The organism is Streptomyces sp. Ru73 (assembly GCF_002920575.1).
In the GTDB taxonomy this organism is placed as follows: Bacteria; Actinomycetota; Actinomycetes; order Streptomycetales; family Streptomycetaceae; genus Streptomyces.
The window spans coordinates 1-57,671 of record NZ_PQSQ01000039.1 but is presented as its reverse complement, the minus strand read 5'-3'; the positions used below and the strand labels follow the sequence as shown (position 1 = coordinate 57,671).

At 73.1% G+C, this 57,671-nt stretch carries 45 protein-coding genes, 1 tRNA gene and 1 pseudogene (1 of these 47 running past the window's edge); 19 read left to right on the top strand and 28 right to left on the bottom strand.

Annotated elements, in window-relative coordinates; all coding sequences use genetic code 11:
• From C3486_RS18575 to C3486_RS18560, 3 genes are all read right to left on the bottom strand, one after another.
• A protein-coding gene (locus tag C3486_RS18575) for a single-stranded DNA-binding protein (RefSeq protein ID WP_258052853.1) crosses the window boundary here: on the bottom strand, nt 1-802 show its 5' portion. It extends 29 nt beyond the left edge of the window; only the first 802 of its 831 coding nucleotides appear in the window; it begins with the start codon at nt 800-802; the stop codon falls past the left edge of the window.
• A gap of 134 nt (nt 803-936) precedes the next feature.
• Nucleotides 937-2,886, bottom strand: a complete 1,950-nt coding sequence (locus C3486_RS37325) for a GTPase (RefSeq protein ID WP_374936891.1) — start codon at nt 2,884-2,886, stop codon at nt 937-939.
• 770 nt (nt 2,887-3,656) lie between these two features.
• Nucleotides 3,657-5,528: a GTPase domain-containing protein gene (locus C3486_RS18560; protein WP_103833838.1), complete on the bottom strand. Its 1,872-nt coding sequence runs from the start codon at nt 5,526-5,528 to the stop codon at nt 3,657-3,659.
• 302 nt (nt 5,529-5,830) lie between these two features.
• Between C3486_RS18560 and C3486_RS18555 the strand changes: the two genes are divergently transcribed.
• Together C3486_RS18555 and C3486_RS18550 are read left to right on the top strand one after the other, a co-directional pair.
• Nucleotides 5,831-5,903, top strand: a tRNA-Arg gene (locus C3486_RS18555).
• Between the two features lie 203 nt (nt 5,904-6,106).
• Nucleotides 6,107-6,757, top strand: coding sequence for a LysE family translocator (locus C3486_RS18550; RefSeq protein ID WP_103833837.1), 651 nt, complete (start codon nt 6,107-6,109; stop codon nt 6,755-6,757).
• A gap of 165 nt (nt 6,758-6,922) precedes the next feature.
• Here the strand turns inward: C3486_RS18550 and C3486_RS18545 are convergent, their stop codons facing one another.
• Nucleotides 6,923-8,257 (bottom strand): alpha/beta hydrolase, encoded by a 1,335-nt coding sequence (locus tag C3486_RS18545; protein ID WP_103833836.1) that lies wholly within the window; start codon nt 8,255-8,257, stop codon nt 6,923-6,925.
• A 118-nt stretch (nt 8,258-8,375) separates the two neighbouring features.
• Between C3486_RS18545 and C3486_RS18540 the strand changes: the two genes are divergently transcribed.
• Entirely contained in the window at nt 8,376-9,005 is a 630-nt protein-coding gene (locus C3486_RS18540) for a TetR/AcrR family transcriptional regulator (protein WP_103833835.1), read from the top strand.
• Nucleotides 9,006-9,144: 139 nt separating this feature from the next.
• Here the strand turns inward: C3486_RS18540 and C3486_RS18535 are convergent, their stop codons facing one another.
• On the bottom strand, nt 9,145-9,570 hold the full coding sequence (locus tag C3486_RS18535) for an NUDIX hydrolase (protein ID WP_103833834.1): 426 nt from the start codon (nt 9,568-9,570) through the stop codon (nt 9,145-9,147).
• A 510-nt stretch (nt 9,571-10,080) separates the two neighbouring features.
• On the opposite strand from C3486_RS18535, the gene C3486_RS18530 reads away from it, so the two are divergent.
• Nucleotides 10,081-11,133 carry a glucose 1-dehydrogenase gene (locus C3486_RS18530; RefSeq protein WP_103833848.1) on the top strand — a complete coding sequence of 351 codons (1,053 nt, stop codon included), beginning with the start codon at nt 10,081-10,083 and terminating at the stop codon, nt 11,131-11,133.
• Nucleotides 11,134-11,303: 170 nt separating this feature from the next.
• Nucleotides 11,304-12,251 carry a YihY/virulence factor BrkB family protein gene (locus tag C3486_RS18525; RefSeq protein ID WP_258052851.1) on the top strand — a complete coding sequence of 316 codons (948 nt, stop codon included), beginning with the start codon at nt 11,304-11,306 and terminating at the stop codon, nt 12,249-12,251.
• A 27-nt stretch (nt 12,252-12,278) separates the two neighbouring features.
• Here the strand turns inward: C3486_RS18525 and C3486_RS18520 are convergent, their stop codons facing one another.
• From C3486_RS18520 to C3486_RS18485, 8 genes are all read right to left on the bottom strand, one after another.
• A complete protein-coding gene (locus C3486_RS18520) occupies nt 12,279-12,794 on the bottom strand; it encodes a hypothetical protein (protein ID WP_181138599.1) in 516 nt (171 codons plus the stop codon).
• Between the two features lie 254 nt (nt 12,795-13,048).
• Nucleotides 13,049-13,726, bottom strand: coding sequence for an ATP/GTP-binding protein (locus C3486_RS18515; RefSeq protein WP_258052850.1), 678 nt, complete (start codon nt 13,724-13,726; stop codon nt 13,049-13,051).
• Nucleotides 13,707-14,066 (bottom strand): DUF742 domain-containing protein, encoded by a 360-nt coding sequence (locus C3486_RS18510; RefSeq protein WP_103833833.1) that lies wholly within the window; start codon nt 14,064-14,066, stop codon nt 13,707-13,709. Before C3486_RS18510 ends, C3486_RS18515 begins: the two co-directional genes overlap by 20 nt.
• Nucleotides 14,063-14,470 (bottom strand): roadblock/LC7 domain-containing protein, encoded by a 408-nt coding sequence (locus tag C3486_RS18505; RefSeq protein WP_103833832.1) that lies wholly within the window; start codon nt 14,468-14,470, stop codon nt 14,063-14,065. The genes C3486_RS18510 and C3486_RS18505 overlap by 4 nt, the downstream gene beginning before the upstream one ends.
• Nucleotides 14,467-16,023 carry a sensor histidine kinase KdpD gene (locus C3486_RS18500; RefSeq protein ID WP_103833845.1) on the bottom strand — a complete coding sequence of 519 codons (1,557 nt, stop codon included), beginning with the start codon at nt 16,021-16,023 and terminating at the stop codon, nt 14,467-14,469. Before C3486_RS18500 ends, C3486_RS18505 begins: the two co-directional genes overlap by 4 nt.
• A 327-nt stretch (nt 16,024-16,350) precedes the next feature.
• A complete protein-coding gene (locus C3486_RS18495; RefSeq protein ID WP_103833831.1) occupies nt 16,351-17,472 on the bottom strand; it encodes a rod shape-determining protein in 1,122 nt (373 codons plus the stop codon).
• Between the two features lie 169 nt (nt 17,473-17,641).
• The gene (locus tag C3486_RS18490; RefSeq protein WP_103833830.1) at nt 17,642-19,711 is read right to left on the bottom strand and encodes an FUSC family protein; all 2,070 of its coding nucleotides are present in this window, start codon (nt 19,709-19,711) and stop codon (nt 17,642-17,644) included.
• A gap of 110 nt (nt 19,712-19,821) precedes the next feature.
• Entirely contained in the window at nt 19,822-20,277 is a 456-nt protein-coding gene (locus C3486_RS18485) for a hypothetical protein (protein WP_181138598.1), read from the bottom strand.
• 176 nt (nt 20,278-20,453) lie between these two features.
• Here C3486_RS18485 and C3486_RS18480 point away from each other — a divergent pair, with 176 nt between their 5' ends.
• A complete protein-coding gene (locus C3486_RS18480; protein ID WP_103833829.1) occupies nt 20,454-21,074 on the top strand; it encodes a TetR/AcrR family transcriptional regulator in 621 nt (206 codons plus the stop codon).
• Nucleotides 21,074-21,796, top strand: a complete 723-nt coding sequence (locus tag C3486_RS18475; RefSeq protein ID WP_219822230.1) for a hypothetical protein — start codon at nt 21,074-21,076, stop codon at nt 21,794-21,796. Before C3486_RS18480 ends, C3486_RS18475 begins: the two co-directional genes overlap by 1 nt.
• Before the next feature lie 40 nt (nt 21,797-21,836).
• On the opposite strand, the gene C3486_RS18470 is transcribed toward C3486_RS18475, so the two are convergent.
• The 3 genes from C3486_RS18470 to C3486_RS18460 form a co-directional block, all read right to left on the bottom strand.
• Entirely contained in the window at nt 21,837-22,700 is an 864-nt protein-coding gene (locus tag C3486_RS18470; protein WP_103833827.1) for an ABC transporter permease, read from the bottom strand.
• Entirely contained in the window at nt 22,697-25,402 is a 2,706-nt protein-coding gene (locus C3486_RS18465; RefSeq protein WP_103833826.1) for a CocE/NonD family hydrolase, read from the bottom strand. The genes C3486_RS18470 and C3486_RS18465 overlap by 4 nt, the downstream gene beginning before the upstream one ends.
• 102 nt (nt 25,403-25,504) lie before the next feature.
• Nucleotides 25,505-26,749 carry a hypothetical protein gene (locus C3486_RS18460; protein ID WP_103833825.1) on the bottom strand — a complete coding sequence of 415 codons (1,245 nt, stop codon included), beginning with the start codon at nt 26,747-26,749 and terminating at the stop codon, nt 25,505-25,507.
• Between the two features lie 169 nt (nt 26,750-26,918).
• Here C3486_RS18460 and C3486_RS18455 point away from each other — a divergent pair, with 169 nt between their 5' ends.
• Nucleotides 26,919-28,151 carry a styrene monooxygenase/indole monooxygenase family protein gene (locus tag C3486_RS18455; protein ID WP_103833824.1) on the top strand — a complete coding sequence of 411 codons (1,233 nt, stop codon included), beginning with the start codon at nt 26,919-26,921 and terminating at the stop codon, nt 28,149-28,151.
• Nucleotides 28,152-28,260: 109 nt separating this feature from the next.
• On the opposite strand, the gene C3486_RS18450 is transcribed toward C3486_RS18455, so the two are convergent.
• The 5 genes from C3486_RS18450 to iolC all read right to left on the bottom strand — a co-directional run bounded on the left by C3486_RS18450 (nt 28,261) and on the right by iolC (nt 34,588).
• Entirely contained in the window at nt 28,261-29,754 is a 1,494-nt protein-coding gene (locus tag C3486_RS18450) for a CoA-acylating methylmalonate-semialdehyde dehydrogenase (protein WP_103833823.1), read from the bottom strand.
• 38 nt (nt 29,755-29,792) lie between these two features.
• Nucleotides 29,793-31,676 (bottom strand): 3D-(3,5/4)-trihydroxycyclohexane-1,2-dione acylhydrolase (decyclizing), encoded by a 1,884-nt coding sequence (gene iolD / locus C3486_RS18445; protein ID WP_103833822.1) that lies wholly within the window; start codon nt 31,674-31,676, stop codon nt 29,793-29,795.
• Nucleotides 31,673-32,572 carry a 5-deoxy-glucuronate isomerase gene (iolB, locus tag C3486_RS18440; RefSeq protein WP_103833821.1) on the bottom strand — a complete coding sequence of 300 codons (900 nt, stop codon included), beginning with the start codon at nt 32,570-32,572 and terminating at the stop codon, nt 31,673-31,675. Before iolB ends, iolD begins: the two co-directional genes overlap by 4 nt.
• A 67-nt stretch (nt 32,573-32,639) precedes the next feature.
• The gene (locus C3486_RS18435) at nt 32,640-33,521 is read right to left on the bottom strand and encodes a deoxyribose-phosphate aldolase (RefSeq protein ID WP_181138597.1); all 882 of its coding nucleotides are present in this window, start codon (nt 33,519-33,521) and stop codon (nt 32,640-32,642) included.
• 59 nt (nt 33,522-33,580) lie between these two features.
• A complete protein-coding gene (iolC, locus tag C3486_RS18430; RefSeq protein WP_103833819.1) occupies nt 33,581-34,588 on the bottom strand; it encodes a 5-dehydro-2-deoxygluconokinase in 1,008 nt (335 codons plus the stop codon).
• A gap of 279 nt (nt 34,589-34,867) precedes the next feature.
• On the opposite strand from iolC, the gene C3486_RS18425 reads away from it, so the two are divergent.
• From C3486_RS18425 to C3486_RS18405, 5 genes are all read left to right on the top strand, one after another.
• Nucleotides 34,868-35,788, top strand: a complete 921-nt coding sequence (locus C3486_RS18425; RefSeq protein WP_103833818.1) for a sugar phosphate isomerase/epimerase — start codon at nt 34,868-34,870, stop codon at nt 35,786-35,788.
• A gap of 49 nt (nt 35,789-35,837) precedes the next feature.
• The gene (locus C3486_RS18420) at nt 35,838-36,857 is read left to right on the top strand and encodes a Gfo/Idh/MocA family protein (protein WP_103833817.1); all 1,020 of its coding nucleotides are present in this window, start codon (nt 35,838-35,840) and stop codon (nt 36,855-36,857) included.
• 95 nt (nt 36,858-36,952) lie between these two features.
• A complete protein-coding gene (locus C3486_RS18415) occupies nt 36,953-37,813 on the top strand; it encodes a sugar phosphate isomerase/epimerase (protein WP_103833816.1) in 861 nt (286 codons plus the stop codon).
• 4 nt (nt 37,814-37,817) lie between these two features.
• Nucleotides 37,818-39,233, top strand: a complete 1,416-nt coding sequence (locus C3486_RS18410) for a sugar porter family MFS transporter (RefSeq protein ID WP_103833815.1) — start codon at nt 37,818-37,820, stop codon at nt 39,231-39,233.
• Between the two features lie 340 nt (nt 39,234-39,573).
• Entirely contained in the window at nt 39,574-39,780 is a 207-nt protein-coding gene (locus C3486_RS18405; protein WP_103833814.1) for an AlpA family transcriptional regulator, read from the top strand.
• 171 nt (nt 39,781-39,951) lie between these two features.
• Here C3486_RS18405 and C3486_RS18395 read toward each other — a convergent pair whose 3' ends face one another.
• Nucleotides 39,952-41,022 carry a LacI family DNA-binding transcriptional regulator gene (locus C3486_RS18395; RefSeq protein ID WP_103833813.1) on the bottom strand — a complete coding sequence of 357 codons (1,071 nt, stop codon included), beginning with the start codon at nt 41,020-41,022 and terminating at the stop codon, nt 39,952-39,954.
• A gap of 226 nt (nt 41,023-41,248) precedes the next feature.
• Between C3486_RS18395 and C3486_RS18390 the strand changes: the two genes are divergently transcribed.
• Nucleotides 41,249-42,250, top strand: a complete 1,002-nt coding sequence (locus C3486_RS18390) for a Gfo/Idh/MocA family oxidoreductase (RefSeq protein WP_103833812.1) — start codon at nt 41,249-41,251, stop codon at nt 42,248-42,250.
• A gap of 11 nt (nt 42,251-42,261) precedes the next feature.
• The gene (locus C3486_RS18385) at nt 42,262-43,200 is read left to right on the top strand and encodes a sulfite exporter TauE/SafE family protein (protein ID WP_103833811.1); all 939 of its coding nucleotides are present in this window, start codon (nt 42,262-42,264) and stop codon (nt 43,198-43,200) included.
• Between the two features lie 135 nt (nt 43,201-43,335).
• Here the strand turns inward: C3486_RS18385 and C3486_RS18380 are convergent.
• Nucleotides 43,336-43,740: pseudogene (locus C3486_RS18380) on the bottom strand (DedA family protein); the annotation flags it as partial.
• Between the two features lie 287 nt (nt 43,741-44,027).
• Here C3486_RS18380 and C3486_RS18375 point away from each other — a divergent pair.
• A complete protein-coding gene (locus tag C3486_RS18375; RefSeq protein ID WP_103833810.1) occupies nt 44,028-44,261 on the top strand; it encodes a heavy-metal-associated domain-containing protein in 234 nt (77 codons plus the stop codon).
• A gap of 4 nt (nt 44,262-44,265) precedes the next feature.
• A complete protein-coding gene (locus C3486_RS18370) occupies nt 44,266-46,545 on the top strand; it encodes a cation-translocating P-type ATPase (protein WP_103833809.1) in 2,280 nt (759 codons plus the stop codon).
• 664 nt (nt 46,546-47,209) lie between these two features.
• Here C3486_RS18370 and C3486_RS18365 read toward each other — a convergent pair.
• From C3486_RS18365 to C3486_RS18345, 5 genes are all read right to left on the bottom strand, one after another.
• The gene (locus tag C3486_RS18365; protein WP_103833808.1) at nt 47,210-48,499 is read right to left on the bottom strand and encodes a citrate synthase; all 1,290 of its coding nucleotides are present in this window, start codon (nt 48,497-48,499) and stop codon (nt 47,210-47,212) included.
• 176 nt (nt 48,500-48,675) lie between these two features.
• A complete protein-coding gene (locus C3486_RS18360) occupies nt 48,676-50,919 on the bottom strand; it encodes an ATP-dependent RecD-like DNA helicase (RefSeq protein WP_103833807.1) in 2,244 nt (747 codons plus the stop codon).
• A 351-nt stretch (nt 50,920-51,270) separates the two neighbouring features.
• Entirely contained in the window at nt 51,271-52,128 is an 858-nt protein-coding gene (locus C3486_RS18355; RefSeq protein WP_103833806.1) for a sugar phosphate isomerase/epimerase, read from the bottom strand.
• Nucleotides 52,125-53,225 carry a dihydrodipicolinate synthase family protein gene (locus C3486_RS18350; protein WP_103833805.1) on the bottom strand — a complete coding sequence of 367 codons (1,101 nt, stop codon included), beginning with the start codon at nt 53,223-53,225 and terminating at the stop codon, nt 52,125-52,127. The genes C3486_RS18355 and C3486_RS18350 overlap by 4 nt, the downstream gene beginning before the upstream one ends.
• Nucleotides 53,222-54,373, bottom strand: coding sequence for a Gfo/Idh/MocA family protein (locus C3486_RS18345; protein WP_103833804.1), 1,152 nt, complete (start codon nt 54,371-54,373; stop codon nt 53,222-53,224). The genes C3486_RS18350 and C3486_RS18345 overlap by 4 nt, the downstream gene beginning before the upstream one ends.
• Nucleotides 54,374-54,658: 285 nt before the next feature.
• On the opposite strand from C3486_RS18345, the gene C3486_RS18340 reads away from it, so the two are divergent.
• Both C3486_RS18340 and C3486_RS18335 read left to right on the top strand, forming a co-directional pair.
• Entirely contained in the window at nt 54,659-55,801 is a 1,143-nt protein-coding gene (locus tag C3486_RS18340) for a LacI family DNA-binding transcriptional regulator (RefSeq protein ID WP_103833803.1), read from the top strand.
• A gap of 32 nt (nt 55,802-55,833) precedes the next feature.
• Nucleotides 55,834-56,889 (top strand): helix-turn-helix domain-containing GNAT family N-acetyltransferase, encoded by a 1,056-nt coding sequence (locus C3486_RS18335; protein WP_103833802.1) that lies wholly within the window; start codon nt 55,834-55,836, stop codon nt 56,887-56,889.
• Nucleotides 56,890-57,671 lie beyond the last annotated feature (782 nt).

Here is a 57,671-nt window from a genome sequence, read left to right as displayed (position 1 = left end):
CACTTCGAGCCCCGGAATCACCAATTCCGGTCACCCGATCGCCATTTCCCCTGCCGGAGCCAGTAGTTCCGTTCGTGAAGCCGCCACTATCCGTGTGCGGCCCGGGAGTTGCGCCTTCGGCGGCGTCCCATTGGAGCCCATTCCCTTCGGAATGACCCCCATCTCCCCCAGTTTCGCTCAGTGATCCATCCATTGCGGCGCGTCGTTCCCCATTCTTCTGCGGGAGTTCTCGTTCTCCGGCGCCACCGGGCACTTGCTCGGTGGCGCCGGCAACTTGCTCGGTGAAGCCGGGGAGTTCGGATGACCCGCCCACCGTCGTGGCCGCGTGGGCGTCCGTGCCGGGGAGGGGTACCACCCTGGCGGCGCGCCGGAAGGCGGCGGTGCCGCGCGTGAGGTCGTGCCCGATCGCCACGGCGTCGACCTCCGCCGCGAACCACCGGCCGCCACCACGCTCCGGCGGGTTCTCCCCCTCGCGCACCGTCAGCCGGCCGCGTACCAGGAGTGGTTCGCCGACCGCCACCGAAGCGGCGAGGTTGTCGGCGAGCGCGCGCCACGCCCGCACCGTGTAAAAACTCGTGGGGCCGTCCGTCCAGCGGCCCTGCTCCCTGTCGAACCGGCGTGGTGTGCAGGCCATGCGGAACCGCGCCGCTGCCGCGCCGTCCTTTGTATAGCGGTGCTCCACCGCCGTCGCCGCGTTCCCCGTCAGCGTCACCATCGTGTCGGTCATCGTCGTCTCCCCCGTTTCTGCTTCGGCCGTCCTGTGCTGTTCGTTCTGCGTCGGCGGCCGCGTCGTGAAATCCATGCTGCACGGATTCGCGAAAGCTCGTCGGGGGCTGTGGACAACCATCGGCGCGAGAGCGATCGGACACCGGGTGGGGAAAACACCGCCACTCGTGCGGGTGAGGGGGCCGGGGCGCCGACGGCGCCCCGCCCCGCTCACACGCCCGCCGCCACCGCGAACTGCTCGCGCACCTCCCGGTACCGCAGCAGCTCGGCCGCGACCGGCTCCAGCACGCGGGCCCGGCCGCACCCGGCCGCCGCTGCCCGCAACTCCCGCTCGGCGTCCTGCCCGTACCGCCGTGCCGGGCCGCGTGCCGCAGCACCGCACAGCCAGGACAGCGCGGGCCCGCCGACCGTACCGACCGTGATCAGCACCAGCGCCGGCAGCCAGCCGGCCCCGTCGGGGACCAGACCGGCCCCGCACACCAAGCCGACCATCCACAGCATGCCCATGACCTGCAGCGCAACCAGCAGGCCCTGACCCGCGGCGGCCACGGTCCACCACCTCGGCCGCACCGGCGGCCCGGCCCGCAGCGCCTCGTCGGCCGCCTCGGCCGCCCGGTCCAGCACCTCCGGCAGCCCCTGCGCGCCCTTCTCCGCCGCCTCGCGCACGGCCTGCGCCCACGGCACGGGCAGCCCCCGCGCCGCCTCACCGGCCACGCCCCGCACGGCCTGCTCGGTCACGGTCCGCGACGTCCGCGCGGCAGCGCTCCGCCGCGCCTCACCGGCGTCGGGCCCCGCACCACCGGGGCGCCGGCCGCTGCCGCCCGCCCCGATCCCGCCGTACGCACCGGAGCCGTTGGTCCCGTTGGCCGCCCCGCTGGCCCCGCCGTCACCCGTCCCGCTGCGGTAAGTGCCCTGGCCGTACGTCCCCTTGCCGTACGCCCCACCGGCGTACGTCCCGTCGCCGTACGACCCGTCGGCGTACGTCCCGCTGCCGGGTGACGCACCCTTCGCCGCTCCGGTGAACGACCCGGTGACCGACCTGCCGGCTGCCCCCGTGACCGGCCCGGCGGCCGCCCCTGTGACCGGCCCCGTGGCCGGTCCCCGGAGGCCGTCCGCGCCGGCCTCCCTGCGCTTCACCACGTCCGCGCGCCAGTTGCGGAGACGGGCCCACGGGGTGGCGCAGGCGCGTTCGGCGTGGCGCAGCCAGTCGCGTTCGGCGGCGCTCCCGGTCGCCGCGGCGCCCACGGCCTCGGCGAGCCGTTCCTCGAAGTCCTCGCGGGCCTGCTCGGTCAGCCCGACCTGCCCGTCCGCCACGTAGACGGGCTGCAGCCGTTCCGCAGCGGCATCCACGTCCGCGGCCAGGCGGCGCCCCGCCGCACCCCGCTCCGCGACGAACTGCCGCAGCGCGTCCCGCAGCTCGTCCACGCCCTCCCCTGTCGCGGCGGACAGCGCGAGTACCGTGGCGCCCGGCTCGCCGTGCTCGCTGAGCGCCAGCCCGTCCTCGTCGAGCAGTCGCCGCAGGTCGTCGACCACTTGGTCGGCGGCGTCGCCGGGCAGCCGGTCCACCTGGTTGAGCACCACGAACGTCACCTCGGCGTAGCCCGCGAGGGGCCGCAGGTACCGCTCGTGCAGCACCGCGTCCGCGTACTTCTCCGGGTCGACGACCCAGATGACGGCGTCGACCACCTTCAGGAGCCGGTCCACCTGGGCCCGGTGGCCGACCGCGGCCGAGTCGTGGTCCGGCAGGTCGAGCAGGACGAGGCCCCGCAGGTCGTCGTCGGCCGCGGGGCCGCCGTCCGGCCCGGTCTGCGTACCGGGGACGAACCGCTGGTGCGCGGGAATCTCCAGCCGGTGCAGCTGGGCCTCGGCCCCAGCGCGATCGCCCGGCCACACGCACGCCACGGGCTGCGAGGTGGTCGGCCGGCGCGCCGCCACCTCCGAACACGGTGCCCCGGCGAGCGCGTTGAACAGGGACGACTTACCGCTGCCGGTCGCGCCGGCGAGCGCCACGACCGTGTGCTCACCGGACAGCCGGTACCGCTCGTCCGCCGCGTCCAGTACCCGGCCGGCCTCATCCAGCGTCGAACCGTCCAGCCGCGTCCGGGACAACCCGATCAGTTCCCGCAGCGCATCGATGCGGGGCGCCAGTTCCTCCTCCACGCTGCGCCGCACCTGCGGCACGTACCCGTAGGCGGACCCTTCGGCCCCTCCGGCGGTCTCTCCGTCGGCCCCTCCGGCGGCCCCGCCATCGGCCGTACCGTCGCTACCGTCGATCGCTCCACCGTCGGCCCCCGGGCCCTTGTCCGCACCCGCGCCCGCACCCGCACCCGTGGCCGCTCCGGCCGCCGTCTCCCGCGGCTCCTGCGCCTCCCGTGGCCCGACGGTCGCGGCCGCCTCCGGAACGGCCGGGGCCACGGGCTCCGGGACGCCGGGACGGCCGCTCCCCCGTGGCCCCCGTGCCCGCGCCCCCTCCTGAGCAGCGCGGCGCGCACCACCGGGGTGTCTCTCGTCCTCCCCGGCGCGGCGCGCGATCAGCCCGTCGTCCCAGCCGCTCCCTCGTACAGCGCCGCCGTCCGCACCTTCGCGTTCACCGCTCACCAGAAGCCCTTTCCGTACGTACCACTGAAGTCGCCACGATCGCCGCAACCGTCGAAGCCACCGCCGTCACCCGAAGCACCGAGGTCCCCGAGCACTTCGCCTCCGGGGACGGCGACGTCTTCGCCCTCGGGAACGGCGATGTCTTCTCCCTCGGGAACGGCGATGTCTTCTCCCTCGGGGACGGCGAGAAGCCCGACCCGAAGGACGGAACCCGGCCCGAAGGACGGCACCCGGCCCGAAGGACGGTGCCTGGTCCGAAGGACAGAGCCCGGCCCATTGGTCGGAGCCCAGCCCGGGGCGGGAGCCCGGGTGCCGCGCACCGGGCGGGCGGCTCACCCCGCCATCGCCCCTTCCCGCACCGCGCCGCGCTCCCGGGCCAGTTCCGCGTGCAGGACCGACAGCGCGGCGATCAGCTCGACCTGCTGGCCCGGTGGCACCGTCAGCTCGTCCAGCGGGGCGAGCCTGCGGTCCCGCTCGGCCGCCAGCGCCCGGTCCAGGTACGTGCTCAGCAACGCACCACCCCTGTCGCGCAGCCGCAGCGCTCCATGGGCGCCGAGCAGTTCGGCGAGGTTCTCGCCCGCCGTACGGGCCCGGCGGCCGCCCAGCAAGGTGGTGGCCAGCAGCGCCGCGGCCTCTTCGGGCACCGACGCCCCCGATCGCTCCGGGCCGCGCGGCTCCCCGGGGACGCGTGCCTCGCGGGGCAGTCCCCGTACGCCGCCGAACAGCCCCCGTGTCTCTCCGGCCGCTTCCCGTGCCGCGCGTGCCTCGCGCGCCTCCTCCTCGGCGAGCTCCTCCAAGCAGCGCCGCCAGCGCCGCGCCAGGATGCCCAGCCGCCCGGCGGTACCCGCGTCCCCCGAAGGGGCGCGTCCCGCCGCACCTTCGTACTCCGCGACCGCGTGCCCCGGTACGCCGAGTCCGGCCGCCGCCGGATCGCGCCGCCAGGCTTCCGCCGTGCGTTCGTCCGCTTCCTCCACCGCGCAGCACAAGAGGGAGGTGAGGCCGCGAGTCAGGGCGTCCAGCAGTTCGTCGGGGCGGCCGCCGAGTGCGTGGTCGCGCCAGTGGGCGTGCGCGTCACCCGAGAGGACGTCCCCGCCGGCCACGGCGCTCCGTACCCGCTCCGACGCCTTCGCGTACGCCTCGTCGACCCGGTCGGCCAGCCGGACCGCAGCGGCGTGCTGGGCGGCGGACGCGGCGGCCAGCGCCGGCAGTCGGCCGCGGAGCGAGGCGATGGCCCCGGTCACGGACCGGGCAGCGGCGGCCTCCCGCGCCGTCGGCTCCTCGGCGTGCCGCTCCAGCCACGCGCGGAGCGCGGCGACCGCGCTGGCGGGCAGCAGGCCGCTGCCGCCGCCGGCCGACTCGGGCAGCTCGGGGATGGTGAAGCGGGGCACGTCGCCGAGGCCCGCGCGGTTCAGCAGGGCCGCGTACCGGTCCGCGATGTCCGGCGCGATCTGGTGCGGCACCCGGTCGAGCACGGTGACGAGCGTGACGTCGTACTCCTTGGCCGTGCGCAGCAGGTGCCAGGGGACGGCGTCGGCGTACCGCGCGGCCGTGGTGACCAGCACCCACACGTCCGCCGCGCAGATCAGCTCCGCCGCGAGCTCACGGTTGCGCGCCACGAGGGAGTCGATGTCCGGCGCGTCCAGGAGGGCCAGCCCCCGGGGGACGCCCCGGTCCGTCTCGATGCGCAGCGGTGCGGGCCCGTCGCCTTCGGAGGCCGCGTCGCCGTCCTCCTCGTCGTCCTCGTACGCGCCCGCTCCCCCGTCGCCGTCGCCTCCGTAGAAGCCGCTTCCGTACGAACCCTCCCCATACGGGTGATTCCCGGCGCCGCCCTGTTCGGGCATCCAGACGCGTACGAGGTCGGGCAGGACGCGGGGCGCGGTGAACCAGGGCCGGTCGTCCGGATGGCACACCAGGACGGGCGTACGCGTCGTGGGCCGCAGCACGCCGGCCTCCGTGACGTGCCGCCCGACCAGGGAATTGACCAGTGTGGACTTGCCGGCCCCGGTGGAGCCCCCGACGACCGCCAGGAGCGGTGCCTGAGGAGCGCGCAAACGGGGCATCACATAGTCGTCGAGGTGAGCGAGGAGCTCGGCACGATCACGGCGGGCGCGTGCGGCCCCTGGCAGCGGCAGCGGGAAGCGCGCGGCGGCGACGCGGTCACGCAGCACGGACAGCGCGTCGATGATCCGGGGTCCTACGTCCAAGGTCGCCACATGTGAAGAATGCCCAATTTCGACGCCTTTTTGAAGCGTATAGCCCTATGTGCGCGCCGTATGAACCCACCCAAAACGGTACGTGTGGCCCGTGGGGCGGCCGAGGCAGAAGGGACTCAGGCATAACGAGTACACAACACCCGTCCCGTGAGGCGCCAAAACCGGTGCAGAATTCGTACCTGCCTGCGATTATCGGGACCGCTTCACCGAACCTCCACAACGTGCCACGGAGGTGAAGCAACCGGGACGAGGCACGCGGCCCCCTATCCTGGTCCGCGGTCCGTGATCCACCGGCCCCCGTAGCTCAGTGGATAGAGCAGGTGCCTTCTAAGCACTTGGCCGCAGGTTCGAGTCCTGCCGGGGGCGCACCGCAAGGCCCTCCCTCCGGGAGGGCCTTTTTGCTGTTCAGGGTATCTGTGAGCTCCGGCATGGAGGTACCGGTCGCTGTCCCGGTGACGGTGGTACGGGGCGAAGTCGCGGCCATGATCGGCGGGCCGTCGCCGGGGCCGGGGGCGGGGGCATGTGCTGCTAGGTTGCGCATAGGGGAACGTGCGTACGGAGGTAGTGCTGTGGTCGGGCTGGGAGCAATAGCGGGGATCGCTCTGGTGGAGCTCGGCATGGTGCTGACGCCCGGGCCGAACATGATCTACCTGGTCTCCCGCTCGATAGCGCAGGGCCGCCGGGCGGGGCTGACCTCGCTGGCCGGGGTCGCCCTCGGCTTCCTGGTCTACCTCCTCGCGGTGGCCGCCGGCATCGCCACCGTCTTCGTGCTGGTGCCGGAGATCTACCTGGCGGTCAAGCTGGCCGGTGCGGGCTACCTGCTCTGGCTGGCCTGGAAGGCCGTCCGCCCGGGCGGACGGTCCGCCCTCGCGCCCAAGGAGCTGACGCCGGACAGGCCCCGCAAGCTCTTCCTGATGGGCCTCCTCACCTGCCTGCTCAACCCCAAGGTGGCCATCCTCTACATCTCGCTGCTGCCGCAGTTCGTCGACCCGGACCGCGGCCATGTCGCCCTCCAGGGCCTGCTGTTGGGGCTGACCCAGATCGCGGTGGGCGTCGCGGGCAATGCGTTCTTCATCGTGACGGCCGGCTCCGTCGCCGGATTCTTCGGCCGGCACCCCCTCTGGCAGCGCCTGCACCGCTACGTGATGGGCACCGCACTGGCGGGCTTCGCCGTCAAGATCGCCACCGAACGAACGGGCGCGGCGGTCGCCCTGCGCTGAGGGCACGTCCTCGCCGCGACCGGTGCGGCGGACGCAGTCGAGGCCAGTGCGGCGCAGTCGGGGCCGGTGCGGTGCAGAGTGGCAAGGCACCCGGGCGGGCCAGGACCGTCCCGCGGACCTGGCACTCCTTCTCCGCGACTTGGACGCCGGCCCAGGGCTGCCCGCCTACTTGTGGGCGCGGAGGAAGGCCGGGATGTCGGCTCGGGTCGGGTAGTCGGGCAGCGGGGCGGGCCTGTCCTGGAGGAATGCGGTGATGACGGCTGCCGCTCGCTGGTCGTTGTCGTCCAGGCCGTTCCACATGTGGTGGCCGACGCCGGGCATGTACTGGGTCCGCCGGATCGCGGGGTCGTTCGCGAGGACGGCCGTCTCCCACTGCCGGACCTGGGAGGAGCACTCGGCGATCATCAGCATCGCGGGGGTACGGGAGCGCCTCAGCCGAGGGGCGATGGAGGGCGAGTCCCTGATCGTTCGCTGGATGCGGAGGCTGGCGGCGGCGCTGAAGGAAAAGTTCCGTACCGTGTCCTCGACCGGGATGCGGTGCGCGTCCCGTGCGCAGTAGCCGGACGCGGTGTCGCTGCCGAGATCGGCGGCGGTGAAGGCGTTGACGCCTTCCGCCTGCCCTACCAGTCCGTTGTCGGGGCTGAGCAGTTCGAGCCGCATGAGGCCGAAGGCGACCGCGTACCGCGGGACGTACGTGGAGCGCGGTCCGGCCATGGCCGGTGCGATGCCGCGGGCCGACGGCCGCCCCTGCCGCCCCGCGATCCGGGCGGTGGGGCCGTCCATCGGGCCCGGCTCGGCGATGACCGCCCGGCGCAGGTGGGCGGCGGTGGCCGGGTCGGCCAGCGCGCGGGTGAGCACGACCGCGCCCGAGGAGAAGCCCAGTACGTCGATGCGGCCCTTGCCGAGCCTGCCGGCGAAGGCGCCGAGGTCATGGACGGAGCGGGTGATCGAGTACTGGTCCATGGGCAGCAGGTCGCTGCGTCCGCCGCCGGCCTGCTCGTAGGCGTACACGTCGTAGCCCTGGCCCGCGAGTCGCCGCAGGAAGTGGTGGTCGCGCACGGGTATGCCGCGCACCGGTCCGCCGCCGAGGTAGACGAGCGGAGCGCGGTGCCGGGGGCCGCTGCCGGTGGGCGGGTAGTGGTAGACGGCGACCCGGCTGCCGGTGGACAGGCGCCAGTGCTCGGCGGTCACGGACGCCAGGGCGGGCGGATAGCGGCGCGCCGCGGGAAGGGTCGGGACGCACACCGACAGCGTCAGGGCCGCCGCGACGAGCGCCGGCACGAAGGGGACCAGCCGCCCCGGCCAGGACCGGCGGCGGCCCCGCCACAGCGCCGCGACCACCGCGACTCCGACGGTCGCCGACCATGCGGCGAACCCCGACCCCGCGCCATCGGTGACGACGATCAGCGCGAGGAACAAGGCGACCAGCCCTGCCACCGCGGCGGCGGCCGCCAGCAGGCGGCCGGCCCAGCGCAAGGGACGTACGACGGACGGCGGCATGGTGTTCTCCCCCAGTTTTTTGGAACCCCGTTGTGAACGCTGTCGTGCACCGCGCTTTGCCTCGCGCACCGCGTTTTGAAACGTCGTTTTGAAACGATGTTACGGCTAGACTGCTTCCGTGGGAAGGCCGAGAACGAACGACGCCGCCGTCAGGGAACGGCTCGTCGCATGTGCGACCGAGATGTTCGCCACCCGTCCCCCGGAGTCGGTCACCATCCGTGCGCTGGCCGCCGCCGCCGGGACGTCGACGGCGGCGGTCTACACGCTGTTCCGGGGCAAGGACGGACTGATCCGCGAGGTGCGCGACCAGGCGGTCGCCGGCCTGTTCGAGGAGCTGACGGCTGTTCCCGGCTCGGAGTCCGCTCTGGCGGACCTGTACGCGCTGGCCACGGCGTATCGCCGGTGGGGACGCGAACACCGTCACCTGTACACGGTGTTGTTCGGGGGCGCGCAGTCCTTCGTCCCGTCGGACCGGGTCGGCGACCGTGACCCGGTGCGGCCGCTCGTCGCGGCGATCGACCGTGCCGTGGCGGACCGTGTCCTCGCGGGCGACACCACACTGATCGCCGTCTCGTTGTGGGTCGCCCTGCACGGGCTCGTGACCCTGGAACTCGCCGGCGGTCTCGACGGCGCCGTGGCCGACACCGCGTTTCGGTCGACGGTTGACGCCGTACTGCGGGGCTGGGCAACCCCCGCCGCTTTCCCCGGCCTTCGAGGCACGGACACCGACAACGACGACGGGGGCTGAGCACCCCCGCGTCGGTGCCGGGAGATCTCCGAGCTTGTGAGGCGAACGGGTCGGCGTCTGCCTCGTCGCGCGGCCTCAGCCAGTACTGTCGCGCGGCCTCGGCGAGTGAGTGCCCGGCCGGGTTGCTCGTCTCGGTGGGTCAGTGGGGCAGTTCGGTGTCGAGGTAGTGCTGGACGGGGACGAAGAGGCCCTGGGGGACGTAGCGGGGGAGCTCGTCGTGGCTGACCCAGGCGACCGCGGAGAGCTCGTCCGACGCCGCGGTGTGCGCCTCTCCCGAGACCACCGAGCAGGCGATGTACGACAGCAGCATGCGGGTCTGCGGGTGCACGCGGCGGCCGAGCAGCCGGACCACTCTGCTCCTGATCCCGGTCTCCTCCAGCGCCTCCCGCACCGCCGCCTGCTCCGGGGTCTCCCCCGGTTCGAGCTTGCCGGCCGGGAACTGCCAGGCGAGTGTTCCCTCCGGGACGCGGCGGCGGACCAGGAGGACGCGGTCGGACCGGACGACCACCGCGGCGGCGACCGACTTCTCCGACGTGGTGACCGGCTTCTCCGACGTCTTGGACATGAGGCCCCCTCGGAGCGTGACAGTGTCACTGACAAGCCTGCCCATCGACGGCGGCCCGGGCACATGCCGGGCGGTCATTGCCCGGTGTTGCTTGCCCGGTGCGCGTTGCCGACTGCCGGTGGGGCGACGGGGGTTGGCGAGGTACGGGAGGGGTGCGGCGGACCGCCGTGGGCACGGCGGAGAGCGGCGGGGCGCGTCTGCGTACTGCTGCTTCCGGGGGTTGTCGGGCCGGGTGACGGCCGGAGGGCCCCCGCCCGGCCCCGCCCACTCCCCCAGCTCCCCGGCTTCTCTCATGCAGGGCAGACGGGTGATCCCGGCGTTCTCGCGTGGGTTCGTCGGGGTGTGGCGGCGTGTGCGGATGACGGGGCGGGCGGTTCGGAGGTGAATGAGGGGCGGGCGTTCCGTGACCGTTGCGGAACGGGGTGCGGCGGGTACCCGCCGGGCTCCGGCCGGCGGTGGCGGAGCGGCTGCCGGGCGGGCCGTAGTGAAGCGACGAGAGGGTTTGTGACCATGCGCGCGCTGACCATCCGGCCGATGCAGCCAGGTTCGCTGGAGGTGCGGGAGGTGCCCGATCCGGTGGCCGGGCCGGGCGAGCTGCTGGTGGACGGGCTTGCCGTCGGGGTGTGCGGTACGGACAAGGAGATCGCGGCCGGCGAGTACGGTGCAGCGCCGCCGGGGCGGGACCGGCTCGTACTCGGGCACGAGTCGCTCGGGCGGGTACGCGAGGCACCGTCGGGAAGCGGCTTCGCACCCGGCGACCTGGTGGTGGGCGTGGTCCGGCGGCCCGATCCGGAGCCGTGCGGGGCGTGCGCGCGGGGCGAGTTCGACATGTGCCGGAACGGGCGCTACACCGAGCGCGGCATCAAGGAGCGGGACGGTTACGCGAGCCAGGCGTGGACCGTGGAGTCCGAGTACGCGGTACGGATCGACGCCGGGCTGCGCGGCGTGGGCATGCTCATGGAGCCGACCACCGTGGTGGCCAAGGCGTGGGAGCAGGTCGAGCGCATCGGCAACCGCGCGTGGTTCGAGCCGCAGCGGGTCCTGGTGACGGGCGCAGGCCCGATCGGCCTGCTGGCCGCGCTCCTCGGGGCACAGCGCGGGCTGGACGTGCACGTACTGGACCGGGTGACCGGCGGCCCGAAGCCGCAGCTGGTGCGCGACCTGGGCGCGACGTACCACAGCGAGGACATCGAGCAGGTCACCGAGGCGCTCCGCCCGGACATCGTCATCGAGGCCACCGGAGTGGGCCGGCTCGTCTTCGACGCGATGGCGGGGACCGCCGCGTACGGCATCGTGTGCCTGACGGGCGTCTCCCCGACCGGACGGCAGCTGACCGTCGACGCGGGCACCGTGAACCGGGACCTGGTGCTGGCGAACGACGCGGTGGTGGGCTCGGTCAACGCGAACCTGCGGCACTACCGGCAGGCGGCCGACGCGCTGGCCCGTGCCGACCGCGACTGGCTGGCCCGCATGATCACCAGGCGGGTGCCGCTGACCCGCGCCCAGGAGGCGTTCACGGCGCGGGACGACGACATCAAGGTCGTCGTCTCCCTGGAGGAGTGAGGGTGACCGAGTGAGGACCGGCGGAGTGAGGTCGGGGGCGCGCGGGACGGGCGCGGGGGCACGGGGGCCGAGGCACGAGGGACGAGGGCGGGCGCATGAAGGCGGGTGCTGAGCCCGCGGAGCCGGAGCAGGGGCCGGACGGCGCTCCGGTCAGGCGGACCCGTGGCCCTGTGGCGCGGCGCGTGCGGCACTGGCTGCACGTACGGCGCATCCAGGAGCGCGGCAGCGAACTGGAGCTGCTGCACCGCTCCATGGGCTTCGGCGCGCTGGGCCTGGTCACGCTCGTACCGCTGCTGATCGTGGTGGCCGCCGCCGACCCGTTCCGGCACCGCGGGTTCGCGCTCTGGCTGGTCGACGGCATGGCGCTGTCCGGCCGCTCCGCCGACACCGTGGAACGGATCTTCACCGCGCCGCGCCAGGCCGTCGCCACGACCGGCGCGGTCAGCCTGATCGCGCTCGCGGTCTTCGGGCTGAGCTTCGCTGGCAGCGTGCAGACCGGGTACGAGAAGACCTGGAGCCTGTCGGTCGGGCCCTGGCACCGGGCCTGGCGGCAGACCGTCTGGCTGGCCGTCCTGATGGCGTACCTCTATGCCGAGGTGCAGTCCCGCGGCACGGTGCCCGAGCCGCTGCGGATCGTGCTGAACCTGCTGGTCGGCGTGGGGTTCTTCTGGTGGGGCCAGCGGTTCCTGCTCGGCGAGCAGGTCTCCTGGCGGGCGCTGCTGCCGGGCGCCGTCGCGACCATGGCGGGCCTGGTCGGGCTGCGTGCCTTCTCGTACCTGGTCTTCGCGCCCCTCATCGTCAGCAACGCGGTCAGCTACGGAGCCGTGGGGGCGGTACTGATCGTGGAGTGCTGGCTGGTCGGGGTCGGCTTCGTGGTCTTCGGCGGCGCGCTGCTGGGCCGGCACTTCCACGAGCACCCCGAGCGCCATGTCTTCCCCCGCACGCGTCACATCCGGCACACCCGTCACGTCCACCATCTGCAGGCGCCACGCCGCCCACGGGGCAGCACCAGCGAGGACGCGGAGGCGCGGGACGGGGAGACGCGGAACGGAGACGGACGGGACGGGGACGCGCCGAACGGGGGCCCACCCCCCGGTGAGCCCCCGCGCGCCCCGTGAGCGGCCGGGCGGGGCCCGGCCCGTGCGTCACTTCGCCGGTGCTTCCTTGATGTCCGTGATCTGACGGGTCTCCAGCGAGCTGCGGACCGCCACCCGGGAGGTGCTCGGGTGGCTGCCCGAGTCCCAGGTGAGGGTGACGACCGTGTACGCGCTGCCGGTGCCGGAACCGTCGTAGCTGACCGACCACTTGACGGGGACGTTCTGTGCGCGCAGGACCCCGTCGGCGTGGTTCTTGGCCTCCCAGGCGGCGAGCCGCTTGCGCAGGTCGGCGCGGAGGTAGTGGGTCCGCAGCTGACCGGCGAGCCGGCCGTCCTCGTCGTAGACGGCGTCGATGTACGCGCCGTAGAAGTCCGCGACCCGGTCCACGGTCGATTCGGGGCTGCCGCCGCGCACCGGCTGGGCCGCCGTCTGTGCCGCGGGCCGGACGGGCGGCGGTGTGGTGGTCGCGCCGAAGGCCGGGATGGCGGCCGAGGCGGTGAGCAGCGCGGCGGCGGCCGTACCGAGGACGGCGGTGCGGCGACGCGCGGGACGCGAGGTACGCATGGTGATTCCTTCCCCCAGGATGAACGATTGGTCCCTGAGTCAGCGGGTCCATGAGATAAGACACTCATATGCCTGGGAAGGGTTGTATTCGACCCGGTGTGTCATTCGGGGTTCCCCGGGATGGCGTCCACCAGCGTCCCCGGCCCGGCCGATTCGGCCATCGCCTTCCGGCCAGTGCTCCCCGGAGAACGCGAAGGGCCCGGGCCGGCTGGTGCCGGTCCGGGCCCGCGGTCCGCGCACGGTCTGCGGGTGCGCTACGCCTCCGCGTTGACGGCGAGTCCGTGCAGGTAGTGCATGAGGGTCATCAGGACGTCGCGGCTGGAGGTGCGCAGCCGGGCGTCGCAGTCCACGATCGGCACCTCGGGAGGCAGGTCCAGGGCACCGCGCAGCTCCTCGACGGGGTACTTCGGCGCATCGGGGAAGGAGTTGACCGCGACGACGAACGGGACGCCGCGCTCCTCCAGCCGTCCGATGACGTCGAAGCTGACCTCCAGCCGGCGGGTGTCGACCAGTACGACGGCGCCGAGCGCGCCGTCGAAGAGGCCGTTCCACAGGAACCAGAAGCGCTGCTGGCCCGGGGTGCCGAAGAGGTAGAGCACCAGTTCCTCGTTGAGGCTGATGCGCCCGAAGTCCATCGCGACGGTGGTCGAGGTCTTGCGCTCGACGCCCACGGTGTCGTCGACTCCGACACCTGCCTGGGTCATCGTTTCTTCGGTGGTCAGCGGGCGGATCTCGCTGACCGCTCCCACCAGGGTCGTCTTGCCGACCCCGAAACCGCCCACGATCACCACCTTGACCGCGGCCGCGGCCGAGTCCGGCAGCGCGTCCTCGCTCCGCGGTCCGACGACCGGTTCGGCGGCCAGCGCCTGCCCGGCCACGGGCTGCTCGGCGAGCGCCTGTCCGGCGGCCGGCTCAGAGCTGTTGAAGTCCATGGATCACCGCCTCAATAAGGGAACGGTCCGGAAGTTCTGCGGGCGGTACGGGCGCGCGCGCCACCACCCGCCCGTCGGCCAGCAGGTCACCGAGGAGCACGGTGACCACGCTGACCGGAAGCTTCAGGTAGGCGGAGATCTCCGCCACCGACAGCGGGGAGTGGCACAGCCGCAGGATCGAGGCGTGCTCGGGCTGACTGCCCGGTTTCGGCGCGGCCTTGGCCACGATCAGCGTGACCAGGTCGAGGGAGAAGGTGTGCGCGGCGCCGGTGCGCCCGCCGGTGATCACATAGAGCCGTTCGGGGCTCTCGTCCTCCCAATCCTGGCCCGCTCCGCTCACGCGGCCGGTCCCTCGCCGCGCGGCGGGCTGCTGAGGTGCTCGCCGATGCGGGCCACCAGGTCGCGCATCTTCATCCCGATGAGGCCGGCGTCCACCCCTTCGTCGGCCAGCACCGCGAGGTAGGCGCCCGCGCCGGCCGCCATCAAGTAGAAGAAGCCGCCGTCCAGTTCGATGACGACCATGCGCATCCTGCCGTCACTGTGCGGGAACTCCGCGGAGACGGCGCCGGCCAGGGACTGCAGGCCGGCGCAGGCGGCGGCCAGCCGGTCGGCGGTGTCGGTGTCCGTGCCGTACTGGGCCATCCGCAGGCCGTCCGAGGACAGCACGACGACGTTGCGGGTCTGCGGGACGCTCTCCGCCAGGTCCTTGAGCATCCAGTCCATGTTGGCCCGGTGCTGAATCATGGCAACTCACTCTTTTCCGACGAATCGTCACTCTTCGGCCCGGCGGTCCCGCCCTGGTCCCCGGACAGGCCGCTCTGGAAGGCGGCGAGCCACATGCCGGGCTGCACCTCGGGGGCGGCCTCCGGTGCGGGCGGCCGGTGGTCTGCGGTGTCGGTGGCGGTGGGCGCCTTCGGCGCGGGCCGGGCCGGCGCGGTGGCGCGGGTCTTGCGGCGCCGCTGCGGCAGCCCGTTGGCGGTCCGCTCGGTCACCACCGGCACGTCCTCCTGGGTGTCCTCGGCCCGGGGCGGCGAAGCGGGCACGGAGGGCACGGGACCCGTGGGCTGCCGCGGGAGCGTCGGGTGCTCGGTGCGGTCGCCCACCTGCCCGGAGGAGGCGCCGATGCCGTGCGCCCGGCCGGTGGCGGGCGCCGTGGTGATCAGGTCCTGCGGCACGATGAGGACGGCGCGCACGCCGCCGTACGCCGAGGGCCGCAGCGACACCTGGAAGTCGTACGCCTGGGCCAGCCGGCCGACCACCGCGAGGCCGAGCCGCGGGGTCTCGCCCAGGTCGTTGACGTCGATGCCCTCCTGGGCCTGCTGGAGCATCCGCTCGGCCCGCTTGCGTGCCTCCTCGCTCATGCTGACACCGCCGTCCTCGATCTCGACGGCGATGCCGGACTGCACCTCCACCGCGGTGAGGTGGACGCGGGTCTGCGGCGGGGAGTAGCGGGTGGCGTTGTCCAGCAGCTCGGCGAGCGCGTGGATGAGCGGTTCGACGGCCTGGCCGACGACCGCGACCTCGGAGACGGAGTGCAGTTCGACGCGCTGGTAGTCGATGATCCGCGACATCGCGCCGCGGAGCACGCTGAACAGCGGGACGGCGCGGCTCCACTGGCGGCCGGGGCGGGCGCCGCCCAGTACGGCGATGGAGTCGGCCAGCCGGCCGATGAGCGCGGTGCCGTGGTCCAGCCGCAGCAGGTCGCCGAAGACCTCGTGGTTGTGGCCGTGCCGGTCCTCCATGCCGCGCAGTTCCTGCGCCTGCTGGTGGACGATGGCCTGCACGCGGCGGGCGATGTTCACGAACGCGCGCTGCGCGGACTCGCGCAGGTCCTCCTCGCCGACGACGGCGTCCAGGACCGAGCGCAGCACCGCCTGGTGGGCGGCGGTGAACTCGGGGGTCAGTCCGGCCTCGCGGGCCTCGCGGTCGAGCCGTTCCGTCATGGAGGCGAGCACGTCCTCGGGGAACTCCTCCTGACCGAGCCGGCTGACGACCTCGGGCAGCAGTTCCTCGGCGAGCCGTACGGTCGCGGCCTCCTGGCGCGCGAGCACCGCGGCCTGCACCTCGGAGGTGCGGCGGAGTCCGTCGAGGACCCGGCCGCGGCGGGCGGTCTCGGCGGCGAGGAGGGCCACCGCGACGGTGGCGACGCCTCCGGTCCACAGGACCGGCGTCAGCGCATCGGAGGGGACGAGCACGGCGGCGGCCACCGCGGCGATCAGGGTGAGCGCCGCCGGCAGTATCCACACGAACGCCGAAGCGCTTCGCCGGCCTCCGGGCGACGATCCTTCTCGAACCATCAGCACCCTCAACCAATCGAAAAGATACGGGGAATTCCTCGGGCGCAGCCGTGAGGGCAGCGTCGACACACAGATCACCAGTGGTAACTGCCAGTACGCTGAGCCGGTCTCAGCATAACCGGACTTGATCACTCCTTGACGCCGGGTCATGTCGCCGCAGGTGGACGGCTATTCGCTGCACAGAGCGGACAGATCCGCCCGGCCGGCGGGCACCGCTCCACGCCCTCCCGTCACGCTGCGTGCACATTCCGACACGTCTCACGGGCAGGCCGGACCGCCGCGCGGGCAAGGGAGTTGACCGCGCGGCGGGCCCGAGCGGACGGGCCGTCAGAGGCGTACGGCGCGCCGCGGCTGTGTCTTCGCGTCGGCCAGCAGGCCGTTCATCGTGGCGAACTCCTCCACGCACTTGCCGGTGCCGGCCACGACGCAGTTCAGCGGGTCCTCGGCGACCACGACGGGCACCCCGGTCTCCTGCGTGAGCAGCCGGTCCAGGCCCCGCAGCAGGGCGCCGCCGCCGGTGAGCGCGATGCCGTGCTCGATGACGTCGCCGGACAGCTCGGGCGGGCAGGCGTCCAGGGTGCGGCGGACGGCCTGCACGATCGCGTCGACCGGCTCGGCGAGCGCCTGCCGGACCTCCTCGGCGGTGATCTCCTGGGTCCGCGGCAGGCCGTTGACGTTGTCCCGGCCGCGTACGGTGCAGGTGTCGACGCGCAGGGCCACGGTGTCCTCGGCGTCCCCCTCCTCCGCGCCGTCCGCCGCCGGCTCCGGCAGGTGGACCTCCTCCGGCGTCCACATCGCCGAGCCGATCGCGATCTTGATGTCCTCGGCGGTGCGCTCCCCGATGGCCAGCGCGTGCTTCCTCTTGACGTACGCCATGACCGCCGCGTCCATCGCGTCGCCCGCGACCCGTACGGACTCGGCGGTGACCAGGCCGCCCATCGAGACCACCGCGACCTCGGTCGTGCCGCCGCCGATGTCCACCACCATGCAGCCCACCGGCTCGGCGACCGGCAGCCCGGCGCCGATGGCCGCCGCCATCGGCTCCTCGATCAGCTGCACCTCGCGCGCGCCCGCGCGCCGGGCCGAGTCGACGACGGCCCGCCGCTCGACGCCGGTGATGCCCGACGGCACGCAGATGACGACCCGCGGCCGGGAGAACCGGCGCCCCGGCAGCGCCTTCTTCATCAGGCCCCGCAGCATCCGCTCGGCGGCGTCGAAGTCGGCGATCACGCCGTCCCGCAGCGGCCGCATGGCGGTGATGCCGGAGGGGGTACGGCCGATGGTGCGCTTGGCCTCCGTGCCGACCGCGATGACGTCGCCCGTCGCGTTGACGGCGACCACGGACGGTTCGTCGAGCACCACGCCCTTGCCGCGTGCGTACACCAGGGTGTTGGCGGTGCCCAGGTCGATGCCTATGTCGTACGTACCGCCGGAGGAAGTGCTGGCCATGAGGAGTTCGCTCGCTCGCTTTCGGCTCGGACTGCGGGTACGCCCGCGGCGCGGCGTGCGGAGTCCGCCGACATCGCGCCCCAGACGGCAGCAATGACGTCAATAACGGGCGATTACCTACCCTACCGGCGTTGCATAGTTGCGCGCCGCTCGGCCCGGCGGCGGCCGCTCATCGCCGGGTACGGTTCAGCGCCCGCGCGAGGTCGTCCAGCGCGTCCACCAGCAGCCCCGCGGCGCGCAGCGCCACGCCCCGGCCCCCGGCCGCCGCTTCCCACTCCGCCAGCCGCTCGTGCAGCCCTGACCAGTCCATGTCGCCGCGCTCCCGGAGGGCCAGTGCCGCGCGCTCCACCGCGGGCCCCAGCTCGGCAGCGAACGCCTCTGCGCCCGGCGAGGGTTCGGCGTCCGGGCCCGGCAGATGGGCCTCCAGCAGCATGGTGACCCGGCCCATCGCGTTGAGGGCCGACTCGGCGTCCTCCTCTGCGGCCGGTGACAGCCCGCGGTGCCGTACCGGTTCCTTGCCGGCCCGCTCCCCGCTCTTCACCCAGGCGACACGGGCAGCGCGCAGGTCGAGCAGGGCCTCGCGCACCCGGCGCGGCCTGCGGTCGGCGGGCCGCGCGTAGATCTCCAGCACGGCGACGGCGTACCGGCCGCCGGCCTCCAGCCACTCCGCCAGCCGCTCGCGCAGCCGCGAGGTCTCCCAGGCCGGGAAGGCCGCGTACGAGAGGGTGGCCAGCACCCCGCCGAGCAGGGTGAGGACCACCCGCTCCTGCACGGTCTGCTCCCAGCCGGCGCCCGCGATGCCGAGCAGGAAGACGACGTACGCGGCGACGCAGGCGGAGGTGACCGCGACGCCGGTGCGCAGCAGCAGGTACATCAGGAAGGCACAGCAGACGGCGAGGAGCGCGTCGACGTACGGCCCGGGACGGAACAGCGCGATCACCGCGCCGCCGACGGCGACGCCGAAGAGGGTGCCGGTGAAGCGGGCGATGCCGCGCTGGTAGGTCTGCGCGAAGTCCGGCCGCATGATCATCACGGAGGCGAGCGGCGCCCAGTAGCCGTGCCCGAAGGGCAGCGCGGTGCCGACCAGGTAGCCGACCGCGGCGACGGCGGCGACCCGCAGCGCGTGCCGCAGTACGAAGGAGGACCAGCGCAGCTCCCGCCGGACGGTCCGCAGCACGACCGGGACCTGCCGGTGGACGGCGGGGCGCAGCAGGTGCGGCCGGTCGCCCTCGGTGACGGGCCCGGTCGGCTCGACCGGTTCGTCGGCGGCCTCCACGGCGTCGGCGAGCAGGCTGAGCAGCCGGGTGGCCGAGCGGCGCACCGGGCCGGTCAGCATGTCGCTCTCGACCGGCACTTCCAGGACGTCCATGACCTCGGAGGAGAGCCGGACCGGCCGGGCGTGCCGGATGGCGGAGGCCACCGCGTCCAGCACGGTCGCCGCGGCGCCGAGCAGTTCGCGCACCCGGTCCCGCTCGGGGCCTTCCATCGGGGCGCCGACGACCGGGTCGGCGAGCGAGGCGAGTACCGGGCGCACCTGTTCGGCGAGGGTGCGCGGGCCGTGCAGCTGGGCGGGGCGGCGTCTGGCCTGACGGGGCGTGACCCGGGAGGCGAGCCGGGCGTCCATCAGGGGCTGCGGGTCGAAGGGCGCCACCGGGTCGTGCCGCAGCCGGCGCGCGTAGTCGGCCTCGGCGGCGAGCGCGTCGGCCAGCGCGTCCCGCTGCCGTCCCCAGCGGCGGACGGGGAAGAGCACGATGAGCGCGGCCTGCACGCAGCCGCCGAGCGCGATGAGCGCGGCGTGCCCCAGCGCGCCCAGTACGGAGGTCGGCAGCGTGACGGTCACCAGCATCACCGCGACCGTCTGGGTACCGATCAGCCCGGAGACCGGCCCGACCGCCCAGCACAGCCCGGCGAGCAGGGTCCAGGCGCCGAGCAGCAGCACGAACAGCACGGTGTGGGCCGCGGCCAGATAGCCGAGGAAGGTGGAGACCGACAGGCCGCCCGCGACGGCCAGGGCCAGCAGGGGGCGCGGCCGCCAGCTGCGCTGGAAGGTGGCGATCGCGGCGGAGAAGGCACCGAAGGCCGCGGAGACGGCGAGCACCGGGGACCCCAGCCAGAGGCATCCGCCGACGACGAGGGCGACCCCGACCGCCCCGCGGACGGCGATGAGCGGGGTCAGCTTGGCCCGTTCGACAGTCAGCCCGGAACGGGCGGTCTGCTTCAGCGCGCTCGTCCAGGTCATATCGAGAGAATACGTGCCTGATACGTCGAATTCGGTCGCCCGACCGAGCGTGCCACGCGGCACCGGCCGGCCCGCCGGGGGGAGCGGACCGGCGCGGCGCGCGTACGCCGTCAGTGGCGGCCGGGGCTGCAGTCGATCTGGGTGAGCTTGATGGGCTTGCTCGCGTCCAGGTCGACGTAGGCGGTGAAGTGCTGGTTCGGGCCGCGGTTCCACATGGTGGTGACCGTGGCCCAGCCGACGCGGGCCGACTGGGCGGTGGTCACGCGGCCGATGGCGATGTCGCGCGGGGCGTTCTGCGCGCACAGCAGGACGTCGTACTTCTTGTTCTTCTCCACCCGCTTCTTCAGCGCGTCGCCGACCATGTGCTTCCGCTCCCACGGGCGGGGCCCGTGGTTGCCGTAGAAGCCCTCCAGGAAGTGGTGGACCTCCTCGGCGTTGTAGCGGGCCGGGGCCTTCTTCGGGGCCGGGGTGGCGGCGGGCGCGGAGGCGGCGAGGGTCAGGCCGCCGCCGAGGAGGGCGGTACAGAGCGCGGAGACGGTGACAGCTCGCGAAGCCTTACGGATCATCGAATGTCCTCTTCTTCCGGAATTCATCCGCATTTGCGGACCTATCCGAGCAGACACGCCCCGCCGGGCGAGGGTTGCACGACCCGCTGCGCATGCACCCGCCCGGCCCAACGGCGCGCCGTCCGCCGCCGCCGGAAGCGCCCTCATTAATAGAGTAGGTGCTCTACTATTGACGGGTGCGCACCGTCGATCCCGTCCAGCACGCCCGGAAGCGGGCCCTGATCCTGCACGCCGCCGCCGAGGAGTTCGCCGCCCACGGCGTGGACGGCACCTCCACCGCGGCCATCTGCCGCCGTGCCGGCATCGGCTCGGGCACCCTCTTCCACTACTTCGCGACCAAGCGCGACATCTTCCACGCACTGTTCGCCGACGACCTGCCGCGCAACGCCGAGGCGTGCGACCGGGCACTGGCCGCCGCACGGCCCGGCGACGGGCTCGACGGGCTGGTGGACCACCTGCTCGCCGACCTCGCCGATCCGCTCGTGCCCGGACTGCTGGCCGCGGCCGTCTTCCAGGCCAACCGGGACGACGAGTTCGCCCGGATGATCGCCGCGGACGAGGCCCGCGTCCGCGCGGCCCTCGGCACGCTGGCGGAACGGCTCGCGGCGGAGGGCCGGCCGCTCGCCTTTCCCCCGGCGCGCGTCGCGGGGTGGATCCAGCGGCTGGTCGACGCCGCGTACCTGAGCGCGGGCGAGGACCGCTTCGACGCGGCGGAGCACGCGGCGGAACTGCGCCGGATCATCGACTGGCTGGTGGGCCGCGCCCCGGCCCCGGCCCGAGCGGAAGGGCTCACCTGATGGCTGCTGAGGACACGGCGAGGAACGGCGTGACACGGGTGGCGCCCACCACCGGCGCCCGCGCCTTCGTATGGGCCGGCTTCCCGGTCCTGGGCGCGGTCCTGGGATGGCTGCTGGACGCGGTCGCCGACTGGGTGGCCGCCCTTCCGTGGGCGCCGGTGCAGGGGCCGTTCCGGCTCCTCGCCTCGCTCCCCGAGCCGCAGGCCACGATCGGCGCCACGGTCCTCGGCCTGCTGGCCGGACTGCTGCTCGCCCGGCTCGCCGAACGCGACTACGTGTACGCGGCCGTCGGCCCCGACCTGGCCACCCTCACCCGCGACGGCCGGGACCACCTGCTGCACCGCCCAGCGATCGGCGCGGTCTTCGCGGACGGCGGGCACCTCGTCGCGCTCGGCCACCGCACCGAGGAACTGCTGCGTCTGAAGGGCGACTTCGACGGCGCGCGGTTCGCCGCCGCCTTCCGGGCGCACGGCTATCCCTGGCGGGACGGCGATCCGCACGCGAAGGAGTACCGCCGCTGGGTGGACGGGCTGCCCGCGCTCGACGCCGCCGCGCACGCGCTCCTCAAGGCCCGTGCGCACGCGCTGCGCAAGGGGCGGGCGGCCGACGCCGCGCAGCTCCGCGAGGAGCTGGCCGCGCTCGGCGTCGTCGTCCGCGAGGAGAAGAAGGAGCAGTACTTCCGCCGCGCCCAGGACGGCGCCGCGGCGGAACAGGAGGTCTGAGCGCCGGCCGCCGGACCCGGCGGCCGGCACCCGTGCCCGGTTACGACACCACGTCCTTGGTGCGGAAGCCGCGGAAGGCCAGCGCGAAGAGGACCAGCGCGTAGGAGACCGACACGGCAGCGCCCTGTACCATGCCGGTCCACTCCAGCTGCGGCTGGAGCGCGTCCACCCACGCGAACTGCCAGTGCGCCGGCAGCACGTCGCGCCAGTTGCCCAGCGCGGTGACCTGGTCCAGGACGTTGCCGACGATGGTGAGGCCGACCGCGCCGCCCACCGCGCCCAGCGGCGCGTCCGTCACCGTCGACAGCCAGAAGGCCAGCGCCGCGGTCACCAGCTGCGACACGAAGAGGTACGCCACCACCAGCGCCAGCCGCGGCACCGCGTCGCCGGCCGGCAGCACCCCGCCGCCCGGCAGCCGCAGCGCGTCCCAGCCGTACGCGTACGTGCCCACGGCCAGCGCGACCAGCGGCAGCAGCACCATGGCCGCCGCGCTGAACACCAGCGCCACGGTCAGCTTGCTCAGCAGCAGCCGGGTCCGCGGCACGGGCGCGGCCAGCAGGTACCGCAGCGAGGACCAGCTCGCCTCCGAGGCGACCGTGTCGCCGCAGAACAGCGCGACCGGCACCACCAGCAGGAAGCCGGCCGAGACGAACAGCGCTGTGGCCGCGAAGTTGGCGCCGGACGCGGTCGCGGTGTCCATCAGGTTCACCCGGGTGTTCCGGCCTGCCGGGTCGCCGCCGATGGCGAAGGCCGCGGCCAGCACGAACGGCAGCGCGACCAGCACCAGGCCGACCACCAGGGTGCGGCGCCGCTTCAGCTGGCGCAGCGCCTCCACGCGCAGCGGCAGGGTGCGGCCCGCGCGGTAGCCGGCCGCGGGCCCGGCCGGATGTGCTGCGGTACTCATCGGTCCCCTCCGATCAGGGTGAGGAAGGCGTCCTCCAGTCGGCGGTGCGGCCCGACGCGCTCGACCGCGACGCCCAGCCGCAGGAGTTCGGCGAGCAGCTCCGGGGTGCCGGCCGTGCCGTCGAGGCGGACCAGCAGCCCGTCGTCGCCCGCGGCGGCCGAGGCGACGAACGGCAGCGCCGCCACCTTCTCCACCACCCCCGCCTGCACCGGCTCCGCCGTGCCGACCAGCAGCGTGTCGCCGCTCCCGACGATCTCGGCGACCGGGCCCGCCTGCACCAGCCGGCCGCGGTCCATGACGACCAGGTGCGTACAGGTCTGCTCGACCTCGGCCAGCAGATGGCTGGAGACGATCACGGTCCGGCCCCCGGCCGCGTAGCGGGCCATCACGTCCCGCATCTCGCGGATCTGCGGCGGGTCCAGGCCGTTGGTCGGCTCGTCCAGGATGAGCAGGTCCGGCAGGCCGAGCATGGCCTGCGCGATGGCCAGCCGCTGCCGCATGCCCTGGGAGTACGTACGGACGGCGCGCTGCAGCGCCTCGCCCAGCCCGGCGATCCGCAGCGCCTCCTCGATGTGCGCGTCCTCGGCCGGGCGGCCGGTGGCCCGCCAGTACAGGTCCAGGTTCTCCCGGCCCGTCAGATGCGGCAGGAAGCCCGCGCCCTCGACGAAGGCGCCGACCCGGGAGAGCACCGGGGCGCCCGGCCGCACCGCGTGCCCGAAGACCCGGATCTCGCCCTCGTCCGGGGTGATCAGGCCCATCAGCATCCGCAGCGTGGTGGTCTTGCCCGCGCCGTTCGGCCCGAGCAGCCCGAGCACCCGGCCGCGCTCGACGCCGAAGGTCAGGTCCCGTACGGCGTACCGGTCGGCGGCGCCCGCGTACTTCTTCGTCAGGCCGGTGATCCGCAGCGGGACGTCGGCCAGGTCCGGGTCGGGTGCGGGCGGCGTGGTCCGGCGCCGCCCGGTGAGCAGCAGCGCGGCGGCGAGCACGAGGGCCGCGAGCGGCAGCCCCCACACCCACCAGGGCAGCGTGGGCGCCGCGGTGTGCACGCCGGGCGCGGTCGGCACGCTCAGCGCGTTCTTCCCGGCGAGCGCGACCTTGTACACGGCGGGCTCGGCCGGCGAGGCGTACGCCATGTCGGTGGCGGCCACCACCAGCCGCAGGTGGTGCCCGGCGGCGAACTCGTGGTCGATGGCCGGGAGCCGGACGGAGACCGTACGGCCGTCCTTCGCGCCCGTCACCCGCAGCGGCGTCACCAGCTGGTGGGGCAGCAACTGGCTGCGCCCGTCCGGGCCGACGTCGTAGACCTTGGCGAACAGCACGGCCTCGTCGTGGTCGCTGGTCACCCGGATCTTCGCCGTGGGCGAGCCGGTGACCCGCACGGGGCTCTTGAGCGCCGCGGACTCGAAGCGGGCGTACTGGCCGGGGAAGTCCAGCGACGGGCCGTTGCCCAGCGCGCTGAGGCCGCCGAGCGCGGCGCCGATGCCGGGGACGGAGGAGATGGCGGGCGGATCGCCGCCCGCGGGGTTGGCGAGGACCTGCGCGCGGCCGGCCAGCGGCACGGACCGCGGGTCGCCGCGCAGCCCCGGATAGCGGTCACCGCTCGCGCCGCGCAGCCGCGAGGCACCGTCCGCGCTGTCCACTCCCCCGGTGCGGCTGATCCGGAAGGCCGGGCCGGTGTCCACGCCGCGGTCGCCCTTCAGGTAGCGCGCGAACCAGGCTTCCGTACGGGCCAGGACGCGGGCCTCCTCGCGGTTGCCGCCGTCGTGGCCGCCCTCGATCCAGTCCACGGAGACCGGCGCGCCGTTCTTCTTCAGCGCCCTGGCCATCTCGTCGGCCTGGCCGAGCGGGAAGAGCGAGTCGGACTGTCCCTGGGCGATCAGGGTGGGGACCTTGATGCGGTCGGCGATCGCCTGCGGGCTGCGGCTCTCCAGCATCTTCCGGGCCGCGGCGTCCGGCCGGCCGGAGACCGCCACCCGCTCGTACATCCGGCACAGCTGCGGCTCGAACCGGTGGCAGGCCACGCCGCGTGCGGGATTGGGCACGCTGGTGGTCACGGGCGCCGAGCCGGTGGTGAAGAAGTAACCGGCCCACAGCTTCTTGAACACGTCGTCGGGGAAGAGCGCGTCGGCGAGGTTCCAGTAAGTGATCTGCGGCGCGATGGCGTCGACGCGGTGGTCGTGGCCCGCCGTGAGCAGCGCGATGGCGCCGCCGTACGAGGCGCCGGTCATCCCGACGCGCGGGTCACCGGCCTTGTCCAGCTGCACTTCGGGGCGTTTCGCCAGCCAGTCGATGAGATGGCTGACGTCGGCGACCTCGCCCTCCGGGTCGTTCAGCCCGATCTTGCCGGTCGAGTGCCCGAACCCGCGCGCCGACCAGGTGAGGACGGCGTACCCGGCCCGCGCGAGCTGCCGGGCCTGGCCCGCCGCCGCGGCCTTGCTCGCGCCGAAGCCGTGGCCGACCAGCACGGCGGGCCGGCGGCCGGACTCCGCCGTGCTGGTGAAGAAGGAGGTGTCGATGCGGACGGTGGACTTGCTGCCGGGCTTCTCGGGCAGCGACAGGACGTGGTCCTCGCGGTGCACCGCGGGAGCCGCGTCACCGGACGCGGCGCCGGCCGCCCACGAGCCGCCGCCGAGCAGGACGCCCAGCACGACCAGGAGCACGACCAGCCGCCGGCCGCGCGGCCGGGGAAGCTTCAGAGCCATGGCGTTCACCCTACGGGGGTGCCCCGTGATCTCCGGGTCAGCCCTGTGACCTCCGCATCAGCCGTGTGGGCTGCTCCGGGTGCGGCCCCCGCGGCCCCGGGGTCAGCCCTGCGGCGGCCCGAAACCGCCGCCGGGCGGGGCGGGCGGGGCCTGCGGCGTGCCGTACGGCATGGGCGGAGCCTGTGGGGGCACCGGCGGGGACTGCGGTGCCTGCGGCGGTCCGGCGGGCGGGCCGTAGCCCGGGGCCGGTGCGGCGGGCGGCCCGTACCCGGGCTGCGGCTGGGCGTAACCGGGCTGCGGCTGCCCGGGCTGGGCATAGCCCGGCTGCGGCTGGCCGGGGGCCCCGTACTGCTGCTGCCCCGGCATCACGAACTGCGCCGGGCCCGGCTGCGCCGGCGGGAACCACTCCTCGGCGACGGGCATGCCGGGACGCCCCATCAGGACCAGGACGGCGGCCGAGCCGAAGACCTCCAGGAGCACCTGCACCCGGGACAGCACCGCCTGGAAGGGCTGGGCCGCGCCCAGGTCGAAGAAGTATCCGCCGGCGAGCAGGGCGATCAGGCTGATCAGCGCGGTCGGCAGCAGGACCAGTGCCAGCCCGAGGGTGAAGCCGCGCGCCGACACCCCGCGGATTCCGCAGAGCAGGGCCGCGACCGCGGACAGCAGCAGGAAGGTGACGGCGGACCAGCCGGGGCCGATGCTCGTCAGCGCGGAGAGGACGCCGTGGCCCAGGTAGACCACGTCGAGCTGCCCGCCGCCGGTCTGCAGCAGTACGGCGACGTTCCACGCCGCGCCGCACAGTGCGAGCAGCCCGAACAGGACCGCACCGGTCACCGCGGCGGCGGGCAGCGGCCGGGCCGGCGGATCGCTGGGCCGCCGCGTCGGCCAGGTGCGCAGTCCGGCCAGCACCACGACGCAGGAGGCGAGGCCGAGCAGGATCAGCAGGCCGCTGATGATGAAGACGCTCAGGAACGTGTCCGTGTCCATGTCCACGTCGCCGAGGAACCAGCGGTTGTCCCCGGTGTGCTGGCCGGTGCTGATGAAGACCTGGACGGCCGAGGTGAACGTCAGCGTCGTCGCCACGGCCAGCAGGCCGCCCGCGGCCCGCGCGCCGGTGAACGCCGCCCATACCGCGCCCAGTTGTACGGCCAGCAGGCCGACGGTGTACGGGTCGGTGACCGCGCCGTCGATGTGCGGCCCGGCTCCCGTCCAGGAGTCCCACAGCGCCCCGAACCCGTGCTCCGCCATGTCGATCGCCAGCCATGTGGCGCTGTTCAGCAGGAAGAGCGTGCAGAACACCCCCGCGGTGATCCGCGCCCCCTTGCTGAGGACCGTACTGTTCGGCATCTTCGCCCCCGTCTTTCCATTCCGTCGTGCCGGCTCTGCGGTGCTGCTCCGTACCACGATCACCGCAGTACAGCGCACGCACCGTAGCGGATCTGTACACCGCGTGCGCCCCGCAAGTACAACTGAAAGAGGGGTCCGGCGCCGCATCCGGGCCGCGGGGGGAGGCGGCATGCGTTCCATCGCCATCGTCGGGGCCGGGCAGGCCGGGCTGCAGCTCGCCCACGGTCTGCTCGCCGAGGGGTACGACGTGACCGTGGTCTCGGACCGCACGCCGGAGCAGATCCGGGCGGGCCGGGTGATGTCGACCCAGATCATGTTCGGCCCGGCGCTGGGCCTGGAACGGGCGGCCGGGCTGAACGCCTGGGACGGCAAGGCCCCCGGCATCACGGCCCTGCAGGCCACGGTCTGGGACCCGCCGGGCACCCCCGCGCTGCGGTTCACCGGCCGCTTCGACGAGGAGGCGCAGTCCGTCGACCAGCGGGTGAAGATGGCCGACTGGCTCGACCTGTACGAGGCGCGCGGCGGCCGGGTGGAGTACGGCGCCGCCGACACCCGGCGGCTGGCGGCGCTGGCCGCGGGGCATGACCTGACCCTGGTGGCCGCGGGCCGCGGCGACCTCGCCCGGCTCTTCCGCCGGGACCCCGCGCGCTCCCCGTACGACCGGCCGCAGCGCGCGCTGGCCTGCATCTACCTGCACGGGGTCGGGCATCCGCCGGAGCACCCGGCGCCGCAGGCCAGGTCGCACCTCTCGGCCGAGGCCGGGGAGGTGTTCGTGATCCCGGCGCTCACCACGGGCGGGCTGTGCGACATCGTCTTCTTCGAAGGGCTGCCGGGCGGCCCCTTCGACTGCTGGCAGGACCGGCCCGACCCGGCCGGCTGCCTGGAGCGCACACTGGCCCTGCTGCGGCGGTACGTGCCCGTGGAGTACGAGCTGTGCCGGAACGCCGAGCCGACGGACGCGCGCTGCACGCTCTACGGCGCGGTCACGCCGACGGTGCGGCGCCCGGTCGCCAAGGTGGGCCCGGGCCGGTACGTCCTCGGCATGGCGGACACGGTCGTCGTCAACGACCCGGTCACCGGGCAGGGATCGAACAACGCGGCCCGCTGCGCCGCCCGCTACCTCCGCGCGATCAGGGAGCGCGGCAGCGCCCCCTTCGACCGGGCCTGGATGGAGCGGACCTTCGAGTTCTTCTGGGACCACGCGCAGTACGCGACGGAGTTCACCAACGCGATGCTCCGGCCGCCCCCGGAGCATGTGCGGCGGCTGCTGTCGGCCGCCGCACACTGCCCGGCGATCGCGCACCGCTTCGTCAACGGCTACGCCGATCCGGCGGACTTCCGCCACTGGCTCACCGACCCGGAGGCGGCGGCCTCCTATCTGGCGGAGATCCGCGAGCCGTGACGGGCCTGTGGCGGGTCCCGCCGGCCCGCGCCGGCGGGACCCGTCAGCCCTCGGCGGGCGTCGGTAGCGGCCGGCCGTCCGCTGTGGCCGGCCACCGGCTGAGCGGCCGTCAGCTGTTGCTGGGGAAACCCAGGTTGATGCCGCCGTCGGCGGGGTCGGGCCAGCGGGTGGTGATGACCTTGCCGCGGGTGTAGAAGTGCACGCCGTCGTTGCCGTAGATGTGGTGGTCGCCGAAGAGCGAGTCCTTCCAGCCGCCGAAGGAGTGGTAACCCACCGGCACCGGGATCGGGACGTTGACGCCGACCATGCCGGCCTCGACCTCCAGCTGGAAGCGGCGGGCCGCGCCGCCGTCCCGGGTGAAGATCGCGGTGCCGTTGCCCCACGGCGAGTTGTTCATCAGGGCGATGGCCTCGTCGTACGTGTCGACGCGCACCACGGAGAGCACCGGGCCGAAGATCTCGTCGCGGTAGCAGTCCATCTCGGGCGTGACGTTGTCCAGCAGCGAGACGCCGATCCAGTGGCCGTCCTCGTGGCCCTCCACCGTGAAGCCGGTGCCGTCGAGGGCGACGGTCGCGCCCTGGGCCGCGGCGCCGGTCACGTACGAGGCGACCTTGTCGCGGTGCGCCTTGGTGATCAGCGGGCCCATCTCGGAGGCCGGGTCTTCGCCGGGGCCGATGCGCAGCTTCCCGGCCCGCTCCTTGATCTTCTCGATCAGCGGGTCGGCGGTGTCGCCGACCGCGACCACGACGGAGATGGCCATGCAGCGCTCGCCGGCCGAGCCGTACGCGGCGTTGATCGCGGAGTCCGCCGCCAGCTCCAGGTCGGCGTCCGGCAGGACCAGCATGTGGTTCTTCGCGCCGCCCAGGGCCTGCACGCGCTTGCCGTTGGCGGTGCCGGTGGTGTGGATGTACTGGGCGATCGGGGTGGAGCCGACGAAGGAGACCGCGGCGATGTCCGGGTGCTCCAGGATGCGGTCCACGGCGGTCTTGTCACCGTGCACGACGTTCAGCACGCCGTCGGGCAGGCCCGCCTCGGCGGCCAGCTCGGCCAGCTTCAGGGCGGCCGAGGGCACCTTCTCGCTCGGCTTGAGGACGAAGGTGTTGCCGCAGGCGACGGCGATGGGGAACATCCACATCGGCACCATCGCGGGGAAGTTGAACGGCGTGATGCCGGCGACGACGCCCAGCGACTGGCGGATGGAGGAGACGTCCACGCGGGTGGAGACCTGGGTGGACAGCTCGCCCTTGAGCTTCTCGGAGATGCCGCAGGCCAGCTCGACGATCTCCAGGCCGCGGGCGACCTCGCCGAGGGCGTCGGAGTGCACCTTGCCGTGCTCGGCGGTGATCAGCCGGGCGATCTCCTCGCGGTGCGCGTCGACCAGCTCGCGGTACTTGAAGAGGATCGCCGTGCGCTTGGCGAGCGAGCTGCTGCCCCAGGTCGCGTAGGCGGCCTTGGCCGCGGCGACCGCGGCGTCGACCTCGTCGACCGAGGCGAAGGGGACCTGCTTCTCCTGGGCACCGGTGGCCGGGTTGTAGACCGGACCGTGGTTGCCGGAGATGCCCTCGACGGGCTTGCCGCCGATCCAGTGGCTGAGGGTCTTCATGTGCGGGGCCTTTCTGGGGACGAAAGCTTCGGCTGAGGTCAGAGGTGGCGGCGGCGCCCGGCCGCCTGGCGGTCGTACTCCTCGCGCGCCAGGAGCGCCGCCTCACGCGTCGCGGTCTCGGCAACGGGAACATCCCACCAGGCCTGGGCGGCCGGCGCGCCCGGCACAGTGTCAGCCGTTTCGGTCTCGACATAGACACATGTGGGGCGGTCCGAGGCGCGCGCGGCGGCGAGCGCGGACCGCAGCTCGGCGACGGTCGCGGCGCGGATCACGTCCATGCCCAGCGAGGCGGCGTTCGCCGCGAGGTCCACCGGCAGCGGCTCGCCCGTGTAGGTCCCGTCCTTCGCGCGGAAGCGGTAGGCGGTGCCGAAGCGCTCGGCGCCGGTCTCCTCCGAGAGGCCGCCGATGGAGGCGTAGCCGTGGTTCTGGATCAGGACGAGGTTGATGTTGATCCCCTCCTGGACCGCGGTCACGATCTCGGTGGGCATCATCAGGTACGTGCCGTCGCCGACCAGGGCCCAGACCGGGCGGTCCGGGGCGGCCAGCCGGACGCCGATCGCCGCCGGGATCTCGTATCCCATGCAGGAGTAGCCGTACTCCAGGTGGTACTGGCGGCGGGACCGGGCGCGCCACAGCTTGTGCAGGTCGCCGGGGAGCGAGCCGGCCGCGTTGATGATCACGTCGTCGTCGCCGACGGTCGCGTCCAGCACCCCGAGCACCTGCGTCTGGCTCGGCCGCGTGTCGTCGGGGCCGGTCAGGTACGCGGTGTCGACCAGCCGCTCCCACTCGGCCTTGGCCGCGCCGTACGCCTCCTCGTACGCCTTCTCCACCCGGTGTCCGGCCAGCTCGCGGGTCAGCGCCTCCAGGCCCGCGCGGGCGTCGGCGATCACCGAATGCGCGCCGAGCTTGTGGGAGTCGAACGAGGCGATGTTGAGGTTGACGAAACGGACGCCGGGGCGGGCGAAGAGGGTCGCGGAGGCGGTGGTGAAGTCGGTGTAGCGGGTGCCGACGCCGATGATCAGGTCCGCCTCGCGGGCCAGCGCGTCCGCCGTTGCGGTGCCGGTGTGCCCGATGCCGCCCACGTCGGCGGGGTGGTCGTACCGCAGCGAGCCCTTGCCGGCCTGGGTGGAGGCGACCGGGATGCCGGTGGCGTCGGCGAAGGCGCGCAGCGCTTCCTCGGCCTCGGAGTGGTGGACGCCGCCGCCCGCGATCAGCAGCGGCCGCTCGGCGGAGCGGATGGCGCGCACGGCCGCGGCCAGCGCGCCGGCGTCCGGCTGCGGCCGGGTGACGTGCCAGACCCGGTCGGCGAAGAACTCCTCGGGCCAGTCGAACGCCTCGGCCTGGACGTCCTGCGGCATGGCCAGGGTGACGGCCCCGGTCTCGACCGGGTCGGCGAGCACCCGCATGGCCTGCAGGGCCGCCGGGATCAGCGCCTCGGGGCGGGTGACCCGGTCGAAGTAGCGGGAGACCGGGCGCAGCGCGTCGTTGACGGAGACGTCGCCCGCGTACGGCACCTCCAGCTGCTGGAGCACGGGCTCGGCCGGGCGGGTCGCGAAGGTGTCGCCGGGCAGCAGCAGGACCGGCAGGCGGTTGACGGTGGCCAGGGCGGCGCCCGTGACGAGGTTGGTGGCGCCGGGGCCGATGGAGGTGGTGACGGCGTGCGCGGAGAGCCGGTCGGACTGGCGGGCGTACCCGACGGCGGCGTGCACCATGGACTGCTCGTTGCGACCCTGGAGGTAGGGCATCGATGCCTGGGACTCCAGCAGCGCCTGGCCGAGGCCCGCGACGTTGCCGTGGCCGAAGATGCCCCAGGTGGCGGCGATCAGACGGTGCTGTACGCCGTCCCGCTCGGTGTACTGGTGGGCGAGGAACTCGACCAGGGCCTGGGCGACCGTGAGGCGGCGCGTCGTCGGGGCGGTCATCGGGCTTCTCCTGCGGGTGCGCTGTAGAGGGGGAGGCGGGGGTCGACGGGCTGCTCGGCCCAGGTGCCCCGGATCCAGCCGTGGTCCGGGTGGTCGCAGATGAGCCACTCGCGGGCCTCGCCCGGGCCCGCCATGACGTTGAGGTAGTACATGTCGTGGCCGGGCGCGGCGATGGAGGGGCCGTGCCAGCCGTCGGGGATGAGGACGACGTCGCCGCCGCGGACCTCGGCGAGCACGTCGGTGTTCTGGCCATGGCCGGAGGGGCTCACGCGCTGGTAGCCGAGGCCGGGCCTGCCGTTCGCCGCGGCGATCTCGAAGTAGTAGATCTCCTCCAGCTCGGACTCCTCGCCGGGGCGGCACTCGTCGTGCTTGTGCGGCGGGTAGGAGGACCAGTTGCCGCCGGGCGTGAGCACCTCGACGGCGATGAGCTTGTCGCATTCGAAGACCCCGGCCGCGCCGAAGTTGTTGACCTGGCGCGAGCAGTTGCCGGTGCCGCGCAGCTCGACCGGGACGGAGGAGGCGGGGCCGTAGCGGGCGGGCAGCCGGCGCTCGCAGCGGGCGCCGGTGAGCGCGAAGCGGCCGCCGGTCTCGCTGGCGATGCCGGCGTGCGCGTCACGCGGTACGTACGCGAAGTCCGTGACGCCGCTGAAGACGCTGTCGCGGCCGGTCAGGCGGAACTCCTCGCCGGAGTCGACGGCGACCGTGCAGCCGCCGGACAGCGGCAGCACGATCCACTCGCTGTCGCCGGCCGCGAAGTCGTGGTGGCCGCCGGGCGGAAGCTCGAGCACGCGGAGGGAGGAGTAGCCCCAGCCGGCGTTCTTGGGGTGGATGTCGAGGGCGTACGGGCCGTCGGCGGCGGTGCCCGCCGGGCGGTGGAAGCGGGGTTCGGCGTTCATGGCGTCAAGTCTCCTACTGATCACTGACGGTGACAGGGCCTGTGGACAACTTCTGCGACAGCCGCGGTCACAAAAGGCTGACGGCGGTATCCACAGCCCCCGCCACGTCCCCGTCCACGGGGTAGAGCAGCGAGCGTCCGGCCACCAGCCCCTGCACGGTGGGCAGGTGGAGGGCCTTGCGCCACTTCTCGTACGTCGCGTCCTGGTCGGCGGCCGAGATGTCGCCGCCGAGCAGCACCGTGGGCAGCGTGGAGGTCTCGCAGACCTGCGCCATGTCCTCGGGGTCCTCGGTGACCGGCAGCTTGAGCCAGGTGTACGCGGAGGTGCCGCCGAGCCCGGAGGCGATGGCGACGGACTTGGTCACGGCCTCGGCGCTCAGGTCGTTCTTGACCTTGCCGTCGACGCGGCGGGAGATGAACGGCTCGACGAAGGTGGGCAGTTCCCGCTCGGCCATGGCGTCGATGGCGCGCGCCGTGGACTCCATGGTGTCCAGGGATCCGGCGTCGTCGTAGTCGATGCGCATCAGGAGCTTGCCGCAGTCGAAGCGGAGCCGGGCGATGTCCTGCGGCCGGTGGCCGGTGAAGCGGTCGTCCATCTCGAAGGACGCGCCGGCGAGGCCGCCGCGGTTCATCGAGCCCATCACGACCTTGCCCTCCAGGGCGCCCATGAGGAGCAGGTCCTCCAGGATGTCGGCGGTGCCGAGCACCCCGTCGACGCCGGGCCTGGACAGCGCGAGCGCGAGCCGTTCCAGCAGGTCGAAGCGGTCCGCCATGGCCAGCTTGCGGTCGCCGACGGCCAGTGCGCCGCGCGCGGGGTGGTCGGCTGCGACGATCATCAGCCGGCCGCTGTCGCCGATGAGGGGGCGGCGGGTGCGGCGGGCCGCGGCTTCCGCGACGGCTTCGGGGTGCCGGGCCCGCAGCCGCACGAGGTCGGAGAGCGGTGTGGTCAAGGCGTAACTCACCTTCTTGAGCGCCCGTGCGGTGCGCGCGGGCGGGTGCGGCGGTGTGGTCAGCGCTCCGCGAGGAACGCTTCGACCTCGGTGGTGGTCGGCATGGCCGAGGAGCAGGCCAGACGGGAGGCGACGATGGCGCCGGCGGCGTTCGCGTACCGCATCATCGGCTCCAGCTCCCAGCCGGAGAGCAGGCCGTGCACGAGGGCGCCGCCGAACGAGTCGCCCGCGCCGAGGCCGTTGACGACCTCGACCGGGGTGGGCGGCACCTCGGCGCTGCGGCCGTCGCGGTGCACGGCGAGCACGCCCTTGGGGCCCTGCTTGATGACGGCCAGCTCGACACCCATGTCCAGCAGCGCCTGGGCGCAAGCCTTCGGGTCGCGCAGGCCGGTGGCGACCTCGGCCTCGTCGACGTTGCCGACGGCCACGGTGGAGTGCGCCAGCGCCGCTTCGTAGTACGGGCGTGCGTTGGCCATCGCCTGCGGGCCGGTCTCGCCGCCGTCACCGGAGGCGCCGCCCCGGCCGCCCCAGAACATCGGCCGCCAGTCCAGGTCGAAGACGGTCGTACCGGACTTGGCGCGGGCCTCCAGCGCGGCGAGGGTCGCGGAGCGACTGGGCTCCTCGCAGAGGCCGGTGCCGGTGATCCAGAAGACCCGCGCGGCCCGGATGGCGTCCTGGTCCAGCTCCTCGGGGCGGATGACCAGGTCGGGGGCCTTGGGGCGGCGGTAGAAGTACAGCGGGAAGTCGTCGGGCGGGAAGATCTCGCAGAAGGTGACCGGGGTCGGGTACTGCGCCACGGGCGTCACCCAGCGGTCGTCGACGCCGAAGTCGCGCAGCGCGTTGTGGATGTAGCGGCCGAACGGGTCGTCACCGGTACGGCTGATCACCGCGGTGCGGCGGCCCTGGCGTGCGGCGGCGACCGCGACGTTGGTGGCCGAGCCGCCCAGGAACTTCCCGAACGTCTCCACGTCGGCCAGCGAGACGCCGGTCTGCAGCGGGTAGATGTCCACCCCGATGCGCCCCATGGTGATCAGGTCAAAGCGGCCGGTGTCGGTCGGCTCGGTCATGTGCGCCCCTTCGAGTCCGCCGGTGCCCGCTGTCGGCCCCGGCCAGGTCGGCTCCGACCACAGGTCTAACGGGACGACTCTCACCCTGTCAACAGTTTGTCCTTACATTCTGACGTCAACGATGGGATGATGACCGAGTCACCGCGGGTTACAAAGTCCTTAAGTCCTTATGTCAGGACGAAGTCTTGACAGGCTCGGTGCGCCGATGAAGGCTGAGCGACCACAACCCCACCCCGTCCCTTCCCGGTCGCTGCCGACCGGTGAGAGGAGAGCCGCACCATGTCCGTACCCAGCGCAGACGTGCCCCGTCTGGACCGGCTCCGCATCGGTTCGGCGCCCGACTCCTGGGGCGTCTGGTTCCCCGAGGACGACCAGCAGGTCCCCTGGGACCGCTTCCTGGACGAGGTCAGCGAGGCCGGTTACGAGTGGATCGAGCTGGGGCCGTACGGCTACCTCCCGACCGACCCTGCCGTACTCCACGCCGAGATCGCCAAGCGTGACCTGAAGGTGTCGGCCGGCACGATCTTCACCTCGATGCACCGCGGCCCCGACGTCTGGGACGCGACCTGGCAGCACGTCAGCGAGGTGGCCGCGCTGACCAAGGCGATGGACGCCAAGCACCTTGTCGTCATTCCGTCGTTCTGGCGCGACGACAAGACCGCCGAGCTGATCGAGCCGAGCGAGCTGACCACCGAGCAGTGGAAGCACCTCACCGGCGGCATGGAGCGGCTGGCGAAGCAGGTACGCGACGAATTCGGCCTGGACATCGTCGTGCACCCGCACGCCGACACCCACATCGACACCGAGGAGCACGTCGTCCGCTTCCTCGACGGCACCGACTCCGATCTCGTCAACCTCTGCCTGGACACCGGCCACTACGCCTACTGCGGCGGCGACAACGTCAAGCTGATCAAGACCTACGGCGAGCGGATCGGCTACCTCCACCTCAAGCAGGTCGACCCCGACATCCTCGCCGACGTCCAGGCCAACGGCACCCCCTTCGGGCCCGCCGTGAAGCAGGGCGTGATGTGCGAGCCGCCGCTCGGCGTGCCGGCCCTGCCGCCCGTCCTGGAGGCCGCGCAGGCCCTGGACGTGGACCTCTTCGCCATCGTGGAGCAGGACATGTACCCCTGCCCGCCCACCCAGCCGTACCCGATCGCCGAGCGCACCCGCCGCTTCCTGCGTTCCTGCGGCGCGTAGTCCCCGCCCCTTCGTGGGCCACGTCCTACCGAACACGAGGAGCACGAACATGACGCAGCACGGAACGCTCGGGGTAGCGGTCATCGGCACCGGCCGGATGGGCTCGGACCACGTGCGCCGCCTCAACGACGTGATCAGCGGCGCACGGGTCGCCGCCGTGGTGGACATCGACGCCGACCGCGTGAAGGCCGTCGCGGACGGCATCGAGGGCTGTACGCCCCATACCGACCCGGCCGCCGCGATGGCCGACCCGGCGGTCGACGCCGTGCTGATCGCCTCCCCCGGCCCGGCCCACGAGGCCACCCTGCTCGCCGCTTTCGAGCGGGACCTGCCGGTGCTGTGCGAGAAGCCGCTCACCCCGGACGCGGAGTCCGCCCTGCGCGTCGTACGGGCCGAGGAGAAGCTCGGGCACCGCCGCGTCCAGGTCGGCTTCATGCGCCGCTACGACGCCGACTACATGAAGCTCAAGGCGCGGCTGGACCAGGGTGCGTACGGTCGCCCGCTGATGCTGCACAACAAGCACCGCAACCCCAACTGCCCGCCCGGCTTCACCAACGCCATGATGATCAACGACTCGGCGGTGCACGAGATCGACGTCACCCGCTGGCTGCTGGGCGAGGAGATCACCGCCGTCCGCGTGCTCTTCCCGGCCGCCACCGACAAGGCGCCCGAGGGCCTGCGCGATCCGCAGCTCATCCTCTTCGAGACCGCCTCGGGCCGGCTCGTCGACACCGAGCTCTTCGTCAACTGCGGCTTCGGTTACCAGGTGACGTGCGAGGCGGTCTGCACGGACGGCACCGCCCGCATCGGCGACGACCACGGCGTCATCGCGAACACCACCACCGGCTGGGGCGGCGCCATCGACCCCGGCTTCGAGGAGCGCTTCGCCGACGCCTACGACCGCCAGGTGCAGCGCTGGGTCAACGCCACCCGCCACGGCGAAGTCGAGGGCCCCAGCGCCTGGGACGGCTACGCCGCCGCCGCGGTCTGCGAGGCCGGCGTACGCGCCCAGGAGACCGGCGAGCGCGTCACGGTCGAACTGGCCGAGCGCCCCGCCCTGTACCGCTGAGCCGCCCGTCGCACCGGCTCACGGGCCCGGACCGCCACCCGCAGGGCGACCGGGCCCGGAACCCCTCCCCCGTACACCGAAAGGCTGCCCCTCCCGTGAAGATCGCCCTTGACCCGTACATGTTCCGGAACGTCCCGCTGCTGGAACTGCCGGGCCTCGTCGCCGAGCTGGGCTTCGAGTGGATCGAACTGTCGCCGCGCGAGGACTTCAACCCGTTCTTCCTCCACCCGCGCGTGGACGACGGCACCGTGCAGAAGTTCCGCAAGGAGCTGGCCGCTGCGGGCGTCGGCGTCTCCTCCGTGCTCCCGCTGTACAAGTGGTCATCGCCGGACGAGGACGAGCGCCAGGCCGCCGTCCGCTACTGGAAGCGGGCCATCCGGATCACCTCCGACCTCGGCGTCTCCGCGATGAACTCGGAGTTCAACGGCCGCCCCGAGAAGGCCGCCACGAGTGAGGGCCAGTTCTGGCGCTCCCTGGAGGAGCTGCTTCCGGTCTTCGAGCGGGAGGGCATCACGCTCGCCCTGGAGCCGCACCCGGACGACTTCATCGAGGACGGCCACGCCGCCGTCGACATGATCCGCGGCATCAACAGCCCGCTGGTGTCCTTCCTGTACTGCGCGCCGCACACCTTCCATCAGGGCAACGACGCGCCGGGCATCCTGAAGCACGCGGGCAGCCTGACCACCGCCGTCCACCTGGCCGACTCCTTCGACCACACCGGCTCCTCCGGGCTGCGCTACATCGTCAACCCGCCCGGCTCGACCGTCCGCGTCCACCAGCACCTGGACATCGGCCAGGGCGAGGTGGACTTCGACGAGCTGTTCCGGGAGCTGGCCGCCAACGGCTTCGACGGCACCCTCGTCTCGTCCGTCTTCGCCTGGGAGGAGCGCGCCAAGGAGTCCTCGCGCTTCATGCGCGCCAAGATCGACGAGTACGTCTCCCGCCACTGGAGCTGATCCCATGGCCGCCGCACCGACCAGAACGGTGGCAACGGTGCGGGAGGACGATTCCCGCACCGCGTCCGCCCGCGCGAAACGCTTCATCGTCGGCATCGCCGCCATCGCCGCCATCGGCGGCGCCCTGTTCGGCTACGACACCGGAGTCGTCTCCGGCGCCCTGCCCTTCATGGAGGAGCACTTCGGCCTCACCTCCCTCGGCGAAGGCGTGATCACCAGCGCCCTGCTGATCGGCGCGGCCTTCGGCTCCCTGGCCGGCGGCCGGATGTCCGACCGGCTGGGCCGCCGCAACTCCCTGCTGTGGGCGGGCGCGGTCTTCATCGCGGGCGCGGTCGCCGTCGCGCTCGCGCCCACGGTCGCCTTCATGGTGGCGGCGCGCTTCGTCCTCGGGCTCGCCGTGGGCAGCGCCTCCGTCATCACCCCGCTGTACCTCTCGGAGATCGCCCCGCCGCACATACGGGGGCGGCTGGTCTCCTTCAACTCCCTGATGATCGTCAGCGGTCAGCTGCTGGCGTACCTCATCAACGCGGTGCTCGCGCACTGGGAGGCGTGGCGCTGGATGCTCGGCCTGGCCGCGCTGCCCGCCGTCGCCCTCTTCATCGGCCTGTTCTTCCTCCCGGACACCCCGCGCTGGTACATGAGCAAGGGGCGCACCGGGGAGGCGGGCGCCGTCCTGCGGCGCACCCTGCCGGCCGGTGAGGTGGACGACGAGCTGGCCCGCATCGAACAGGCGCGCGCCCTGGAGGAGAACGCCCAGCGCGGCGCCTGGCAGGAGCTGCGCACCCCGTGGGTACGCCGCCTGCTCCTGGTCGGCATCGGCCTGTCGGTCGTCCAGCAGATCACCGGCGTCAACGCGGTCATCTACTTCGCGCCGAAGATCCTGCTGGGCACCGGTCTCGGCACGAACGCCGCGATCACCGCCACCATCGCGGTCGGCGCGATCTCCGTCGCCGCCACCGCGATCGGCATGTCGCTGATCGACAAGGTCGGCCGCCGCCCGATGCTGATCTGGGGCCTGGCGGGGATGACCGTCTCGCTGGCCCTTCTGGGCGCGGCCTTCCACCTCCCGCAGTCCACCGCGGTCAGCTACCTCGTGCTCGGCCTGATGGTGGTCTACATGGCCTTCATGCAGGCCACGCTGAACACCGGGGTGTGGCTGCTGCTCGCCGAGATGTTCCCGCTGAAGGTACGCGGACTGGCCATGGGCGCTGCGGTGTTCGTGATGTGGCTGGTCAACTTCGCGGTCGCGCTGCTCTTCCCGGTCCTGCTGGACGCGGCGGGCGCCGCGGTCACGTTCTGGACCTTCGGCGTGTTGTGCGTGCTGTCGCTGCTCTTCTGCAAGCGGTACGCCCCGGAGACCAAGGGCATGGCCCTGGAGGACCTGGAGCACGAACTGCGCAAGGCGGCCGCGGAGGCGTGACCCGGTGCCCCACGGGGGCGCAGTGCGGGGCCGGGCGAGCGGATCGCCCGGCCCCGCGCCGTACGGAAAGGACCCCACGCGGAAACGGTCCTCCGCCCCGCGGAAACGGTTCTGCTCCGTCCGGGGTGCGCGTCTTCTCGGTACGGCAACGGCCGTCCGGGGCTCGTCACGGTCGTCACCGTTACGCGGGTCTTCCGTCACAGCCCCTCGACAGCCTGCCCCCGTCGCTCAAGGCTGTCGTTGCACCGGACACAGGCTGAGTGATCGCCAAGCCGTGCGCAGTTCCCCCGCGGGCCTCTTAGGGCCGCCCTGCGCACGGCCCGAGGGAGGTGCGCAGGACATGACCGACCGGAGGCTCTGGTCGTACAAGGAGATCGCCGCACACATCCGGGTCCAGCCGGACACGGTGCGCTCCTACCGGAAGCACGGACTGCTGCCACCACCCGACCTCGTGGAGGGCGGGAAGCCGTACTGGTTCGCCGACACCGTACGGGAATGGGTGGCCCGCAGGCCGGGCCACCGCGGCCGGCGGGCCCGCGAGGACTGAGCGGCCGTCAGGCCCCCCTTCAGGCCCCGCACCGGCAGGTGCGGGGCCGTTTCCGTGCGCGGGCGGGCCCCGGGAGCCTGCGGGCCGGTTCCGGGGCCGCGCGGGGCGGCTTGCGGGCCGTCCAGGCGGCTGTGCCGGGCAGGGCGGCTTCCGGTCCGAGCGGGCGGCCTCTCAGCGCGGGGCCGGGGCCGCCGTGGTGCCTCTGATCTCCAGTGAGGGCTCCACCAGTTGCCGTTCGGCCGGGCGGTCCGGGCGGTCCATCCGGTCCAGCAGGCACCGCGCCGCCCGCCGCCCCACCTCGTAACTGGCGTTGTTCACGGTCGTCAGCCACAGGTGCCGGATACGCGAGAGGTGGGTGTTGTCGCAGCCCACGAGCGAGAGGCCGCCCGGCACGTCGAGTCCCAGCTCCTGCGCGGCGGAGAGCACTCCGACGGCCGCCATGTCGTTGAACGCGAAGACCGCGGTGGGGCGTTCGCCGCCGCCCGTACCGCCGAGCAGCCGCACGGCAGCCCGGTAGCCGCCCTCCTCCGTCCCGTCACTGGGAGCCATCACCACGCCGTCTTCGAGCCCGTGCTCGCGCATCGCGCCTTCGTAGCCGCGCCGCCGCAGCGCGCCGACGCTGCCCTGGCCCATGATGTGCGCGATCCTGCGGTGCCCGAGGGCGATGAGGTGCTCGGTGGCGAGCCGGGCGCCCCGCTCGTCGTCGTTGGCGATCGTGTCCACCCGGGGCAGCTCGGGGTCGTGGGTACCGGCCACGACGGTCGGCAGCCGCCCTGCGGCCTCGGCCAGCGCGCCGGTGTCCGGCAGCGTGCCCACCGCGACCAGGCCGTCCACCCGCAGTTCGGTGAAGGTCCGCGTGAAGTCCTCCCCCGTACGGCTGTTCAGCCGGCCGTCGGCCATCAGCATCCGGAGGCCGTGCGCGTGCAGTACGGAGTTCAGGCCGTCCAGCAGCTCCACGAACCAGGGGTTGCGCATGTCGTTGAGCAGCACGCCGACCGTGTGCGTACGCCGCGCCACGAGGCTGCGCGCGGCGGCGTTGGGCCGGTAGTCCAGCTCCCTGATGGCGTCCAGGACGGCGGCCCGCTTGGCGTCACTCACCTGCGGCGCGCCGCGCAGCACGAGGGAGACCAGCGACTTGGAGACCCCGGCACGCTCGGCGACGCTGCGGATCGTCGGCGGTCTGTCGGCCACGTCGGCCGCGCGCCCCGCCGGCTTCCCCGCGGCCTTGTTGGACCGTTCCATGGCCGGAAATCCTTCCACTCACCACCCATAGCCGTCAACGCACAACCGAGTCCCGCGCTCTCCCGGGGGTTGACACGACTATGTAAGGACATGCAGGGTTCGTTGGCGATGCTTGGATCGTTCCAAGGACGTCCAGGGACAAGCGTTGGACCGTTCCACGACACCGTCCGCACCGCGGCCGTTCCCTCCGACGGCGGCCGTGCCCACCCACAAGGGAGTGGCAGCAATGAAGCTCGGTCTCATCGGCACCGGCCGCATCGGCGCGTTCCACGCCGAGACCCTGAAGAGCGTCCCCGGCGTGCACGGCATCGTCGTCGCGGACGCCGACCACGCGCGCGCCCGGGAGCTGGCGGAGAAGCTCGGCGTCCAGGCCGCCGACGGCATCGAGGAGATGTACGCGGACGGGCTGGACGGCGTGGTGATCACCGCCGCCACCAGCGCCCATGCCGCCCTGATCCACCAGGCGCTGGACCACGGGGTCCCGGTCTTCTGCGAGAAGCCGGTGGCGCTGGACGTGCCCGGCACGCGCACCGTCGTCGAGCGCGCTGCGCACAGCCCCGTCCCCGTCCAGATCGGCTTCCAGCGCCGCTTCGACGCGGGCTACAACGCCGCCCGCGAGGCCCTCCGCGCCGGCGAGCTGGGCCGGCTGCACACCCTGCGCGCCTGCACGTCCGACCAGACCCCGCCGCCCGCCGCGTACATCCCCACCTCCGGCGGCCTCTTCCGGGACTGCTCCATCCACGACTTCGACATCCTGCGCTGGCTGACCGGGCGCGAGGTCGTCACCGTCTTCGCGCAGGGCACCAACAAGGGCGAGTCGTTCTTCGCCGACGGGGACGACGTCGACACCTGCGCGGCGCTGCTCCGCTTCGACGACGACACCCTCGCCACCGTGACCGCCACCCGTTACAACGGCGCGGGCCACGACGTACGCCTGGAGGTCTGCGGCTCCAAGGGCGCCCGCTTCGTCGGCCTGGACGACCGCGCCCCGATGCCCAGCGCCGAGACCCGGCTCTCCTGGCGGCAGGACACCCCGTACGCGACCTTCATGGAGCGCTTCCACGACGCGTACGTGACCGAGCTGACCGCCTTCACCGAGGTCGCGGCGGGCCGCGCGGAGAACCCCTGCCCGACCGGTGACGCCCTCGAAGCGCTCTACATCGCCGAGGCGTGCGAGCGGTCGCGCCGCACCGGGGAGCCGGTCGCGATCGCCGACGTCCGCGCCTGAGCCGCACCACCGTGCTCGGCCTCGGGCTCCTTCCGCTGCTCGCGCTGGGGGCGGCCGCGCTGCTGGCGGGCTTCTCCAAGACCGCCCTCAGCGGCGTGGCCGCGGTCGCCGTGGCCGTGTTCGCCGCCGTGCTCCCCGCCAAGGAGTCCACCGGCGCCCTGCTGCCCCTCCTGCTGGCCGGCGACGTCATCGCCGTACGCGCCTACCGGCGGCACGCCGACCGCGCCGCCCTGCGCCGCCTCTTCCCCTCCGTCGCGGCGGGCGTCCTGCTCGGCGCCGCGTTCACGGCGGTCGCGGACGACGCCCTCGTCCGCCGCACGATCGGCGCCCTGCTGCTCTCGATCACGGTCCACCACGTCCGGCAGCGGCGGGCACGGTGGCGGCGCGGCGGGGGCACCTCCGGCTCCGCTGCCGTCGCCGGTTCCGGGGCGGCCCGCGAGCGGACGGGAGCGCCGGTTCCGGCCGCGCCTGCGGCTCCGTCCTCGACCCCGCAACCTTCCGGGGCCCGCGAGGCCGTCCCCATCGGAGCCTCCGAAGCCCCCGAAGCCCCCGGCACCGTCCGCACCGCTCCCCCGGCCGCCACCCCCTCCCCTCGTACCGCTGGGGCCCGTACCGCCCTCTACGGTCTCGTCGCCGGCTTCGCGACCATGGTCGCCAACGCGGGCGGCCCGGCGATGTCGCTCTACCTGCTCACCTCCGGGCTCGGCGTGCTCGGCTTCCTCGGCACGGCGGCGTGGTTCTTCTTCCTGGTGAACGCCTTCAAGCTGCCCTTCAGCGCCGGCCTGGGCCTGCTCACCCCGGACGTCCTCCTGCTGGACGCCGTCCTCCTGCCCGCCGTCCTCCTCGGTGCCCGCCTCGGCCGCCGCTGCATCCACCGGCTCGATCAGCAGCTCTTCACCCGCATCACCCTGGTCCTCACCACCCTTTGCAGCATCGGCCTCCTCCGCTGACCGGCCCGCCAGGCGCCGCACCACGAGGTGCTGCGCCAGGGCCGTCACCCCGCAGACGGCCGCGGAGAGGCCGACGCTCAGGGCGAGGCCGGGGAGGAAAGCGCCGGTGGCGGCGATGCCGAGGTAACCGATGCCGACGGAGTACGCCGCCCAGAGCGTCTCGGCGATCGCACACCCGAGGAGGTAACGGCGTACGGGGTAACGCACGATCCCGGTGACGAGCGCCGCCGCCACGCGCCCCGCCGGAAGGAAGCGGACGCCGGCCACGAAGGGCACGCCGTACCGCCCGATCAGCAGGGACGTCCGCGCCAGGAACAGCCGGCGCCGCGCGCGGCGGTCCATCCACGCGCGCACCGGCCCCCCGAAACGGCGGGCGATCACGTGGAGCGCGAGGTCCCCCGCGACCGCGCTCGCGGCGACCACGGCGAGGACCAGGGCGAGGTTCAGGCTGCCGCGGGCCGCGAGGACGCCGGCCCAGGCGAGCAGCGCCGCGTTGGGCAGCAGCGGTGGCGCTGTGGTCAGCGCCAGCAGTCCGTACATGGCGAGCGCGTTCACGGCCCGGCCTCCTCGGCCCGCGTCCTCCCGGCCCTGCCGGCTTCCCGTGGCCGGGCCTCTCCGGGTTCTCCGGCTTCTCCCGGCAGGACGTCCCGGCTCCTCCGAGCCGGGCGTCCCCGGCTGGTTCCCGTCCTCCCAGGCTGGCTCCGATACGGCCGCACGGCAAAGTTTCCGGCGCGGCGGAAGGGTTTTGCGCTTCATACCCCCTAGGGGTATACAGTGGGGCACGGAAACACGGAACACCCACCGTCTCGCGGCACAAGGAGAGTCCCATGACTGCATCTGCCGACCAGCCCGTCACCACCACCTACAAGGTCACCGGCATGACCTGCGGGCACTGCGAGGGCGCGGTGAAGGAGGAGATCGGGCAGCTCCCGGGGGTCAGCTCGGTCGAGGCCGCCGCCTCGACCGGCATCGTCACCGTCGTCTCCGCCGCCCCGCTCGACGAAGAGGCCGTCCGCGCCGCCGTCGACGAGGCCGGGTACGACCTCGTGGGCCAGGCCTGATCCCATGCCGGAGACCACGTCGGAGGCGCGGGTCGAGCTGGCCATCGGCGGCATGACCTGCGCCTCGTGCGCCGCGCGCGTGGAGAAGAAGCTCAACCGGATGGAGGGCGTGACCGCCACCGTCAACTACGCGACGGAGAAGGCGAAGGTCACCTATGAGCCGGGCGTCGAGGTCGCCGATCTCATCGCCACGGTGGAGCGGACCGGTTACACGGCGCGCGAGCCGGAGCCCGAGCCGCCCGCGCCCGCGCCGGACGCCCAGGACGAGCCTCCGGCCGGGCCCCAGGACGGGCCCGACCAGGCCCTGGCGGCACTGCGGCAGCGGCTGATCATCTCGGCGGTACTCGCCGCGCCGGTCGTCGCCCTGTCGATGATCCCCGTACTGCAGTTCGACAACTGGCAGTGGCTCTGCCTGACGCTGGCCGCGCCGGTCGTGGTCTGGGGCGCGTACCCCTTCCACCGGGCGGCCTGGACGAACCTGCGGCACGGCGCCGCCACGATGGACACCCTGGTCTCCCTCGGCACGCTGGCCGCGTTCGGCTGGTCGCTGTGGGCGCTGTTCTTCGGGCACGCCGGGATGCCGGGCATGCGGCACGGCTTCGACCTGACGGCCCGCCACGGGGACGGCTCGTCGGCGATCTACCTGGAGGCGGCGGCCGGTGTCACCGCGTTCCTGCTGCTCGGGCGCTATCTGGAGGCCCGCTCCAAGCGGAAGGCGGGCGCGGCGCTGCGTGCCCTGATGGACCTGGGCGCCAAGGACGTGACGGTCCTCAGGGGCGGCCGGGAGGTGCGTGAGCCGGTGGACCGGCTGGCCGTCGGCGACCGGTTCGTCGTCCGGCCCGGCGAGAAGATCGCCACCGACGGGACGGTGGTCGAGGGCGACTCGGCCGTGGACGCCTCGATGCTCACCGGCGAGTCGGTACCGGTCGACGTGGCCCCGGGCGACGCCGTGACCGGCGCGACCGTGAACACCGCCGGCCGGCTCGTCGTCGAGGCCACCCGTATCGGCGCCGACACCCGGCTCGCGCGGATGGCGCAGCTGGTGGAGGACGCGCAGAGCGGCAAGGCCGAGGCGCAGCGGCTGGCGGACCGGATCTCCGCCGTCTTCGTGCCGGTGGTGCTGGTGATCGCGCTCGTCACGCTCGTCGTGCGGCTGCTGGTCACGGGCGATGCCACGGCCTCCTTCACGGCGGCGGTCGCGGTACTGATCATCGCCTGCCCCTGTGCGCTGGGACTGGCCACGCCGACCGCGCTGATGGTGGGCACCGGCCGGGGCGCCCAGCTCGGCATCCTGATCAAGGGGCCCGAGGTGCTGGAGTCCACCCGGCGGGTCGACACGGTCGTCCTGGACAAGACCGGCACGGTCACCACCGGGCGGATGAGCCTGTACGAGGCGGTGCCTGCGGCGGACACGGACGAGAAGGCCCTGCTGCGGCTCGCCGGCGCCCTGGAGCACGCGTCGGAGCACCCGGTGGCCCGCGCGATCGCGGAGGGCGCACGGGAGCGCGTGGGGGAGCTTCCCGAGGTCGAACGCTTCGAAAGCGTGGCGGGCTTGGGCGTCCGCGGCACGGTGGACGGCCACGAGGTCGTCGTGGGGCGCGCCCGGCTGCTCACCGAGAGCCTGGAAGGGGCCGACCCGGACCTTCCCGCCGAGCTGTCCGACGCCCGGGAGCGCGCCGAGGCCGCTGGCCGCACGGCCGTCCTGGTCGCCTGGGACGGGCGGGCGCGCGGTGTGCTGTCCGTCGCCGACACGGTGAAGGAGGGCAGCGCGGAGGCGGTCGCGCGACTGCGCGACCTCGGCCTGACACCCGTACTGCTCACCGGCGACAACGCGGCCGTCGCGGCCGGGGTGGCCCGTGCGGTGGGCATCGCCGGGGACCAGGTCTTCGCGGAGGTCATGCCGGAGGACAAGGTCGCGGTCGTACGGCGGCTGCAGGAGCGGGGCCGGACGGTGGCGATGGTCGGGGACGGCGTGAACGACGCCGCCGCGCTCGCCCAGGCCGACCTCGGACTGGCCATCGGCACCGGCACGGACGCGGCCATCGAGGCCGGCGATCTCACGCTCGTCCGCGGAGACCTGCGCGTCGCTGCCGACGCCATCCGGCTGGCGCGGCGTACCCTCGGCACCATCAAGGGCAATCTGTTCTGGGCGTTCGGCTACAACGTCGCGGCGATCCCGCTCGCGGTGGCCGGGCTGCTCGACCCGATGATCGCGGGGGCGGCGATGGCCTTCTCCTCGGTCTTCGTGGTCACGAACAGTCTGCGGCTGCGGTCCTTCCGGTGAGCCGCCGCACGGCAGGGCCGTCCGGGCGCCCCTGACGCCCGGCGGGCGCGTGAAGTTCCCGTCCGCCGCCGGTCCTTACGTGGGTTTGTTCACCTGATTCGAGTCCTTCACACAGTTCTCACAACCCGCACCGTACCCATACACTGGGGCCCCGATCTCCTGACCGGGGCCCTTGACCGTATTCGCCCGATATAGCAAGAGACCCAGATCACAGAGGTTCGGACGTAACCATTCGAGGGGGTCGTGAGTCTAACCGTGCAGTACAAGTACCCCGGCGGGACTTGTACTCGACAACCGGACAGGTCTTGGGGGACTTCGTCCGGTTACGCGTGGCCGGGGCGACGTGCCCGGGGAGCTTTGAGCGGCCCTCCCGTACGTGCGCGTCCCGGCAGATCGCGTAAGGCAGTAGAGCAGGGTGCCCTCAATGGACGCCCGGACGGATCCCGTGGGGGGAATCCGACCCGGGAAAGGGAAGCGCCCCCCGCTCCGGACCCGTGGGGGGATCTGGAGCGAGGGGCGCTTTCCGCCTTTTACGGCCCGCCGCGGCCCGCACGGCCGGCGGCGGACACGGACCGGCCCGCATGCTTGACGAGCACGGACCGGCCCGCATGCTTCGCGGACACGGACCGGCCCGCCGCGCGGGCCGGTCGCGGAGCGTCCTGCGTCAGCGCTGCTCGACCGGGACGAAGTCGCGCTCGACCACGCCGGTGTAGATCTGGCGCGGGCGGCCGATGCGGGAGCCCGGCTCCTTGATCATCTCGTGCCACTGGGCGATCCAGCCGGGGAGCCGGCCGAGCGCGAAGAGCACGGTGAACATCTCGGTCGGGAAGCCCATGGCCCGGTAGATCAGACCGGTGTAGAAGTCCACGTTCGGGTAGAGCTTGCGCTCGACGAAGTAGTCGTCGGCCAGCGCGTGCTCCTCGAGCTTCAGCGCGATGTCCAGCAGCTCGTCGGACTTGCCGAGCGCCGAGAGGACGTCGTGCGCCGCCGCCTTGATGATCTTCGCCCGGGGGTCGAAGTTCTTGTAGACGCGGTGCCCGAAGCCCATGAGCTTCACGCCGTCTTCCTTGTTCTTCACCTTGCGGATGAACTCGTCGACGTCACCGCCGTCGCGCTGGATGCCCTCCAGCATCTCCAGCACGGACTGGTTCGCACCGCCGTGCAGGGGGCCCCACAGGGCGTTGATGCCGGCGGAGATCGAGGCGAAGAGGTTCGCCTGCGAGGAGCCGACCAGGCGCACGGTCGAGGTCGAGCAGTTCTGCTCGTGGTCGGCGTGCAGGATCAGCAGCTTGTCCAGCGCGCTGACCACGACCGGGTCCAGCTCGTACTCGGCGGCGGGCACCGAGAAGGTCATGCGCAGGAAGTTCTCGACGTAGCCGAGGTCGTTGCGCGGGTAGGTGACCGGGTGGCCGACCGACTTCTTGTACGCGTACGCCGCGATCGTCGGAAGCTTGGCCAGCAGGCGGATGCTGGAGAGGTACCGCTGCTGCTCGTCGAACGGGTTGTGGCTGTCCTGGTAGAAGGTGGACAGGGCGCTGACGACCGAGGACAGCATGGCCATCGGGTGGGCGTCCCGCGGGAAGCCGTCGTAAAAGCGCTTGACGTCCTCGTGGAGCAGCGTGTGGTACGTGATGTCCTGCTTGAACGAGGACAGCTCGTCGACGGTCGGCAGCTCGCCGTTGATGAGCAGGTACGCGGTCTCGATGAACGTGCTGCGCTCTGCGAGCTGCTCGATCGGGTAGCCGCGGTAACGGAGAATGCCCGCCTCACCATCGAGATAGGTGATCGCGGATTTATAGGCAGCGGTGTTGCCGTAACCGGAATCCAGGGTCACCAGACCGGTCTGTGCGCGCAGCTTCGAGATGTCGAAGCCCTTGTCGCCGACGCTGCTGTCGACGACCGGGTAGGAGTATTCGCCGTCCCCGTAACGCAGTACTACAGAGTTGTCGCTCACGTCATCCCTCACCGACGTTGTGCCTCTTCTTCGAGGTGCCCTGACTGCCTATACCTTCCCCCATTTGGACGTTGCCTGTGCACTCGGGGTCGGCCATAGGGCCTTCAAGCGGCACTGAGTGCCGCCCAGCTGCCCATCTTGCGCCCCTTCGCCCCAATGGGGAAAGGGGTGACACCTCACATCGTGCCGCCAAGCCGGTGATCCAGCGCGGTGTGCCTGCGACCCGCCGAAATCGTCCGCACCGCTTGGCCCAGGGCCTTGCGGGACCCCACCAGCACCACCAATCGCTTTGCACGGGTTACTGCCGTATAGAGAAGATTGCGCTGCAGCATCATCCACGCCCCCGTCGTGACGGGAATCACCACCGCTGGGTACTCACTTCCCTGCGAACGGTGGATTGTCACCGCGTACGCGTGAGCCAGCTCGTCCAGCTCGTCGAAGTCGTACGGCACCTCCTCGTCCTCGTCGGTGAGGACCGTCAGCCGCTGGTCCTCGACGCTCAGCGACGTGACCACACCGACCGTGCCGTTGAATACTCCGTTGCGGCCTTTCTCGTAGTTGTTCCGTATCTGGGTGACCTTGTCACCCACCCGGAAGACCCGGCCGCCGAAGCGGCGCTCGGGGAGGTCGGGGCGGGCCGGGGTGACCGCCTGCTGCAGCAGGCCGTTCAGCGCCCCGGCACCGGCCGGGCCGCGGTGCATCGGGGCCAGCACCTGGACGTCCCGCCGGGCGTCGAGGCCGAACTTCGCGGGGATCCGGCGCGCCGCCACGTCGACCGTCAGCCGCCCGGCCTCCTCGGTGTCCTCCTGCGGGAAGAGGAAGAAGTCCGGCAGCCCGGTCGTGACCGGGTACTGCCCGGCGTTGATGCGGTGCGCGTTGGTCACCACGCCCGAGTGCTGCGCCTGCCGGAAGATCCGGGTCAGCCGTACGGCCGGCACCGGGCCGCCGTCCGCGAGCAGATCGCGCAGGACCTCCCCCGCGCCCACGGACGGCAGCTGGTCCACATCGCCCACGAGGAGCAGATGGGCGCCCGGCGGCACGGCCTTGACCAGCTTGTTCGCCAGCAGCAGATCCAGCATCGACGCCTCGTCGACCACCACGAGGTCGGCGTCCAGCGGGTGGTCCTGGTCGTACGCCGCGTCCCCGCCGGGCTTCAGCTCCAGCAGCCGGTGCACCGTGGCGGCCTCCGCGCCGGTCAGCTCGGCGAGCCGCTTGGCGGCCCGTCCGGTCGGCGCCGCCAGCAGCACCTTCGCCTTCTTGGCGCGCGCCAGCTCCACCACCGAGCGGACCGTGAAGGACTTGCCGCAGCCGGGGCCGCCGGTCAGCACCGCGACCTTCTCGGTCAGCGCCAGCCTCACGGCCGCCTCCTGCTCGGGCGCCAGCTGCGCTCCCGTGCGGTCCGCGAGCCAGGCCAGGGCCTTGTCCCAGGCCACGTCCCGGAAGGCCGGCATACGGTCCTCCTCGGTGCGCAGCAGCCGCCGCAGCCGCCCGGCCAGGGACAGCTCGGCGCGGTGGAAGGGGACCAGGTAGACGGCCGTCACGGGGTCCCCGCCGTCCGGGGCCGGGACGGTCTCCCGCACGACGCCCTCGGGGTCCTCGGCCAGCTCGGCCAGGCACTCGATGACCAGCCCGGTGTCCACTTGGAGGAGCTTCACGGAGTCGGCGATCAGCTGCTCCTCGGGGAGGAAGCAGTGCCCCTGGTCGGTGGACTGGGAGAGCGCGTACTGCAGGCCGGCCTTCACCCGGTCCGGGCTGTCGTGCGGGATGCCGACGGACTGCGCGATGCGGTCGGCGGTCAGGAAGCCGATGCCCCAGACGTCGGCCGCGAGGCGGTAGGGCTGGTTGCGCACCACGGAGATGGAGGCGTCGCCGTACTTCTTGTAGATGCGCACGGCGATGGACGTCGAGACGCCGACACCCTGGAGGAAGACCATGACCTCCTTGATGGCCTTCTGCTCCTCCCAGGCCGCGCCGATCATCTTGGTCCGCTTGGGGCCGAGGCCCGGCACTTCGATGAGCCGCTTCGGGTCCTGCTCGATGATGTCGAGGGTGTCCGTGCCGAAGTGCTCGGTGATGCGGTCGGCGATCCGGGGGCCGATGCCTTTGATCAGGCCGGAGCCGAGGTAGCGGCGGATGCCCTGCACGGTGGCGGGCAGGACCGTGCGGTAGTTCTCGACGGTGAACTGGCGGCCGTACTGGGGGTGGGAGCCCCAGCGGCCCTCCATGCGCAGCGATTCGCCCGGCTGGGCGCCGAGGAGCGCACCGACGACCGTGAGGAGGTCGTTTCCGCCGCGGCCGGTGTCGACGCGCGCGACGGTGTAGCCGTTCTCCTCGTTGGCGTACGTGATCCGCTCCAGGACGCCTTCGACGACGGCCAGTCCTCCAGGGTGCCCGGGCCCTCCCCCATGCGATCGCTGCATGGTCCGACGGTACCGCCGGGTCCTGACATCGCCGGGGGCCTGTGGAAAACCTCGTTCCGGCCCGCAGGAGCCGGGCCGGGCCGGGACACTTCGAGGGGCCCGGCGCGCTGCCGGGCCCCTCGATTCCCCCCTCGGGATCCCCCCTCTTCCTCGCCGCCCGACCATCCCCCCGGATTCCCCCCTCGGGCACCGATGCCATGTACGACCTCCAAAGGGCCCGAACGGTTGCGCCGTTCCGGCCCCCTTTCGGCGCAGTTCACATGGCGGTGCGCGCTCGTACGCACGGCGCACACGGCGCGTTCATCGCTGACCCACGAGCTGCCCGCGCCCCATGCCGTGCCCGAGCCCACGTCATGCCCGGGGCAGTACGTGCTCCCGGTAACGGGCGATCACTTCGGCCAGCACTTCCGCCCCGTCCCGCGCCCACAGGCCCGGATTGAAGATCTCGACCTCGATGGGCCCGGTGTGCCCCGCCGCCTCCGTCGCCGCGCGGAACCACCGCAGGTCCACCGCGCCGTCCCCGAGCTGTCCGCGGCCCAGCAGCACTCCTTCGGGGAGCGGCGTGACCCAGTCGGCGAGCTGGAAGGCGGCGAGCCGCCCGCCGCGTCCCGCCCGGTCGATGCCCGCGCCGACCGTGTCGTCCCACCACAGGTGGTACGTGTCCACGACCACCCCGACCTGCTCGGCGGGGAACCGCTCGGCGAGGTCCAGTGCCTGGGCGAGCGTGGAGACGACGCAGCGGTCCGACGCGTACATGGGGTGCAGCGGTTCGATCGCCAGCCGTACGCCCCGCTCGGCGGCGTACGGCCCCAGCTCGGCCAGCGCCTCGGCGACCCGCTCCCGGGCGCCGCGCAGGTCCCGGCTGCCGGCCGGGAGCCCGCCCGACACCAGGACGAGCGTGTCCGTGCCGAGGGCCGCGGCCTCGTCGACCGCTGCCCGGTTGTCGTCCAGCGCGGCGGCGCGCGCCCCGGGGTCCTCGGCCGTGAAGAAGCCGCCGCGGCACAGGCTCGTGACGGCCAGCCCGGCGTCCCGTACGAGCTTGGCGGCCGCGTCGACGCCGTAGTTCTGCACGGGCTCGCGCCACAGCCCCACATGGCGCAGCCCGGCCGCCGCGCAGCCGTCCACGAGTTCCGGGAGCGACCACTGCTTGATCGTCTCCTGGTTGAGGCTGAGGCGCGCGAGGTCGTCGTGTGCGCCGGTGCCCGTCATGCGTCACCTCCGAGTACGGCGGTCAGCTTCGCCATCCGGGCACCGGCCAGCTCGGGGTCGGGGAACAGGCCGAGACCGTCGGCCAGTTCGTACGCCCGGCGCAGGTGCGGCAGCGAGCGGGCCGACTGCAGCCCGCCGGCCATCGTGAAGTGCGACTGGTGCCCCGAGAGCCAGGCCAGGAGGACGACGCCGGTCTTGTAGTAGCGGGTCGGCGCCTCGAAGAGGTGCCGGGACAGCTCCACCGTGGGGTCCAGCACCTTGTGGAAGGCGGTGGTGTCCCCCGTGTCCAGCGCCCGCACCGCCTCGGAGACCAGCGGCGCGAGCGGGTCGAAGATGCCGAGGAGGGCGTGACTGAAGCCGTGTTGGTCGCCGGCGATCAGTCCGGGGTAGTGGAAGTCGTCCCCCGTGTAGCAGCGCACGCCGTCCGGGAGGCGCCTGCGCAGCGCGACTTCCCGGTCCGCGTCGAGCAGGGAGACCTTCACGCCGTCGACCTTGTCGGGGTGGTCGGCGATGATCTGCAGGAACGTCTCGGTCGCCGCGTCCAGGTCGGCGCTGCCCCAGTAGCCCTCCAGGGCCGGGTCGAACATCGGCCCGAGCCAATGGAGGATGACCGGCTCGCTGCTCTGCCGGAGCAGGTTCCCGTACAGCTCCCCGTAGGCGTCCGGTCCATTCGCGGCCGCCGCCAGCTGCCGTGACGCCATGAGGATCGGCTGCCCGCCGGCCTCCTCCACGAGCGCGAGCTGCTCCTCGTAGGCGTCGCGTACGTCCGACAGCCCCGCCCCTTGGGCGGTCAGCTGGTCGGTGCCGACACCGCAGGCGATCCGGCCGCCGACGGCCCTGGCCTCCGCCGCCGACCGCCGGATCAGCTCGGCGGCGGTCGCCCAGTCCAGCCCCATCCCGCGCTGCGCCGTGTCCATGGCCTCGGCGACGCCCAGGCCGTGCGACCAGAGGTGGCGCCGGAAGGCGAGCGTGGCGTCCCAGTCGAGGACGGCGGGGCCGTCGGGCGTGGTGTCGGCGTGCGGGTCGGCCACTACATGCGCGGCGGCGAAGACCGTACGGGAGGTGAAGGGCGCCGCCCCTTCGGACGCGGCGCTCACAGGCTCAGCTCCGGCACGTCCAGGCGGCGGCCCTGCTCGGCGGAACGGATGCCCAGCTCCGCCAGTTGGACGCCGCGCGCGCCGGCCAGGAGGTCCCACCGCCACGGCTCGTCGAGCACCACATGGCGCAGGAACAGCGACCACTGCTCCTTGAAGCCGTTGTCGAACTCCTCGTTGTCGGGCACCTCCTGCCACTGCGCCCTGAAGTCCTCCGTGGCGGGCAGGTCCGGGTTCCAGACCGGCTTGGGGGTCGCCGAGCGGTGCTGCACGCGGCAGCGGCGCAGGCCGGCGACGGCCGACCCCTCCGTGCCGTCCACCTGGAACTCCACCAGCTCGTCCCGGTTGACGCGGACCGCCCACGAGGAGTTGATCTGCGCGACGGCGCCGCCCTCCAGCTGGAAGATGCCGTACGCGGCGTCGTCGGCGGTCGCCTCGTAGGGCTTGCCGTCCTCGTCCCAGCGGCGCGGGATGTGCGTGGCCAACTGGGCCTGCACGGTGCGCACCGGCCCGAAGAGCTCGTGCAGCACGTACTCCCAGTGCGGGAACATGTCGGTCGCGATGCCGCCGCCGTCCTCGGCTCGGTAGTTCCACGAGGGGCGCTGTGCCGTCTGCCAGTCGCCCTCGAAGACCCAGTAGCCGAACTCCCCCCGTACGGACAGGATCCGGCCGAAGAAGCCGCCCTCGACCAGCCGCTTCAGCTTCAGCAGGCCCGGCAGGAAGATCTTGTCCTGTACGACGCCGTTCTTGACGCCGGCCTCGCGGGCCAGGCGCGCGAGTTCGAGGGCGCCGGCCAGCCCGGTGGCGGTGGGCTTCTCCACGTAGAGGTGCTTGCCCGCGGCGATCGCCTTCTTGACCGCCGCTTCCCGTGCGGCGGTGACCTGCGCGTCGAAGTAGACGTCGATGCTGTCGTCGGCCAGTACGGCGTCCAGGTCGGTGGTCCACTCGGTGAGGCCGTGCCGGCCGGCGAGCGCGGCGAGCTTGTGCTCCGCGCGCCCCACCAGGACCGGTTCGGGCCAGATCACCGTGCCCCCGCCCACGTCCAGCCCGCCCTCCTCGCGCAGCGCGAGGATCGAGCGGAGCAGGTGCTGGCGGTATCCCATGCGCCCGGTCACGCCGTTCATGGCGATCCGTACGGTCTTGCGTGTCACAACCCGACCCCTCACATCAACCGGTGGTACCTCTCGCGGCCCACGTGGTCCGCGAACGGACTGCGCGCGGGAAAGCGCCGGCGGACGCGTACTCGGGTGCCCCGTGCAGCGCGGCCGGTGGTGCCGGACAGGTACGGGCACACCTGGACGTCCAGCGTTCGGAGTCGCTCACGCAGTACGCATAGAAAGCGCTTTCCATCGCGAGAGAAGCTAGCCTGCGACGCGGGACGCCACAAGAGGGGCGACGCCGTGCGTGGCGCCGCGGGACCCGGACGGGGAGTGATCATGACCGTGACACTGGCGGACGTCGCCGCGCGGGCGGGAGTCTCGGCGGCGACCGTCTCACGCGTGCTGAACAGCAATTACCCGGTCGCCGAGGCCACTCGCGACCGGGTGCTGCGCGCCGTCGCCGAGCTGGAGTACGTGGCGAACGGACCGGCCAGCGCCCTCGCTGCGGCCACCTCCGACCTGGTCGGCATCCTCGTCAACGACGTCGCCGACCCGTTCTTCGGCGTACTCGCGAGCGCGGTGCAGTCCGAGATGAGCGACGGCACCGGCACCGGCGCCGAGAAGCTGGCCGTGGTCTGCAACACCGGCGGCTCCCCGGAGCGCGAGCTGACCTACCTCACGCTGCTGCACCGGCAGCGGGCCGGTGCCGTGGTGCTGACCGGCGGCGCGGTCGAGGACCCCGCCCACACGGCCGCCCTGACGGGCCGTATCGCGCGGCTGGCGGCGGCGGGGACGCAGGTGGTGCTGTGCGGCCGGCCGCCGCTGCCGGGGGGCGTGGCGGCGGACGCGGTGACGGGCGGTCACTCGGCAGGGGCAGTGGCGGCGGGCGGACGGCGTGGCGGGCGGGCGGCGGGGGCACGGGCCGCCGAAGCGGGCCCCGCGCCGCTGACCGTCGCCTTCGACAATCGCGGCGGCGCACGGTCCCTGACGGAGCATCTGCTCGATCTCGGCCACCGCCGCATCGGCTGCGTCGCCGGTCCCGAACGCCTCACCACCACGCGGCACCGGCTCGAGGGCCACCGCGCGGCGCTCGCCGCGCACGGCGTCGAGGACGTCCCCGGCCGGACGGTGCACGGCGCCTACGACCGGGCCTCGGGCTACGCGGCGGCGCACGAACTCCTCCGCCGGGACGACCGGCTGACCGCCGTCGTCGCGGCCAACGACACGGTCGCGCTCGGCGTCTGCGCCGCGCTGCGCGAGCGCGGGCTGCGCGTCCCCGACGACGTCTCGGTCGCCGGCTTCGACGACCTGCCGTTCAGCGCGGACGCGGTGCCGGCGCTGACGACCGTCCGGCTGCCGCTGGCCGGGGCCGGGGCGCTGGCCGGCCGGCTGGCCATGGGCCGGGAGCCGGCGCCGCCGGCCGGCGTGACCCTGCTTTCATCCGAATTGGTGATACGCAATTCGACGGCCCGGCCCTAACCTTGACTCAGTCAAGGTTTTTGGGGGATGCCATGACCGTCCAGGAGTTCCGCCGCTTCAACCGCTTCTACACCAATCTCATCGGCGCGCTCGATTACGGCCGCCACCTCTACAGCCCGTACACCCTCACCGAGGCCCGGCTGCTGTACGAGCTCGCCCACGCCGGGGACCAGGTGGACGCCGCGGATCTGCGGGTGGCGCTCTCACTGGACGCGGGGTACCTCAGCCGGCTGCTCACGAAGTTCGAGGAGCGCGAGCTGATCACGCGCGGCCGCTCGGAGCGGGACTCGCGCCGGCAGCGCATCGCTCTCACCGCGCACGGCCGCGAGGCCGCGTCGGTGCTGGAGGAGCGGTCCCAGGACAGCGCGGGCCGGCTCCTGGAGAAGGTGCCCGGCCGGGACCGCACCCGGCTGGCGGAGTCCATGGCCACGATCCGCGAGCTGCTGGGCGACGCGAGCCGGACGGAGCCCGAGCGGGTGCTGGCCGAGGAGGTGTCGAAGCAGGTCACACTGCGGACCACGCGCCCCGGCGACCTCGGCTGGATGGTGCAGCGCAATGCCGAGCTGTACGCCAGGGAGTACGGCTTCGACCTCTCCTACGAAGCGCTGGTGGCCCGGATCGTCGCCGAGTTCGCCGAGCACTTCGACCCCCGCTGGGACCGCGCCTGGCTAGCCGAGCTGGACGGCCGCCCAGCAGGCCAGGTGATGTGCGTACGGGACGACCGGCCCGAGGACGGAGAGCGGGAAGGGGCTGGGGGCGAGGCGCGGGACGGGGCGCCGGAACGGGCCGAGGGAGAGGCACCCGATCGGGCCGGGGTCGGGGAGCAGGGGCGCATACGAAGGGCCCGGTTGCGGCTGCTGCTCGTGGAGCCGGAGGCGCGGGGGCACGGCATCGGCGGGCGGCTGGTGACCGCCTGCACGGAGTTCGCCCGGGACGCCGGGTACGACGAGCTGGTGCTGTGGACCAACAGCGTGCTGACGGCCGCCCGGCGGATATACGAGCGGGCCGGCTTCGAGCTGGTCGCCGAGCGACCGCACCACAGCTTCGGCCAGGATCTCGTGGGCCAGGACTGGCGCCTGCGGCTGTGAGGAACAACGGGTGAGCCAGGACCGGCGCCCGCGGCTGTGAGGACGCGGCGGGTGGCATGAACGAGCACCCGGGCAGTCTGGTCCGGTCCCGGGCAGCGTGAACTGCCCCCGGGCAGCAGGGCCCGGTACGGCGGGCGTTCCGGAACAGCGGCGGTGTCCCGGTCCGGCGGTGTTCCGGTCCGGTGGCGTTCCGGCACTCCCGTGTCCCGGTCCGGTGATGTTCCGGTCCGCTGGTGTTCGGGGTGGCGGTGTCCGGCACGGTGATGGTCGGCGCGGCGGTGTTCCGGCCCGCTGGCGTTCGGGGCGGCGGTGTTCGGCGCGGCGGTGTCCCGATCCGCTGGCGTTCTGGACAGCGGTGATCGGCACGGTGATGTTCGGGACGGCGGTGCCCCGGCCCGATGGCGTTCCGGTCCGCTGGCCTTCGGGACGGCGGTGATCGGCACGGTGGGGTGTTCGGCCACGCGGTGGTCGGACGGCGGTGATCGGCACGGTGGGGTGTTCGGCCACGCGGTGGTCGGACGGCGGTGGTCGACACGGTGGGGTGTTCGGCCACGCGGTGATCGGACGGCGGTGATCGACACGGTGGAGTGTTCGGCCACGCGGTGATCGGACAGCGGTGATCGACACGGTGGAGTGTTCGGCCACGCGGTGATCGACACGGTGGGGTGATCGGCCACGCGGTGGTCGGCCGGTGGTGTTCGGCACGGTGATGTTCGGGGCGGCGGTGCCGGGTCCGGTGGCGTTCGCGACGGTGGGGTGATCGGCCACGTGGTGGTCGGGCG

Bases quoted from the DNA above. Each gene is read 5' to 3' on its own strand.
- C3486_RS18475 (WP_219822230.1), top strand. From the start codon at position 21,074: ATGGCTGCTGAGGACACGGCGAGGAACGGCGTGACACGGGTGGCGCCC.
- C3486_RS18390 (WP_103833812.1), top strand. From the start codon at position 41,249: ATGAAGCTCGGTCTCATCGGCACCGGCCGCATCGGCGCGTTCCACGCC.
- C3486_RS18545 (WP_103833836.1), bottom strand. From the start codon at position 8,257: ATGCCGCCGTCCGTCGTACGTCCCTTGCGCTGGGCCGGCCGCCTGCTG.
- C3486_RS18535 (WP_103833834.1), bottom strand. From the start codon at position 9,570: ATGTCCAAGACGTCGGAGAAGCCGGTCACCACGTCGGAGAAGTCGGTC.
- C3486_RS18470 (WP_103833827.1), bottom strand. From the start codon at position 22,700: ATGAGTACCGCAGCACATCCGGCCGGGCCCGCGGCCGGCTACCGCGCG.
- C3486_RS18420 (WP_103833817.1), top strand. From the start codon at position 35,838: ATGACGCAGCACGGAACGCTCGGGGTAGCGGTCATCGGCACCGGCCGG.
- C3486_RS18425 (WP_103833818.1), top strand. From the start codon at position 34,868: ATGTCCGTACCCAGCGCAGACGTGCCCCGTCTGGACCGGCTCCGCATC.
- C3486_RS18340 (WP_103833803.1), top strand. From the start codon at position 54,659: ATGACCGTGACACTGGCGGACGTCGCCGCGCGGGCGGGAGTCTCGGCG.
- iolB (WP_103833821.1), bottom strand. From the start codon at position 32,572: ATGAACGCCGAACCCCGCTTCCACCGCCCGGCGGGCACCGCCGCCGAC.
- C3486_RS18515 (WP_258052850.1), bottom strand. From the start codon at position 13,726: ATGGACTTCAACAGCTCTGAGCCGGCCGCCGGACAGGCGCTCGCCGAG.
- C3486_RS18375 (WP_103833810.1), top strand. From the start codon at position 44,028: ATGACTGCATCTGCCGACCAGCCCGTCACCACCACCTACAAGGTCACC.
- C3486_RS18360 (WP_103833807.1), bottom strand. From the start codon at position 50,919: ATGCAGCGATCGCATGGGGGAGGGCCCGGGCACCCTGGAGGACTGGCC.
- C3486_RS18355 (WP_103833806.1), bottom strand. From the start codon at position 52,128: ATGACGGGCACCGGCGCACACGACGACCTCGCGCGCCTCAGCCTCAAC.
- C3486_RS18500 (WP_103833845.1), bottom strand. From the start codon at position 16,023: ATGGTTCGAGAAGGATCGTCGCCCGGAGGCCGGCGAAGCGCTTCGGCG.
- C3486_RS18465 (WP_103833826.1), bottom strand. From the start codon at position 25,402: ATGGCTCTGAAGCTTCCCCGGCCGCGCGGCCGGCGGCTGGTCGTGCTC.
- C3486_RS18460 (WP_103833825.1), bottom strand. From the start codon at position 26,749: ATGCCGAACAGTACGGTCCTCAGCAAGGGGGCGCGGATCACCGCGGGG.
- C3486_RS18495 (WP_103833831.1), bottom strand. From the start codon at position 17,472: ATGGCCAGCACTTCCTCCGGCGGTACGTACGACATAGGCATCGACCTG.
- C3486_RS18485 (WP_181138598.1), bottom strand. From the start codon at position 20,277: ATGATCCGTAAGGCTTCGCGAGCTGTCACCGTCTCCGCGCTCTGTACC.
- C3486_RS18395 (WP_103833813.1), bottom strand. From the start codon at position 41,022: ATGGAACGGTCCAACAAGGCCGCGGGGAAGCCGGCGGGGCGCGCGGCC.
- C3486_RS18450 (WP_103833823.1), bottom strand. From the start codon at position 29,754: ATGAAGACCCTCAGCCACTGGATCGGCGGCAAGCCCGTCGAGGGCATC.
- C3486_RS18520 (WP_181138599.1), bottom strand. From the start codon at position 12,794: ATGCGTACCTCGCGTCCCGCGCGTCGCCGCACCGCCGTCCTCGGTACG.
- C3486_RS18335 (WP_103833802.1), top strand. From the start codon at position 55,834: ATGACCGTCCAGGAGTTCCGCCGCTTCAACCGCTTCTACACCAATCTC.
- C3486_RS18405 (WP_103833814.1), top strand. From the start codon at position 39,574: ATGACCGACCGGAGGCTCTGGTCGTACAAGGAGATCGCCGCACACATC.
- iolD (WP_103833822.1), bottom strand. From the start codon at position 31,676: ATGACCGCCCCGACGACGCGCCGCCTCACGGTCGCCCAGGCCCTGGTC.
- C3486_RS18455 (WP_103833824.1), top strand. From the start codon at position 26,919: ATGCGTTCCATCGCCATCGTCGGGGCCGGGCAGGCCGGGCTGCAGCTC.
- C3486_RS18410 (WP_103833815.1), top strand. From the start codon at position 37,818: ATGGCCGCCGCACCGACCAGAACGGTGGCAACGGTGCGGGAGGACGAT.
- C3486_RS18490 (WP_103833830.1), bottom strand. From the start codon at position 19,711: ATGACCTGGACGAGCGCGCTGAAGCAGACCGCCCGTTCCGGGCTGACT.
- C3486_RS18505 (WP_103833832.1), bottom strand. From the start codon at position 14,470: ATGATTCAGCACCGGGCCAACATGGACTGGATGCTCAAGGACCTGGCG.
- iolC (WP_103833819.1), bottom strand. From the start codon at position 34,588: ATGACCGAGCCGACCGACACCGGCCGCTTTGACCTGATCACCATGGGG.
- C3486_RS18530 (WP_103833848.1), top strand. From the start codon at position 10,081: ATGCGCGCGCTGACCATCCGGCCGATGCAGCCAGGTTCGCTGGAGGTG.
- C3486_RS18370 (WP_103833809.1), top strand. From the start codon at position 44,266: ATGCCGGAGACCACGTCGGAGGCGCGGGTCGAGCTGGCCATCGGCGGC.